Annotated in this window: 68 protein-coding genes, 1 tRNA gene and 1 pseudogene (2 of these 70 cut by a window edge); 47 read left to right on the top strand and 23 right to left on the bottom strand. The window is 65.7% G+C overall.

All coding sequences use genetic code 11. From position 1 onward, the window contains the following. Window positions 1–453, bottom strand: partial view of a 23S rRNA (uracil(1939)-C(5))-methyltransferase RlmD gene (gene rlmD / locus BN1263_RS14475; RefSeq protein WP_058982090.1) — the 5' portion only. It extends 882 nt beyond the left edge of the window; the window shows 453 of its 1,335 coding nt (coding positions 1–453); the start codon lies at window positions 451–453; its stop codon lies beyond the left edge, outside the window. Between the two features lie 127 nt (window positions 454–580). Between rlmD and BN1263_RS14470 the strand changes: the two genes are divergently transcribed. The 8 genes and pseudogenes from BN1263_RS14470 (at window position 581) to BN1263_RS14435 (ending at window position 12,025) form a co-directional block, all read left to right on the top strand. Next, window positions 581–1,309: a response regulator gene (locus BN1263_RS14470; protein ID WP_058982198.1), complete on the top strand. Its 729-nt coding sequence runs from the start codon at window positions 581–583 to the stop codon at window positions 1,307–1,309. A gap of 591 nt (window positions 1,310–1,900) precedes the next feature. Beyond that, entirely contained in the window at window positions 1,901–2,332 is a 432-nt protein-coding gene (locus BN1263_RS14465; protein ID WP_058982088.1) for a DUF2946 domain-containing protein, read from the top strand. Window positions 2,333–2,404: 72 nt separating this feature from the next. Then, a pseudogene (locus BN1263_RS14460) lies at window positions 2,405–4,468 on the top strand (TonB-dependent copper receptor). Between the two features lie 271 nt (window positions 4,469–4,739). Continuing rightward, window positions 4,740–5,846 (top strand): efflux RND transporter periplasmic adaptor subunit, encoded by a 1,107-nt coding sequence (locus BN1263_RS14455; RefSeq protein WP_058982085.1) that lies wholly within the window; start codon window positions 4,740–4,742, stop codon window positions 5,844–5,846. Beyond that, window positions 5,843–8,968, top strand: coding sequence for an efflux RND transporter permease subunit (locus BN1263_RS14450; RefSeq protein WP_058982083.1), 3,126 nt, complete (start codon window positions 5,843–5,845; stop codon window positions 8,966–8,968). The genes BN1263_RS14455 and BN1263_RS14450 overlap by 4 nt, the downstream gene beginning before the upstream one ends. Continuing rightward, window positions 8,961–9,500 carry a GNAT family N-acetyltransferase gene (locus tag BN1263_RS14445; RefSeq protein WP_058982081.1) on the top strand — a complete coding sequence of 180 codons (540 nt, stop codon included), beginning with the start codon at window positions 8,961–8,963 and terminating at the stop codon, window positions 9,498–9,500. The genes BN1263_RS14450 and BN1263_RS14445 overlap by 8 nt, the downstream gene beginning before the upstream one ends. A gap of 179 nt (window positions 9,501–9,679) precedes the next feature. Next, the gene (locus BN1263_RS14440; protein ID WP_021202003.1) at window positions 9,680–11,191 is read left to right on the top strand and encodes an alanine/glycine:cation symporter family protein; all 1,512 of its coding nucleotides are present in this window, start codon (window positions 9,680–9,682) and stop codon (window positions 11,189–11,191) included. Further along, the gene (locus tag BN1263_RS14435; protein ID WP_058982078.1) at window positions 11,192–12,025 is read left to right on the top strand and encodes a TrmH family RNA methyltransferase; all 834 of its coding nucleotides are present in this window, start codon (window positions 11,192–11,194) and stop codon (window positions 12,023–12,025) included. It abuts the gene before it with no gap. A gap of 163 nt (window positions 12,026–12,188) precedes the next feature. Here BN1263_RS14435 and BN1263_RS14430 read toward each other — a convergent pair whose 3' ends face one another. The 4 genes from BN1263_RS14430 to BN1263_RS14415 form a co-directional block, all read right to left on the bottom strand. After that, complete coding sequence (locus BN1263_RS14430; RefSeq protein ID WP_058982076.1) at window positions 12,189–13,610, bottom strand: M28 family peptidase; 1,422 nt, start codon at window positions 13,608–13,610, stop codon at window positions 12,189–12,191. Between the two features lie 225 nt (window positions 13,611–13,835). Next, window positions 13,836–14,240: a large-conductance mechanosensitive channel protein MscL gene (gene mscL / locus BN1263_RS14425; RefSeq protein WP_019660191.1), complete on the bottom strand. Its 405-nt coding sequence runs from the start codon at window positions 14,238–14,240 to the stop codon at window positions 13,836–13,838. A gap of 54 nt (window positions 14,241–14,294) precedes the next feature. Beyond that, entirely contained in the window at window positions 14,295–15,011 is a 717-nt protein-coding gene (locus BN1263_RS14420; protein ID WP_019660190.1) for a fumarylacetoacetate hydrolase family protein, read from the bottom strand. 75 nt (window positions 15,012–15,086) lie between these two features. Then, window positions 15,087–15,368 carry a hypothetical protein gene (locus BN1263_RS14415; RefSeq protein ID WP_019660189.1) on the bottom strand — a complete coding sequence of 94 codons (282 nt, stop codon included), beginning with the start codon at window positions 15,366–15,368 and terminating at the stop codon, window positions 15,087–15,089. 178 nt (window positions 15,369–15,546) lie between these two features. On the opposite strand from BN1263_RS14415, the gene BN1263_RS14410 reads away from it, so the two are divergent. Beyond that, window positions 15,547–15,882 carry a Rieske (2Fe-2S) protein gene (locus BN1263_RS14410; protein ID WP_058982073.1) on the top strand — a complete coding sequence of 112 codons (336 nt, stop codon included), beginning with the start codon at window positions 15,547–15,549 and terminating at the stop codon, window positions 15,880–15,882. A gap of 473 nt (window positions 15,883–16,355) precedes the next feature. Here the strand turns inward: BN1263_RS14410 and BN1263_RS14405 are convergent, their stop codons facing one another. From BN1263_RS14405 to thiS, 4 genes are all read right to left on the bottom strand, one after another. Beyond that, a complete protein-coding gene (locus BN1263_RS14405; protein WP_019660187.1) occupies window positions 16,356–18,203 on the bottom strand; it encodes an SLC13 family permease in 1,848 nt (615 codons plus the stop codon). Window positions 18,204–18,230: 27 nt separating this feature from the next. After that, window positions 18,231–18,965 carry a tRNA (guanosine(46)-N7)-methyltransferase TrmB gene (gene trmB, locus BN1263_RS14400; RefSeq protein WP_019660186.1) on the bottom strand — a complete coding sequence of 245 codons (735 nt, stop codon included), beginning with the start codon at window positions 18,963–18,965 and terminating at the stop codon, window positions 18,231–18,233. Beyond that, window positions 18,965–19,759: a thiazole synthase gene (locus BN1263_RS14395; protein ID WP_019660185.1), complete on the bottom strand. Its 795-nt coding sequence runs from the start codon at window positions 19,757–19,759 to the stop codon at window positions 18,965–18,967. Before BN1263_RS14395 ends, trmB begins: the two co-directional genes overlap by 1 nt. 106 nt (window positions 19,760–19,865) lie before the next feature. Next, window positions 19,866–20,066: a sulfur carrier protein ThiS gene (gene thiS, locus BN1263_RS14390; protein WP_019660184.1), complete on the bottom strand. Its 201-nt coding sequence runs from the start codon at window positions 20,064–20,066 to the stop codon at window positions 19,866–19,868. Window positions 20,067–20,273: 207 nt separating this feature from the next. Here thiS and BN1263_RS14385 point away from each other — a divergent pair, with 207 nt between their 5' ends. Then, a complete protein-coding gene (locus BN1263_RS14385; protein WP_058982071.1) occupies window positions 20,274–22,127 on the top strand; it encodes an autotransporter domain-containing esterase in 1,854 nt (617 codons plus the stop codon). 115 nt (window positions 22,128–22,242) lie between these two features. Beyond that, a tRNA-Gly gene (locus BN1263_RS14380) sits at window positions 22,243–22,316 on the top strand. A 78-nt stretch (window positions 22,317–22,394) separates the two neighbouring features. Here BN1263_RS14380 and BN1263_RS20540 read toward each other — a convergent pair. The 4 genes from BN1263_RS20540 to BN1263_RS14370 form a co-directional block, all read right to left on the bottom strand. Further along, entirely contained in the window at window positions 22,395–22,655 is a 261-nt protein-coding gene (locus BN1263_RS20540; protein WP_144435370.1) for a hypothetical protein, read from the bottom strand. A 116-nt stretch (window positions 22,656–22,771) separates the two neighbouring features. Continuing rightward, the gene (locus BN1263_RS14375) at window positions 22,772–23,812 is read right to left on the bottom strand and encodes a tyrosine-type recombinase/integrase (RefSeq protein ID WP_058982070.1); all 1,041 of its coding nucleotides are present in this window, start codon (window positions 23,810–23,812) and stop codon (window positions 22,772–22,774) included. Window position 23,813: 1 nt separating this feature from the next. After that, window positions 23,814–24,011, bottom strand: a complete 198-nt coding sequence (locus BN1263_RS20170) for a DUF4224 domain-containing protein (protein ID WP_080398833.1) — start codon at window positions 24,009–24,011, stop codon at window positions 23,814–23,816. Between the two features lies 1 nt (window position 24,012). Continuing rightward, entirely contained in the window at window positions 24,013–24,306 is a 294-nt protein-coding gene (locus BN1263_RS14370) for a hypothetical protein (protein ID WP_058982068.1), read from the bottom strand. A 51-nt stretch (window positions 24,307–24,357) separates the two neighbouring features. Between BN1263_RS14370 and BN1263_RS20725 the strand changes: the two genes are divergently transcribed. Further along, window positions 24,358–24,840: a hypothetical protein gene (locus BN1263_RS20725; RefSeq protein ID WP_186008976.1), complete on the top strand. Its 483-nt coding sequence runs from the start codon at window positions 24,358–24,360 to the stop codon at window positions 24,838–24,840. Between the two features lie 423 nt (window positions 24,841–25,263). Here the strand turns inward: BN1263_RS20725 and BN1263_RS20720 are convergent, their stop codons facing one another. From BN1263_RS20720 to BN1263_RS14325, 9 genes are all read right to left on the bottom strand, one after another. Further along, complete coding sequence (locus tag BN1263_RS20720; protein WP_186008975.1) at window positions 25,264–25,431, bottom strand: hypothetical protein; 168 nt, start codon at window positions 25,429–25,431, stop codon at window positions 25,264–25,266. A gap of 29 nt (window positions 25,432–25,460) precedes the next feature. Then, window positions 25,461–25,823: a hypothetical protein gene (locus BN1263_RS14360; RefSeq protein ID WP_058982061.1), complete on the bottom strand. Its 363-nt coding sequence runs from the start codon at window positions 25,821–25,823 to the stop codon at window positions 25,461–25,463. Next, window positions 25,816–26,517 (bottom strand): hypothetical protein, encoded by a 702-nt coding sequence (locus BN1263_RS14355; RefSeq protein ID WP_144435369.1) that lies wholly within the window; start codon window positions 26,515–26,517, stop codon window positions 25,816–25,818. Before BN1263_RS14355 ends, BN1263_RS14360 begins: the two co-directional genes overlap by 8 nt. Next, window positions 26,514–26,723, bottom strand: coding sequence for a hypothetical protein (locus BN1263_RS14350; protein ID WP_058982056.1), 210 nt, complete (start codon window positions 26,721–26,723; stop codon window positions 26,514–26,516). The genes BN1263_RS14355 and BN1263_RS14350 overlap by 4 nt, the downstream gene beginning before the upstream one ends. 87 nt (window positions 26,724–26,810) lie before the next feature. Further along, window positions 26,811–27,053 (bottom strand): hypothetical protein, encoded by a 243-nt coding sequence (locus tag BN1263_RS14345; protein ID WP_058982054.1) that lies wholly within the window; start codon window positions 27,051–27,053, stop codon window positions 26,811–26,813. 300 nt (window positions 27,054–27,353) lie between these two features. Continuing rightward, window positions 27,354–27,593 (bottom strand): hypothetical protein, encoded by a 240-nt coding sequence (locus tag BN1263_RS14340; protein WP_058982052.1) that lies wholly within the window; start codon window positions 27,591–27,593, stop codon window positions 27,354–27,356. Continuing rightward, window positions 27,590–27,805 (bottom strand): hypothetical protein, encoded by a 216-nt coding sequence (locus BN1263_RS14335; RefSeq protein ID WP_058982050.1) that lies wholly within the window; start codon window positions 27,803–27,805, stop codon window positions 27,590–27,592. The genes BN1263_RS14340 and BN1263_RS14335 overlap by 4 nt, the downstream gene beginning before the upstream one ends. After that, complete coding sequence (locus BN1263_RS14330; RefSeq protein WP_058982048.1) at window positions 27,802–28,182, bottom strand: Arc family DNA-binding protein; 381 nt, start codon at window positions 28,180–28,182, stop codon at window positions 27,802–27,804. The genes BN1263_RS14335 and BN1263_RS14330 overlap by 4 nt, the downstream gene beginning before the upstream one ends. Beyond that, a complete protein-coding gene (locus tag BN1263_RS14325; RefSeq protein WP_058982046.1) occupies window positions 28,179–28,370 on the bottom strand; it encodes a hypothetical protein in 192 nt (63 codons plus the stop codon). Before BN1263_RS14325 ends, BN1263_RS14330 begins: the two co-directional genes overlap by 4 nt. 446 nt (window positions 28,371–28,816) lie before the next feature. Here BN1263_RS14325 and BN1263_RS20535 point away from each other — a divergent pair, with 446 nt between their 5' ends. Further along, window positions 28,817–29,197: a hypothetical protein gene (locus tag BN1263_RS20535; RefSeq protein ID WP_144435368.1), complete on the top strand. Its 381-nt coding sequence runs from the start codon at window positions 28,817–28,819 to the stop codon at window positions 29,195–29,197. A 172-nt stretch (window positions 29,198–29,369) separates the two neighbouring features. Next, the gene (locus BN1263_RS14315) at window positions 29,370–29,645 is read left to right on the top strand and encodes a hypothetical protein (protein WP_058982042.1); all 276 of its coding nucleotides are present in this window, start codon (window positions 29,370–29,372) and stop codon (window positions 29,643–29,645) included. Between the two features lie 69 nt (window positions 29,646–29,714). On the opposite strand, the gene BN1263_RS14310 is transcribed toward BN1263_RS14315, so the two are convergent. Continuing rightward, complete coding sequence (locus tag BN1263_RS14310; protein WP_058982039.1) at window positions 29,715–30,413, bottom strand: S24 family peptidase; 699 nt, start codon at window positions 30,411–30,413, stop codon at window positions 29,715–29,717. 81 nt (window positions 30,414–30,494) lie between these two features. Between BN1263_RS14310 and BN1263_RS20160 the strand changes: the two genes are divergently transcribed. The 33 genes from BN1263_RS20160 to BN1263_RS14135 all read left to right on the top strand — a co-directional run. After that, a complete protein-coding gene (locus BN1263_RS20160) occupies window positions 30,495–30,971 on the top strand; it encodes a transcriptional regulator (protein WP_080398832.1) in 477 nt (158 codons plus the stop codon). 110 nt (window positions 30,972–31,081) lie between these two features. Further along, a complete protein-coding gene (locus tag BN1263_RS14300) occupies window positions 31,082–31,612 on the top strand; it encodes a phage regulatory CII family protein (protein ID WP_058982038.1) in 531 nt (176 codons plus the stop codon). Further along, window positions 31,609–31,920 (top strand): hypothetical protein, encoded by a 312-nt coding sequence (locus BN1263_RS14295; protein WP_058982036.1) that lies wholly within the window; start codon window positions 31,609–31,611, stop codon window positions 31,918–31,920. Before BN1263_RS14300 ends, BN1263_RS14295 begins: the two co-directional genes overlap by 4 nt. Window position 31,921: 1 nt before the next feature. Beyond that, window positions 31,922–32,815, top strand: a complete 894-nt coding sequence (locus BN1263_RS14290; protein ID WP_058982033.1) for a helix-turn-helix domain-containing protein — start codon at window positions 31,922–31,924, stop codon at window positions 32,813–32,815. After that, window positions 32,805–33,476, top strand: coding sequence for a hypothetical protein (locus BN1263_RS14285; protein WP_058982032.1), 672 nt, complete (start codon window positions 32,805–32,807; stop codon window positions 33,474–33,476). Before BN1263_RS14290 ends, BN1263_RS14285 begins: the two co-directional genes overlap by 11 nt. Next, complete coding sequence (locus BN1263_RS14280) at window positions 33,473–33,667, top strand: hypothetical protein (RefSeq protein ID WP_058982029.1); 195 nt, start codon at window positions 33,473–33,475, stop codon at window positions 33,665–33,667. Before BN1263_RS14285 ends, BN1263_RS14280 begins: the two co-directional genes overlap by 4 nt. After that, window positions 33,667–34,044, top strand: coding sequence for a Ref family recombination enhancement nuclease (locus BN1263_RS14275; protein ID WP_058982027.1), 378 nt, complete (start codon window positions 33,667–33,669; stop codon window positions 34,042–34,044). Before BN1263_RS14280 ends, BN1263_RS14275 begins: the two co-directional genes overlap by 1 nt. Continuing rightward, window positions 34,041–34,244: a hypothetical protein gene (locus BN1263_RS14270; protein ID WP_058982025.1), complete on the top strand. Its 204-nt coding sequence runs from the start codon at window positions 34,041–34,043 to the stop codon at window positions 34,242–34,244. The genes BN1263_RS14275 and BN1263_RS14270 overlap by 4 nt, the downstream gene beginning before the upstream one ends. 76 nt (window positions 34,245–34,320) lie before the next feature. Continuing rightward, on the top strand, window positions 34,321–35,031 hold the full coding sequence (locus tag BN1263_RS14265; protein WP_058982022.1) for a hypothetical protein: 711 nt from the start codon (window positions 34,321–34,323) through the stop codon (window positions 35,029–35,031). Window positions 35,032–35,128: 97 nt separating this feature from the next. Next, on the top strand, window positions 35,129–35,617 hold the full coding sequence (locus tag BN1263_RS14260; protein WP_058982020.1) for a glycoside hydrolase family 24 protein: 489 nt from the start codon (window positions 35,129–35,131) through the stop codon (window positions 35,615–35,617). An 8-nt stretch (window positions 35,618–35,625) separates the two neighbouring features. Beyond that, a complete protein-coding gene (locus BN1263_RS14255; RefSeq protein WP_231298616.1) occupies window positions 35,626–36,069 on the top strand; it encodes a hypothetical protein in 444 nt (147 codons plus the stop codon). After that, complete coding sequence (locus BN1263_RS14250) at window positions 36,066–36,548, top strand: hypothetical protein (RefSeq protein ID WP_058982019.1); 483 nt, start codon at window positions 36,066–36,068, stop codon at window positions 36,546–36,548. Before BN1263_RS14255 ends, BN1263_RS14250 begins: the two co-directional genes overlap by 4 nt. 234 nt (window positions 36,549–36,782) lie before the next feature. Further along, entirely contained in the window at window positions 36,783–37,064 is a 282-nt protein-coding gene (locus BN1263_RS14240) for a hypothetical protein (protein ID WP_058982015.1), read from the top strand. Beyond that, window positions 37,064–37,426: a hypothetical protein gene (locus BN1263_RS14235; protein WP_058982013.1), complete on the top strand. Its 363-nt coding sequence runs from the start codon at window positions 37,064–37,066 to the stop codon at window positions 37,424–37,426. The genes BN1263_RS14240 and BN1263_RS14235 overlap by 1 nt, the downstream gene beginning before the upstream one ends. Window positions 37,427–37,588: 162 nt before the next feature. Further along, complete coding sequence (locus tag BN1263_RS14230; RefSeq protein WP_058982197.1) at window positions 37,589–37,879, top strand: hypothetical protein; 291 nt, start codon at window positions 37,589–37,591, stop codon at window positions 37,877–37,879. Window positions 37,880–38,490: 611 nt separating this feature from the next. Further along, window positions 38,491–38,790 (top strand): hypothetical protein, encoded by a 300-nt coding sequence (locus BN1263_RS14220; protein ID WP_260832967.1) that lies wholly within the window; start codon window positions 38,491–38,493, stop codon window positions 38,788–38,790. Further along, complete coding sequence (locus BN1263_RS14215; RefSeq protein ID WP_260832966.1) at window positions 38,723–40,630, top strand: terminase large subunit; 1,908 nt, start codon at window positions 38,723–38,725, stop codon at window positions 40,628–40,630. The genes BN1263_RS14220 and BN1263_RS14215 overlap by 68 nt, the downstream gene beginning before the upstream one ends. Beyond that, the gene (locus BN1263_RS14210) at window positions 40,627–41,886 is read left to right on the top strand and encodes a phage portal protein (protein WP_058982006.1); all 1,260 of its coding nucleotides are present in this window, start codon (window positions 40,627–40,629) and stop codon (window positions 41,884–41,886) included. Before BN1263_RS14215 ends, BN1263_RS14210 begins: the two co-directional genes overlap by 4 nt. Continuing rightward, window positions 41,879–42,523 carry an HK97 family phage prohead protease gene (locus BN1263_RS14205; RefSeq protein WP_058982005.1) on the top strand — a complete coding sequence of 215 codons (645 nt, stop codon included), beginning with the start codon at window positions 41,879–41,881 and terminating at the stop codon, window positions 42,521–42,523. Before BN1263_RS14210 ends, BN1263_RS14205 begins: the two co-directional genes overlap by 8 nt. Continuing rightward, window positions 42,523–43,734, top strand: coding sequence for a phage major capsid protein (locus BN1263_RS14200; RefSeq protein ID WP_058982003.1), 1,212 nt, complete (start codon window positions 42,523–42,525; stop codon window positions 43,732–43,734). The genes BN1263_RS14205 and BN1263_RS14200 overlap by 1 nt, the downstream gene beginning before the upstream one ends. A 66-nt stretch (window positions 43,735–43,800) precedes the next feature. After that, window positions 43,801–44,280 carry a hypothetical protein gene (locus tag BN1263_RS20715; protein ID WP_186008974.1) on the top strand — a complete coding sequence of 160 codons (480 nt, stop codon included), beginning with the start codon at window positions 43,801–43,803 and terminating at the stop codon, window positions 44,278–44,280. Continuing rightward, complete coding sequence (locus tag BN1263_RS14190; protein ID WP_021203805.1) at window positions 44,280–44,582, top strand: head-tail connector protein; 303 nt, start codon at window positions 44,280–44,282, stop codon at window positions 44,580–44,582. The genes BN1263_RS20715 and BN1263_RS14190 overlap by 1 nt, the downstream gene beginning before the upstream one ends. Beyond that, window positions 44,582–44,917 (top strand): phage head completion protein, encoded by a 336-nt coding sequence (locus BN1263_RS14185; protein WP_058982001.1) that lies wholly within the window; start codon window positions 44,582–44,584, stop codon window positions 44,915–44,917. The genes BN1263_RS14190 and BN1263_RS14185 overlap by 1 nt, the downstream gene beginning before the upstream one ends. Further along, window positions 44,910–45,413, top strand: coding sequence for an HK97-gp10 family putative phage morphogenesis protein (locus BN1263_RS14180; protein ID WP_058981999.1), 504 nt, complete (start codon window positions 44,910–44,912; stop codon window positions 45,411–45,413). The genes BN1263_RS14185 and BN1263_RS14180 overlap by 8 nt, the downstream gene beginning before the upstream one ends. Further along, window positions 45,410–45,772, top strand: coding sequence for a tail completion protein gp17 (gene gp17, locus BN1263_RS14175; RefSeq protein WP_058981997.1), 363 nt, complete (start codon window positions 45,410–45,412; stop codon window positions 45,770–45,772). Before BN1263_RS14180 ends, gp17 begins: the two co-directional genes overlap by 4 nt. A 78-nt stretch (window positions 45,773–45,850) precedes the next feature. After that, entirely contained in the window at window positions 45,851–46,324 is a 474-nt protein-coding gene (locus BN1263_RS14170; RefSeq protein WP_021203809.1) for a phage tail tube protein, read from the top strand. A gap of 125 nt (window positions 46,325–46,449) precedes the next feature. Beyond that, complete coding sequence (locus tag BN1263_RS14165) at window positions 46,450–46,824, top strand: hypothetical protein (protein WP_005408966.1); 375 nt, start codon at window positions 46,450–46,452, stop codon at window positions 46,822–46,824. A 56-nt stretch (window positions 46,825–46,880) separates the two neighbouring features. Continuing rightward, window positions 46,881–47,117, top strand: coding sequence for a hypothetical protein (locus BN1263_RS14160; protein WP_232282028.1), 237 nt, complete (start codon window positions 46,881–46,883; stop codon window positions 47,115–47,117). A gap of 2 nt (window positions 47,118–47,119) precedes the next feature. After that, window positions 47,120–49,087: an SPRY domain-containing protein gene (locus BN1263_RS14155; RefSeq protein WP_260832965.1), complete on the top strand. Its 1,968-nt coding sequence runs from the start codon at window positions 47,120–47,122 to the stop codon at window positions 49,085–49,087. A gap of 2 nt (window positions 49,088–49,089) precedes the next feature. Continuing rightward, a complete protein-coding gene (locus BN1263_RS14150; RefSeq protein ID WP_058981993.1) occupies window positions 49,090–49,317 on the top strand; it encodes a hypothetical protein in 228 nt (75 codons plus the stop codon). Then, window positions 49,311–50,072: a hypothetical protein gene (locus BN1263_RS14145; protein ID WP_260832964.1), complete on the top strand. Its 762-nt coding sequence runs from the start codon at window positions 49,311–49,313 to the stop codon at window positions 50,070–50,072. The genes BN1263_RS14150 and BN1263_RS14145 overlap by 7 nt, the downstream gene beginning before the upstream one ends. Window positions 50,073–50,130: 58 nt before the next feature. Then, window positions 50,131–50,457 (top strand): hypothetical protein, encoded by a 327-nt coding sequence (locus BN1263_RS14140; protein ID WP_058981989.1) that lies wholly within the window; start codon window positions 50,131–50,133, stop codon window positions 50,455–50,457. Between the two features lie 72 nt (window positions 50,458–50,529). Continuing rightward, on the top strand, window positions 50,530–53,071 hold the 5' portion of the coding sequence (locus BN1263_RS14135) for a tape measure protein (RefSeq protein WP_058981987.1). Its footprint extends 2,048 nt past the window's final position; the window shows 2,542 of its 4,590 coding nt (coding positions 1–2,542); its start codon is at window positions 50,530–50,532; the stop codon falls past the right edge of the window.

Genomic DNA, 53,071 nt, shown 5'->3' with positions numbered 1-53,071 from the left:
CAGGGTCTTGTCCTTCTTCTCGACCCGGCGCACGGAGAAGCGGCCCTTACGACGGTAACCCCAGCTGTCGCCGACCAGCGGCGCAAGCACGGTGCCCGGCTTCACATGGCCGATCCGCTCCAGGTTGTCCATCAGCACGCGCTGCTTGGCGACGATCTGCTGGTCTTCGTCCAGGTGCTGCAGCACGCAGCCGGCGCAGGTGCCGAAATGCGGGCACTTCGGGGTCACGCGCTGCGGCGAGGCCTGCAGAACTTCCAGAGTGCGCGCTTCGTCGAAATGGCGGCTGCGGGCCGTCTGTTCGGCCATCACCACCTCACCCGGCAGGGCGCCGCCGACGAAGGTGACCTTGCCGCCCTCGCCTTCACGGCGGGCGACGCCACGACCATCATGGCTGAGGTCGAGGATTTCGGTCTGGAACGGGGTACGGTCGATGCGGGAGCGGGATCGGGCCACGTGGCAACAGGCTGCGGGCAAGAATGGGGGCGTATTGTCGCAGATCCTGACCGGCAGGGTCCGGACCCGCTTGCGCCCGCCGCCGCCGTGCTTGATGATTGCAGCAGCTGACATGGAGGCAGCCCTGATGCAGATGACCCCGCGGGCCAGCCGGCCCCGCTTCCTGCTTGTCGAGGACGACATCATCAGCCGCGGTTTTTTCAAGGCGGCGTTGGAAACGTTACCGGCGGATGTGGACACCGCAGATTCGCTGGCCAGCGCTTTGGCCAGCGCCGAACCCGGCGCGCACGACCTGTGGCTGATCGACGTCAACCTGCCGGACGGCAATGGCGCGCAGCTGCTGCGCGAACTGCGCCGTTCACATCCCGACACCCCGGCGTTGGCACATACCGCTGACGGTGACACGTCCGTCCATGCCCGCCTGCGCGAAGCTGGCTTCAGCGACACCCTGGTCAAGCCGCTGGGCCGCGACCAGTTGCTGAAGGCGGTGCGCCGCGCACTGGTGAACAGCCCGGCGGGGATCTCCGTTGCCCCGGCCCCGGCAGCGGTCGAGCTGCAGGTGCAGGACTGGGACGAGACAGCGGCACTGGCCGCGCTCAATGGCCAGCGCAACCACTTGATCGCCCTGCGTGAACTGTTCCTGGCCGAGCTGCCGGGGGTGCGTGACGCGGTCGAGCAGGCGGTGGACCAGCATGATGAGCGTCAGCTGCGCAGCCAGTTGCACCGGTTGCAGGCGAGCTGTGGGTTCGTGGGCGCGGCACGCTTGGCCCGGGCGGTGCGCCAGCTGCATCATGCGCCGGAGTCCGGGCAGGCCCAGGATGGGTTCCGCGCGGCGGTGGCGGCCCTGCTGCATTGAGGGTTGGTCGGCAGGGCTGCGCCCTGCACCCGCAGAGGCTTCAAGCCAGAGCAACACCAAAGGCCAGAGCCAGAGCGGCTCTGGCCTTCTGCTTGTTGGGCGGGCCGGTGTGGGTGGGCAGGACACGCCGTAAACCCGTCCCTGGGGGCTCGATGGCGCCATCCATGGCGCCAACGGTCCTGCCCACCCACACCGCCCCACCCCCGACAGATTTCCGGTGACGGTTGGACCATCCACGCCATGCGTGGATGAATTTCTGTCAGATATCGAAATCAATCTGGGGTTGGATCCGTTTTCCTGCGGAAAACGGATCCGACCCCACGCCGTTCCGACAGCTCGCGGAACACTTTCGAAGGCGGGGTGGGTCCGGTTGCGGGAGTGTCCGCGGCATGGATGCCGCGGCCAAGCCCCCATGGATGGGTTTACGGCGTCTCCCGCAACCGGACCCGCCCCGCCATCCCACGGATTGCCCGCTTTTGACGTTGACGTTGACGTTGATTCGGCGGGGGGGGGGCGCAGCCCTGCCGATAAACCCCTCCTGCGACGGTTCGTCGCACAGGGCAACCCTGGACCCGCCTCTACACTAGCGCGGTGACCCGCCTGTCCCGCCCGCAGCCCCTTCTGCTCCAGCTCGCCATCCTGGCGACGCTGCTGATGGTACTTGCGCCACTGGTCAGCCGCGCGCTGCAGGCGCCGCCGATGGGCCACGCCGCGATGGCGGGCATGGACCACGCCGCCATGGGCCATGGCATGCACAACATGACCATGGCCGGGCACGACCCGCATGGCGCTTCGCAGGCAGCACCCAACCGCCCAGCCGACCCCCACGCCATGCATGGCGAAGCCTGCGAATACTGCGTGCTGGCCATGCGCCTGCTGCCGTGGCTGGCGGTGCTGGTGCTGCAGTTGCCGCTGCTGTGGCGGCCGCGCCTGGTGTTCCCGGGGTCGCAACAGGTGCTGCCGGCACTGCGCTGGTCGGCGCATGCCGCACGTGGGCCACCGCGCTCCTCCATCGTCCGCTGATGTCCCTATCGAATCTGCCGCACGACGCCTGACCGGGCGCCGTGCGCGCGTGCGTACCTTGGAGCTGTTCCGATGAAAATGACTTCCCGCCCCGCGGGCGCCTGCGCGCGCCTGCCGGTTGCCCTTGGCCTGGCCGTGGCCGCGTCACTGGCCCACGCTGCGCCTGCCGAAGAAGCGCGCACCCTCGACACGATGGTGGTCACTGCCGCCGCGCCTTCGTCGCCACTGCACTGAGTGACCGATCCGCGCCTGCCGCGGCAGCCGGTCCCCGCCAGTGATGGCGCCGATTACCTGAAGACCGTGCCTGGCTTCTCCGCCATCCGCAACGGCGGCACCAACGGTGACCCGGTGCTGCGCGGCATGTTCGGTTCGCGGCTGAACATCCTCAGCAACGATGGCAACCTGATCGGTGCCTGCCCGTCGCGCATGGACAATCCGCTTTCCTATATCGCGCCGGAGAGCTTCGACCGGTTGACCATCATCAAGGGCCCGCAGAGCGTGCGCTGGGGCGCAGGTGCCTCGGCCGGCACCATCCGTTTCGAGCGCGATACGCCGCGCTTCGAGGAACCCGGCCTGCGTGCCGATGCCAGTGGACTGGTCGGCTCGCGCAACCGCAACGACCAGGTGCTGGACCTGACGCTGGGCAATCCGGCCGGTTACGTGCGTGCCAGCGGCAATCGCTCGGAAGCGGACGACTACAAGGATGGTCATGGTGACGTGGTGCCGTCGAAGTGGCGCAAGTGGAACGGCGACGTGGCCATCGGCTGGACGCCGGACGCCGATACGCTGCTGGAAATCTCCGCCGGTGCCGGCGATGCTCTCGCGCGCTATGCCGGGCGTGGCATGGACGGCGCCGCGTTCGAGCGCACCAGCTACGCGGCACGCTTCGAGAAGCGCAACCTGCCGGGCGCGTGGGAAACGTTGCAGGCCAACGTGTACTACAACGAAGCCGACCATGTGATGGACAACTACACGCTGCGCACGCCGAATCCCAACAGCATGATGCCCATGCCGATGGCTTCGAATGTGGACCGCCGAACCCAAGGCGGCCGGGCCAGTTCCGAGTGGCGCTGGCAGGAGGTGCAGCTGGTGGCCGGTGTGGACGGTGAGGACAGCCGCCACCGTGGCCGCAACGGCATGGGCCGCGATACCTACCGCCAGGCCGCGTGGCAGACCGATGCGAACTTCCACCGCCATGGCGTGTTCACCGAGTTGACCCTGGGTGCCGGCACGGACCAGCGCTGGATCAGTGGCCTGCGCATCGACCGTGCCAGCGCCCGCGATGAGCGGCAATCGATCGGCGGCATGATGGGCAACCGGCCCAATCCCAGCGCCGGGCAGACGCGCAAGGAATGGCTCGGCAGCGGGTTCCTGCGCTACGAGCAGGACCTTGCCGACGGCCTGACCTGGTACGCCGGCCTCGGCCACAGTGAACGCATGCCCGACTACTGGGAGCTGTTCTCGCCCAACCATGGCCCGTCGGGCGCAGTGAACGCGTGCACCGGCGTGCAGCCCGAGCGCACCACCCAGCTCGACATGGGCTTGCAGTTCAAGGGACCGCGTGTGCAGGCATGGGTATCGGCGTATGCCGGGCAGATCCAGGACTACATCCTGTTCACCTATCACGGCAGCGGCATGATGGGCATGAGCCAGGCCAACAACGTCGATGCGCGCATCGCCGGTGCCGAAGCCGGGCTGGAAGTGAGCCTGGCTGCGCAGTGGAAGCTGGGTGGCACGCTGGCCTATGCCTGGGGCGAGAACCGCGACCAGCAGCGTCCGCTGCCGCAGATGCCGCCGCTGGAAGCGCGCCTGAGCGCGAACTGGGAAGGCCAGCGCTGGAGTGCCGGTGCGCTGCTGCGCGCAGTGACCCACCAGCATCGTGTCGCAGATGGCCAGGGCACTGTGGTCGCGCAGGACCTGGGGCCGAGTGCCGGCTTCGCTACCTTCGCGCTCAATGCCGCTTACCGCTTCAGTTCGCAGCTGCAGCTCAGTGCGGGCGTCGACAATCTGTTCGACCGCGCCTACAGCGAGCACCTGAACCTGGCCGGCAGCGCCGACTTCGGCTTCCCGGCCGACCCGGTGCGCATCAACGAGCCCGGGCGCAGCCTGTGGATGAAGGTGAACTACCGGTACTGATCGGCCGGGTAAAAAAACGGGGCCGGATCCCCGCCAGGATCCGTCCCCGCCCGACGCCCTCTGTCGGGCAGCTTCGACTCTACGATGACAACGCCTGCGGCGCACGGCGGGATACACCTCGACACATGCCGACACCGCTGCTGCGAGCCTTGCACGGAACAGGTTCACGGCGCTATCGCGCCGCCGGTGCCACGCCAGTAAACGCTTGGCACATATCGCTTCCACGGGTGCTTGCCTACACTCGGCGGCCGTGGATCTATCAGGACCGTTCATGTTGGCTCGCATTGCTTCGACCCTGGCCCTTGGCCTCAGCCTGGCCCTTCTGGCCGGGTGCGGGGGCAAACAGGAGGCCGCCGCCCGTCGGCAGGGCGAAGCGGTGCCGGTGACCGCGCAGGTCGTGCAGTCCTCGCAGTGGAATGACACGCTGCAGGCGCTGGGCACGGCCAAGGCGCGCGAGTCCATCAGCGTGACGGCCAAGGTCAGCGAAATCGTCGAGAAGGTGCACTTTGAAAGTGGCCAGCATGTGGCCGCCGGTGCGCCGATCGTGACCCTGCGCGGGCAGGCCCAGGAGGCCGCGCTGGTGCAGGCGCAGGCCACCTTCCACGAAGCCGACCAGCTGTACAGGCGCCAGCGCGAGCTGGCCTCCCAGCGGCTGGTGTCCAGCGCCACGCTGGATACGCAGAAGTCGATCCGCGATGCGGCCGAGGCGCGCGTGATGCAGATGCAGGCCGACATCGGTGACCGCCGCGTGCGCGCGCCGTTCGCTGGCGTGCTCGGCATCCGCCAGGTCAGCCCCGGCTCGCTGGTGACCCCGACCACGGTCATCGCCACGCTCGATGACATCGAGCACATGCACGTCGATTTCCAGGTGCCGGAAGTGGAACTGGCTGCGCTGGGCGTCGGTGACAAGGTCAGCGCCACCAGCGTGGCGTGGCCGGGCCGCACCTTCGAGGGTGAGGTCAGCACCATCGATGCGCGCATCGATCCGGTCACCCGTGCGGTGACCGTGCGCGCCGACTTCGCCAACGGCGATCATGCGCTGCGCCCGGGCATGCTGCTGGACGTGCGGCTGTTCCGCCCCGAGCGCCCGGCGCTGGTGGTCCCGGAAATCGCCGTGGTGCAGGTCGGCCGCGATACTTTCGTGTACCGCATCAAGGCCGACGACAGCGTCGAGCGCGTGGACGTGGTCACCGGTGCGCGCCGCGCCGGCGTGGTCGAGATCAAGCAGGGGCTGGAAGCGGGCCAGCGCATCGTGGTTGATGGCACCGGCAAGCTGCGCCCGGGCCTGAAGGTCGCGGCCGGGGATGCGGCACCGGCCAGCGGCGCGAAACCGGCTGCCGCGCCGGCACCGGCGTCGGCCGAGGGGCACGGCGGATGAAACTGTCCGACATCTCCATCCAGCGGCCGGTGTTCGCCGTGGTGATGAGCCTGCTGCTGCTGGTGCTGGGCGTGATGTCCTTCACCCGCCTGACCCTGCGCGAGCTGCCTGCCATCGACCCGCCCATTGTTTCGGTGTCGGTGGATTACACCGGTGCCTCGGCGGCGGTCATCGAAAGCCGCATCACCCAGGTGCTGGAAGATGCGCTGGCCGGCATCGAAGGCATCGATACGATCAACGCGCGCAGCACCAACGGCCGCTCGCAGGTCAGCATCGAGTTCACCTCCAACCGCGATATCGAAGCGGCGGCCAACGACGTGCGCGATGCGGTCAGCCGCGTCGCCGACCGCATGCCGGAAGAAGCGCGGCCGCCGGAAATCGCCAAGGTCGAAAGCGATGCCGACCCGATCATCTGGTTCAACATGGTCTCTTCGACCATGGACACGCTGGAACTGAGCGATTACGCCGACCGCTATGTGGTCGACCGCTTCTCCAGCCTCGACGGCGTGGCCCAGGTCCGCATCGGCGGCCGCCAGCGCTATGCGATGCGCATCTGGCTGGACCGTGACCAGCTGGCCGCACGTGGGCTGACCACCGGCGACGTGGAAACCGCACTGCGCAACGAGAACGTGGAACTGCCGGCCGGCCGCATCGAGTCGACCGACCGTGATTTCACCCTGCGCGTGGAGCGCAACTACATCAAGCCCGAGGATTTCGCGACCATCCCGCTGGGCAAGGGCCGCGACGGCTACGTGGTGCGCATGGGCGACGTGGCGAAGATCGAACTGGCCTCGGCCGAGCGCCGCGCCTACTACCGCAGTAACGGCGAGCCGGGCATCGGCCTGGGTATCGTCAAGACCTCCACCGCCAACTCGCTGGACGTGGCGCGCACCGCGCGCGCTGAAGCCGAGCGGGTAGCACTGACCCTGCCCAAGGGCACGCAGATCTTTGTTGCGTTCGACAACACCACCTTCATCGAAGCCGCCGTTGATCGCGTCTACGCCACGCTGGTGGAGGCGATGATCCTGGTGCTGGCGGTGATCTGGCTGTTCCTCGGCAGCTTCCGTGCCGCACTGATTCCGGCGGTGACCGTGCCGGTCTGCCTGGTGGCCGCGTTCATCGCACTGTACGCGTTCGACTTCTCGATCAACCTGCTGACCCTGTTGGCACTGGTGCTGTGCATCGGCCTGGTGGTGGACGATGCGATCGTGGTGGTGGAAAACGTGCAGCGCCGCATCGACCTGGGCGAGCCCCCACTGGTGGCCTCCAAGCGCGGTACCACGCAGGTTGCCTTCGCGGTGATAGCCACCACCGCCGTGCTGGTGGCGGTGTTCCTGCCGGTCGGCTTCCTGGAAGGCAATACCGGGCGCCTGTTCCGCGAGCTGGCGGTGGCGCTGGCGGCAGCGGTGGCGCTGTCCGCATTCGTAGCGCTGACGCTGACGCCGATGATGGCGTCCAAGCTGCTCAAGCCGCACACCGGGCAGGCACCACGTGGCCTGCATGGCTTCATCAACCGCAATCTGGAGCGCCTGGCCTCGGGCTATGGTCGCGTGCTCGACCACCATGTCGACCGCACCTGGATCTACCTGCTGGTGATGGTGGCCGCACTGGCTGCCAGCTGGGGCCTGCTCAAGCTGCTGCCGTCGGAACTGGCGCCGGCCGAAGACCGCGGTTCGTTCCAGATCATGATCGACGGCCCGGAAGGCGCCGGCTACGACTACACCGTGCAGCAGGTGCAGCAGGTGGAAGCGATGCTGGCACCGCATGTCGGCCCGGACAAGCCGATCGTGCGTGCCAACCCCCGCGTGCCGGGCGGCTGGGGCGCCAGCGAGGAAATGCACACCGGCCGCGTCAGCATCTTCCTGCAGCCGTGGCGCCAGCGCAGCGAGGGGACGCCTGAAGTGGCCGACGCGCTGCAGAAAGAACTGGACACCATCCGCGGCGTGCGCGTGCGCACGCAGGTGGGCGGTGGCCTGGTGCGCAGTGGCGGGCAGCCGTTCCAGATCGTGCTGGGCGGCCCCGAATATGCCGAGATCGCGCAGTGGCGCGACCGCATCCTGCTGCGCATGGCCGACAATCCCGGCCTGGTCGGCCCCGACTCGGACTACAAGGAAACCCGGCCGCAGATGCGGGTGAACATCGACCGCCAGCGCGCGGCCGACCTCGGCGTGCCGGTCACCGCGATCGGATCGGCGCTGGAAACCATGATGGGTTCGCGCCGCGTCACCACCTTCGTCGACAACGGCGAGGAGTACGACGTGCTGGTGCAGGCCGGGCGCGATGGCCGTGCCAGCCCGGCCGACCTGGCCGCGATCCGCGTGCGTGCCACCTCCGGCGAGCTGGTGCCGCTGTCCAACCTGGTCACGCTGAGCGAAGTGGCCGAGGCCGGCACCCTGAACCGCTTCAACCGACTGCGCTCGATCACCATCAGTGCCGGCCTGGCGCCAGGCTATCCGTTGGGCGAGGCCATTGCCTGGGCACAAAACGTGGCCCGGGAAGAGCTGCCGCAGTACGCACAGGTGAACTGGAAGGGTGAGTCGCGTGAGTACCAGAGTGCCGGCGGTGCGGTGCTGCTGACCTTCGCGATGGCCCTGCTGGTGGTGTACCTGGTGCTGGCCGCGCAGTTCGAAAGCTTCATCCACCCGCTCACCATCATGCTGACCGTGCCGCTGGGTGTGCTCGGTGCGCTGGTCGGCCTGTGGGTGAGTGGCGGCACGGTGAACCTGTTCAGCCAGATCGGCATCGTGATGCTGGTTGGCCTGGCCGCGAAGAACGGCATCCTCATCGTCGAATTCGCCAACCAGCTGCGCGATGACGGGCGCACGGTGCGCGAGGCGATCATCGAATCGGCGATGGTGCGCCTGCGCCCGATCCTGATGACCTCGATCGCCACCGTGGTCGGCGCGATCCCGCTGGTGGTCGCCGGTGGCCCCGGCTCGGCCAGCCGTGGCACGATCGGTATCGTGATCATCTTCGGCGTAACCCTTTCGACCTTCCTGTCGCTGTTCGTGGTGCCGGCGTTCTACGCACGGCTGGCCCCGTACACCCGCTCGCCGGAAGCGGTGAAGCGCGAGTTGGAGAAGCAGGAAGCGGAATCGCCGTCGGTGGGTGGCCATGCCTGACCCGACCACCGTGCTGCGAGGTGAAGGCTTCCAATTGCGCCCCTGGCGCCCGGATGATCTGGAATCGCTGCTGCACCACGCCAACGACGCCGAGGTGTCACGCGGTCTGCGCGACCGCTTCCCTTACCCGTACACGCGCGGGGATGGCGAGGCGTTCCTCGCCGGCCGCGTGCTGACTCCCGGCACCCTGAACCTGGCCATCGAGATCGACGGCCAGGCCTGCGGCAGTATCAGCGCCCAACAGGGCGTGGCCGAACGTGGGCATACCGCCGAACTGGGTTACTGGCTGGGCCGGGCCTACTGGGGCCAGGGCCTGATGACCCGGGTGGTCGGTGTGTTTGCGCCTTGGGTGATGGACGAGCTGCGCCTGTTCAGGCTGCAGGCCACGGTGGTCGACTTCAATCTCGGCTCGGCCCGGGTGCTGGAGAAGAACGGCTTCCAGGAAGAGGGCGTGGAGCGCTGCGCGGTCTACAAGCGCGGCGTGCTGCACGACCTGCGCCGCTTCGCCCGGGTACGCACGCAGCTGCCCTGAACGCGCGGGCTGGCCGCTGTAGCGCCGAGCCCATGCTCGGCTGATCCCGGGGCCCAAGCCGGGCATGGGCTCGGCGCTACAAGACAGCGCTACCGCAGCGGCCTTCGATCAGGGAGAATCGACCGGTCCCCTCCAGCCGACGGGACGTCCTTACAACCCGCCGACTGGAGAGAGCGCGCGTGGAAGCAACCGTACACTTCATCAACAGCATCATCTGGAGCAAGGCACTGATCTTCGTGTGCCTGGGCGCCGGCCTGTTCTTCAGCCTGCGCACGCGCTTCATGCAGATCCGTGGCTTCTTCGAAATGTGCCGCCTCACCGTCAGGGGTGAGAAATCCGATGCCGGCGTGTCCTCGTTCCAGGCGCTGGCCATGTCGATGGCCGGCCGCATGGGCATCGGCAACATCGCCGGCGTGGCCACGGCCATCGCCTTCGGCGGCCCCGGTGCGATCTTCTGGATGTGGGTGATGGGCTTCCTCGGCGCGTCCACGTCGTACGTGGAATGCACCCTGGCGCAGATCTACAAGACCAAGGACGCCGAAGGCCGCTACCGCGGTGGCCCGGCGTACTACATCGAAAAGGCCATGGGCCTGAAGTGGTACGCGCTGGCCTTCGCCATCGCCACGATCATCGCCGCAGGTTTCCTGATGCCGGGCGTGCAGGCCAATGCCATCGCCGACAGCATCATCAACGCCTGCCGTGGCACCGCGCTGTGCGGGCCGCTCGACGGCCAGGCCTTCGGCATGGAATCGGTGCAGGCGCTGAAGCTGGGCATCGGCATCGTGGTCGCGCTGCTGCTGGGCGTGGTGATCTTCGGTGGCGTCAAACGCATCGCCAACTTCGCCGAAGTGGTGGTGCCGTTCATGGCTGCCGGTTTCATCCTGATGGCCATCATCATCATGGTCATCAACTACGACCGCGTGCCGGAAATGTTCGGCATCATCTTCCAGAGTGCCTTCGGCACGCATGCCGCATTCGGCGCGATGATGGGCCTGGCGGTGGAGTGGGGCATCAAGCGCGGCATCTACGCCAACGAAGCCGGCCAGGGTTCGGGCCCGCATGCAGCGGCCGCCTCGGAAGTCTCGCACCCGGCCAAGCAGGGCTATGTGCAGGCATTCGCCATCTACTTCGACACCATGATGGTGTGCACCGCCACCGCGTTCCTCATCCTGGCCAGCGGCACCTACAACGTGTACTCGCCGGCAGGTGCCAGCGCACCGCCGATCTTCCAGGGCCTGGCCGGCATTCCGGAAGGCGCGGGCTACGCGCAGGCGGGTGTGGAAGCGGTGCTGCCGGGCTGGGGTTCGGCATTCGTGTCCATCGCCATCTTCTTCTTCGCCTTCACCACCATCATGGCGTACTACTACATGGCCGAGACCAACCTCAGCTATGTAAACCACAACAGGAAGCGCCCGCTGACGGTGCTGGTGCTGCGCCTGGGCATCATCGGCATGGTGGTGTTCGGCGCGTTCCACAATGCCACCCTGGCCTGGGCGCTGGGCGACATCGGCGTGGGCCTGATGGCCTGGCTGAACATCATTGCCATCCTCATCATCCAGAAGCCGGCGATGCTGGCCCTGCGTGACTACGAACGACAGAAGAAGCTGGGCCTGGATCCGGTGTTCGACCCCGATGCCTTGGGCATCAAGAACGCCGATTTCTGGCGCCAGCGCAAGCAGGAGAGTGTGTAAGTGAACAACCCTTGGAACAACCGCCGCCCGTCCGCCCGTCCGCCGCGCGCAACGCCGTTGCCGCGCCCGGAGGTGCCGGCCACGGGCGGTGGTGGACGCGGTGGCAGCGACGAGCTGCGCCTGTACGGCCTGAATGCCGTGCTGGCCGCGTTCGAAGCGCGGCCACAGGCGCTGCGCAAGCTGTACCTGCTGGAGGCGCGCATTCCGCGCCTGCAGCCGCTGCTGAAGTGGTGCGTGGCCAACCGCGTGGGGTATCGCGTGGTTGAAGACGGCGATCTGAACAAGCTCGCCGGCACCACCCATCACGAAGGCGTGGTGGCCGACATGCTGCGCGCACCGGCACTGCCGCTGGCGCAGTGGCTGCAGCAGGTCGGTGACGGCCCGGCGCTGGCGCTGTGGCTTGATGGCGTGGGCAACCCGCACAACCTCGGCGCGATCCTGCGCTCGGCCGCACACTTCGGCGCCAAGGCGCTGCTGCTGCCGGCCGGCAGCACGCTGGCGCTGTCCGGTGCCGCCGCGCGCGTGGCCGAGGGCGGTGCAGAAGCGGTGCCGCTGGTGCAATTGCCGGAGACCGCTCAGGCAATGGCACAACTGCGCGCAGCCGGTTTTGGCCTGGCCGCAACCCTGGTCGAGGGCGGTGATGACGTGTTCCGCGCGTCGTTGCCGGCCCGCCTGGTCTACGTGATGGGCGCGGAAGGTGAAGGCATGGATCGCGGTTTGGCCAGTCAGTGTGACCAGCAGCTGTCGATTCCGGGCAGCGGCGCGGTTGAAAGCCTGAATGTTGCTTCCGCCACGGCCGTGCTGCTGGCGCAGTGGGCGAGCAGCCGCGGCTGAGTGACGCCCGGTGGGTGCGAACCCTGGTTCGCACCGCTCGTGCCGCTGTGCTTGCCGGGCATGGCCCGGCGCTACCGATGCGGGATCTGACTTGGTGGGTGCGAACCTTGGTTCGCACCGCTCTTCCCGCCGCAAACGCCGGGCATGGCCCGGCGCTACCGCATCATTCGTTCGGCGGCGTGGTCGCCTTGGCCTCGCTGCCGAAGCTGCCATCGGCTTCCGCCGCCAGGTAGGCGAACACAGTATATGCGGCCACGTTCTGTGCCAGTGCCTTCGGGTCGATCTTGTCCAGCGTGTCGTCGGCGGTGTGGTGCAGGTGGAAGTAGTCCGAGCCGTCCTGCGCCAGCCACGCCCACGCACCGCCCTTGGCAGCCAGCGGACCGACGTCCGGGCCCGGGCCACCCTTGTCGGCCTGGTATTCGATGCCCAGCGGCTTCATCACTTCGGCAATCTGCCTCGTCGCTTCACGCGAGCCGTCCGGATTCGGCGAACCGGTATTGAAGGCGTAGATGCGGCCTGCGCCGAAGTCGCTCTCGGCGGCCAGCTGGTGCAGGGCTACGTCCTTCGCGTGCGCTTCGGCATAGGCCTTGCCGCCATACAGGCCCTGTTCCTCGTTGGCGAAGGCGATCACGCGGATGGTGCGCTTCGGTGCCTGCTTCAGCTGGCCGATCAGGTGGCCTGCGGCCATGGTGATGCCCACGCCCGCGCCGTCATCCACCGCGCCGGTGCCCAGGTCCCACGAATCCAGATGTCCGCCGATCACCACTACTTCCTTCGGCAGGCTGCGGCCGGTGATCTCGCCGATCACGTTGTACGAGGTCGCCGTACCATCCCAGCCGCAGTCCAGCGCCACCTTCACCGTGGTGCTGCCACGGGCCAGCAGGCGGGCCAGCTGGTCGGCATCGGGCACCGACAGTGCCGCAGACGGCACCGGGGTCAGGCCGTCATCAAAACGGGTGATGCCGGTGTGCGGCACGCGGTGCGAGTCGGTGCCGGCCGAACGCATCAGGAAACCGACCGCGCCCTTGCGGATCGCCTCGGACGGACCCTTGCTGCGGATCGCGCCGCCGCGGCCGTAGTCGCGGCCATCGCGGAACGGCAGCATCTGGTAATCGACGAAGGCGATCTTGCCCTTGAGCGAACCGGCCGGCGCCGCCTGCAGTGCGGCCAGGTCGGCGAAGCGCACCACCTCGGCTTCAACGGTGCCGCCCGGGCTGCCGCCCAGTGCGGTGATCTGCAGCGGCTGCGGATTTTTGCCGGTCACGGCAGCGTGTTCACTGCGGCGCTCCCACTTCGGGAAGGTCACCGGTTCCTTCCACACCTTGTCGAAGCCCAGTGCCTTGAACTTGGCTTCGGCCCAGGCCACGGCGCGGGCGTCAGCCTCGCTGCCGGCAATGCGCGGGCCGATCTCGGTGGTGAGCGATTCGACCACCTTCCAGCCGGTGTCATCGGCCAAGGCTTGGTCGCGCAGCTGTGCGGCGGTGGCCAGCGACGCCGGGGGCAGGGTAGTGGTGTGCGGCGCCGCGAAGGCCGGGGCGGCCAGCAGGGCGAGGGAGGATGCGATGGCAAGAACGCGGCGACGCATGGACAACTCCGGGAAGGGACCTAAGCCTTGGAGCTTAACAGTCGTTCAGCCCGGCGCATGGGCGGGAGGTCATGGCAGGCGCGGATGCTGTTTTCCGCCAGATGCAGCAAAGCGAAAGCCCCGCCGGGGCGGGGCTTTCGCCTGCTTCTGCGGTAGCGCCGGGCCATGCCCGGCGAGCGCAGCGGCAAGATGGCGTCCCGCCGGGCATGGCCCGGCGCTACTACCTTATTTCTTCAGGCTGTCGCGGATCTCGCGCAGCAGCACCACTTCCTCGGCCGGTGCGGCCGGGGCAGCTTCCTTCTTGCGAGACAGGCGGTTGATCGCCTTGACCACGATGAAGATCGCGAAGGCCACGATCACGAACTGGATCAGGGTGTTGATGAAATCACCGTAGCCGATCACCACTGCCGGAATCTCCTTGCCGTCCGGGCCGATCCGGGCCGGCGACAGCGTCCACGCCAGCTGCGAGAAGTCCACCTTGCCGATCAGCAGGCCAAGCGGCGGCATGATGATCTTCTCGACCAGCGCCGTTACGATCTTGCCGAAGGCCGCGCCGATCACCACGCCGACGGCGAGGTCGATGACGTTGCCGCGCATGGCGAATTCCTTGAACTCGGTGAGCATTCCCATTGTTGTTTTTCTCCGGTGGGGAAGTGGACAGCGCGCAGGGTAGCGCAGGTGACGTCAGCCGGCGATCACGCCGTGGCGCTCGGCCACGTTTTCCAGGCGGGCACTGAAGCGGTCGCCGGGCTTCAGCGCAGCCACCCCGGACGGGGTGCCCATGAACACCAGGTCACCGGCACGCAGCTGCCACAGCTTGGACAGCTCATGCAGGATCTCCGGCACGTTCCAGATCATCTGGTCGAGCAGTGCCTGCTGGCGCACCTCGCCGTTGACCTCCAGCGACAGGTTCAGCGCAGCCAGGTCGCCGACTTCTTCGGCGTGGACGATTTCGCTGATCGGCGCGGAGGCATCGAACCCCTTCGCGGCATCCCAAGGATGGCCCTTGTCCTTGGCTGCGGCCTGCAGGTCGCGGCGGGTCAGGTCCAGGCCGACGGCGTAGCCGTAGACCAGCGCATCGGCGTCGGCGACGGCCAGCTCGCCGGCCGGCGCATCGCGGCCGATCGCCACCACCAGTTCCACTTCGTGGTGCAGGTTGGCGGTTGCTGGCGGATAGGGGATGGCATCGTCGTGGCCGACCACGATGGCGTCGGCCGGCTTGCTGAAGAACATCGGGCGGCCGCGGTCATCGGCCGCCGGCACCGCCGCGCCCATTTCGCGGGCGTGGTCGGCGAAGTTGCGGCCGACGCAGTAGATACGGTGCACGGGGAAACTGCCGCCACCGGCTACCGGTACACGCGGCAGGGCTACGGCAGGGATCACATCGGAGACATCGGACATGCGGGCATCCAGGAAGGGCGTGCCCGCAGTCTAGAACGCATGGCGCCCGCCGTCAGCGGGCGCGGAAGGCCTGGATCAGCGCGAGGCCGGCAACACCGGCTTGCGCACCACGCGGTACTCACCCTCGACCACCGTCGGGTCGACCGGACGCGCGGCGCCCGGCTTGCGCGAGGCCAGCAGCTTCCATGCCAGGCCAACCAGGATCATCGCGGCACCGACGAACACACCGATGAACACCATCGCGGCCAGGATCGCCAAGCCGAGCAGGCCCACGGCAACGCGCACCAGCGGATGACGCGGCTTGCGCGGCGCGAACAGGGTGCGGAACTGGTTGAAGGCGGATGCGCGGTTGAACATGGCGGCTCGATAGGCTGGGATCAGCGAAATCAGAGTATCGGGACGCGCCACTGTCATTGAGTGAAAAACTCGTTAAATATAGCCTGTGCTTATTACGGATCAATGACTTGTGTTCATGTCACAGCCAGTCACCTGAGCAGGCATGCGACAATTCCGGTTTACCGTCCGAGCTTTCGCCATGACTATCGCTGCTGCCCTGATCGCCCTTGATGCCATTGCCGATGGCGCGTTTGCCGAGGTCGAAGCGGTGGTCAATGGCGATGCCGAATCGCTGGTGCTGTACCGCGACGGCGCGCAGGTGCGCGCATTCCTGAACATCTGCCCGCACGCCGGCCGTCGCCTGGACTGGGCCCCGGGCCAGTTCCTGAAGAGCCGCGAGGGCCACCTGGTGTGCGCCGCGCATGGCGCCTCGTTCATGCTGGACAGCGGCGACTGCATTGCCGGCCCGTGCAAGGGCGACCGCCTGCGTGCGGTGCCGGTCGATATCCGCGATGGGCAGGTCTATCTGGCCTGAGGCCGGAAGCAGTCGAGCACGGCTCGACTCTACAAAAGCCGTGTCGACCAAGGTCGACACCCACCAGCAGCACAGAATGCCGTTTCGACAGTTCGCGGAAAACTGTCGAAGGCGGGGTGGGTCCGGTTGCGGGGGCGTGAGCCGCATGGGCCCGAGGCATGCCTCGGGCGGGTTGGGCAGGACGCCCAACCCTGGTCTTGCCGTGTGCGCAGGACTGCGCACACGAGCAAGCGGCGACCGAGCTTACATGGGTGAGGGCGCTTTGCTTGCGAAGCACTGCTTCGCAAGCGCCCGAACGCACAGCCGCCAGCGGCTGGGCCGGGCCCCGGAGGGGGACTTGCAGCGTCCCCCGTAACCGGACCCACCCCGCCATCCCACGGAATGCCAGCCTTTGACGTTGACGTTGACGTTGACGTTGACGTTGACGTTGATTCTGCGGGTGCAGGGCGCAGCCCTGCCGATAAATTCAACCCTCAGAACATCAGGTTGATCATCAACACCACCACGCAGGTGTAGATCAGCGACAACGGTCCGCCGACCCGCCACATCTCGCGCGGGGTGTAATTGGCCGGGCCGGTGATCATCGAAATCACCGGGTTGGAGGCCGTCATCAGGTTGTTGGACGCCGACAGCGCCACGATCAGCGCGAACGCGGTCGGGTTGCCGCCCGCCGCCAGTGCCAGGTTCACCGCGATCGGTACCATCACGATGGTCGCGCCCACATGGCTGATCACCAGCGAGAACGCCGTGGTCAGCAGTGCCAGCGCCACCTCCAGCACCCACACCGGGATGCCGGTCGGCAGCTTGTCGATGGTATGGCCAGCCACCCATGCCGCCGCACCACTGGAGTCCATCGCCCAGCCGAGCGGGATCAGCCCGGCCATCATGAACACCGTTTTCCAGTTGATCGAGGCATAGGCCTCGTCCATGCGCAGCACGCCGGTCAGCAGCATGCCGGCCACGCCGGTCATCAGCGTCAGCGCGACCGGCAGCTTGCTGGTCAGCGCGATCAGGATGGTCAGCGCGAAGATCGCCATCGCAATCTTGAACTTGTGCGGGCGCTGCTCGCCGGTCGGATAGTCGGTCACCACCACGAAGTCGCGGCTCTTGGCCGCCTGTGCCAGGTCGGTCCAGATGCTGTGGAAGACCAGCATGTCGCCTGCACGCAACTGCACGTCGCGCACGTCCTCGCGGATCACCTGCTTGTCGCGGTTGATCGCCAGCAGGCTGATGCCACGCTCCTTGCGCAGGCGCAGGTCGGCCGCGCTCTTGCCGATCACGTTCGAGGTCGGCGGTACCACCGCCTCGGAAATACCGGCGCGGCTCGGGTTGAACAGGTCACCCAGGTGCTTCAGGCGCGAAGACATGCGCAGGAACTGGTTCTGCGCGAAATCGTTGATCTGCTGGCGCGGGCCCATCGCACCGAGCACGCTGCCTACCCAGATGCGCATCTCCGCCGGCGGCGCCAGGCGGGTGTCATTACCGGTTTTCAGGGCCAGCAGCAGCGGGGCGTCGTGCAGGTTCTCGGCCTCGCCCAGGGTCATGCCCACCAGCGGACTTTCCGCGCTGACCACCAGCTCGAACACATCGCCTTCGATGCCATAGGTCTTGGCGAAGTAGCTCTCGGTGCGTGCTGGGGTGACCCCGTCGTTGACCAGGGTTTCTTCCTCGATCAGCTTGCGGTCGCCGTAGTAGCGGAAGTACAGCAGCGAGGCGATCAGCAGTGCCACGCCAATCGGCAGCGGCGCGAACATGCGCAGCGGCTCGATGGTGGCCAGGCCGGAAGGCAGGTTGTTGTTGGCCGAGGCCAGCAGATCGTTCAGCAGGATCAGCGGCGAATTGCCGACCATGGTCAGCGCACCGCCCATCACGATCGCCGCCGAGATCGGCAGCAGCAGGCGCTGCATCGTCAGCCCGGTGCGCGCTGCCAGTCGCGAGGCGACCGGCAGATACAAGGCCATCACCGACGGGTTCTGCATGAAGGACGAGTTCAGGCCGGCGATGGCGGTGGTCATCATCAGCAGCCGCTGTTCGACGCCGTGGCCGCGCCGCAGCAGCCATGCGGCCAGCCGGTTCAGCGCCCCGGTGCGGTCCAGGCCCGCACCGAGGATGGTGGTGGCGATGATGCTCATCACCGCGTTACCGGAGAAACCGCCGAAGATCTCCTCCGGCGCGATCAGGCCGGTGACACCGAGTACCACCAGCACCACCAGCGCGACCACGTCGGCGCGGATGCGCTCGAACAGGAACATCGCCATCGTGAAGCCGACCAGCCCGAGCACGAGCTTCATGTCGTTGGTCAGCGTCAGCGCGGTATCCATGTGGGGCGCGGCGTCCTCAGGCGATCGTCAGGTGCGGTCGTACAGCAGGTCCCAGACGCCGTGGCCGAGTTTCTGGCCGCGGGTCTCGAAGTGGGTCTGCGGGCGCCAGTCCGGACGCGGCACGCTGCCACGCGGGCCGGCGCGGTTGACCAGGCCGGCAGTCGCGTCAAGCACGTCCCACATCTGCTCGGCGTAGTCTTCCCAGTCGGTGGCGCAGTGCAGGCGGCCACCCGGGCGCAGCTTGCGCACCAGCAGCTCGGCAAATGCCGGCTGCAGCAGGCGGCGCTTGTTGTGGCGCTTCTTGTGCCACGGGTCCGGGAAGTAGATGCGCACTTCATCGAGCGCGCCATCGGCGATCTCGTTCTGCAGCACTTCCACCGCGTCATGGTGGTACAGGCGCACGTGGTCGGCATTGTCCTCAGCCAGCGCGTTCAGCAACCGGCCCACGCCGGGGGCGTGCACTTCGATGCCGATGTAGTCGCGCGACGGATCGTGCTGGGCGGCGAAGCGCAGCGCGGCACCGTTGCCGAAGCCGATTTCCAGCACCTTGTGTGCCGGGCGGCCGAAGGTGGCATCCAGGTCACGCGGCTGGCCGGTGTAGTCGAGGCCGAAGCGCGGCCAGCGTTCGTCGAACGCGCGCTGCTGGGCGGGGGTGAAACGTCCCTGGCGCAACACGAAGCTGCGCACCTCGCGGCGGCCCTCGCTTACGGTGAAGGGCTTGGGTGGGGCCTTGGAGCCGGCGCTGTCAAAAGGATTGGTCATCAGCCGATCAGCCCGTCCACCGGAGAGGATGCGCTGGCGTAGCGCTTGCGCGGGATGCGCCCGGCCAGGAAAGCCTCGCGGCCGGCCTCGACTGCCTTGCGCATGGCAGTGGCCATCAGCACCGGGTTGCGCGCACCGGCAATGGCGGTGTTCATCAACACGCCGTCGCAGCCCAGTTCCATCGCGATCGCCGCATCCGACGCGGTGCCCACGCCGGCATCAACAATGATCGGCACCTTGGCGTCTTCGATGATCTGCAGCAGGTTGTACTTGTTCTGGATGCCCAGGCCCGAACCGATCGGCGCGGCCAGCGGCATCACTGCGGCGCAGCCGATCTCTTCCAGGCGCTTGGCCAGGATCGGGTCGTCGGAGGTGTAGACCATCACCTCGAAGCCGTCCTTGACCAGCTGCTCGGCGGCCTTGAGGGTCTGCACCACGTCCGGGTACAGGGTCTTCTGGTCGCCCAGCACTTCCAGCTTGGTCAGGTTGTGGCCGTCCAGCAGCTCACGGGCCAGGCGGCAGGTACGCACCGCGTCTTCGGCGGTGTAGCAGCCAGCGGTGTTGGGCAGGATGGTGAAGCGCTCCGGTGGCAGCACGTCCAGCAGGTTCGGCTCGCCCGGGTTCTGCCCGATGTTGGTGCGGCGGATGGCCACGGTGACGATCTGGGCGCCAGCAGCCTCGGTGGCCAGGCGGGTTTCTTCCAGGTCCTTGAACTTGCCGGTGCCGGTGAGCAGCCGCGAGCCATAGGTCTTGCCGGCGATCACCAGCGAATCGGGGGAGACGTGAACGTTCATGGCGCGATTATCGCCTATCCGCCTGAAGATGGGATCACGCAATGGCGTGCCGGCCGTGGATCGGCATGGGTAGTGCCGGCCGCTGGCCGGCAAACCCGGACAGGCCTCAGCCCCCACCCAGCGCGTGCACGATCTCGACAATGTCGCCTTCAGCCAGGACATGCTCGCGATGGCGGCTGCGGCTGACGATCTCGCCGTTGACCTCCACTGCCACCCGGCGCTGCAGCAGCTGCTCGGCCTCGAGCAGGTCGTGAAGGGTCGCCGAGGCGGGCAGGGTGCGGGGTTCGCCGTTGAGCTGGATGTTCATTCCTGCATTGTCGCTTATAGCCCTTCGTGATCGGAACGTTTGCAATTTGATCGGGGCGCCAGCTCCAGCACAGCAGGCTTCGGCGTGCTCAGGCGACAATCCATGCGGCGGCGCAGCGTGAGCAAACGGCGGCCCGGTGAAACCATTGACCGTGCGCCGGCGTACGTGTGCCGGATTCCAACCTATTTACCCCACAGGAGTTCCTAGATGCAGCTCAGCAAACACCCGATCCGCTCCCTGATGGCGGCTGCGATCGCACTCGCCGCGCTGCCGGCCATGGCAGGCGAAAGTCCGTATTCCAAGGCCGTGTTCTTCGGCGACAGCCTCACCGACGCCGGCTATTTCCGGCCGCTGCTCGATCCGGGCGTGCAGCCGGTCACCGGCCAGTTCACCACCAACCCGGGTTGGGTGTGGGCACAGCAGGTCGCCAACTACTACGGCCTCAACGGGGGTGCCAACGGCAACGGCCAGAGTGGCGACAACTACGCCGTGGGCGGTGCCCGGGTATCGGTGGACGAGGCCGGTGGCCTGGGCGTGATTCCGTCGCTGAAGTCGCAAGCAACCCGCTACCTTGCCGCGAACGGTGGCAAGGCTGACGGCAACGCCCTGTACACCGTATGGGGAGGCGCCAATGATCTGTTTGCGGCCACCCGTGCGGCGGCAGGTGGCGCGTCGCAGGCCCAGGTGCAGGGCATCATCGGCGCAGCGGTCACCGACCAGATCGCGCTGGTAGGTGCGCTGAAGCAGGCTGGTGCCCAGTACGTGCTGGTACCGAACCTGCCGGATGTGGGCATCACCCCGCAGTTCCGCGGCCCCAATGCCGCCGCCGCCACCGCACTGTCGGCCGGCTACAACAAGGCGCTGTACGGTGGCCTGAAGCAGGCAGGCATCGAGTTCATTCCGCTCGATACCTTCAGCATCCTGCGCGAAGTGACTGCCAATCCGGGCATGTACGGCTTCACCAACGTCACCAGCACCGCCTGCAGGATCGATCCGAACAACTCCACCGCCAGCATCATCGGCTGCAACCCGACCAGTTACGTCAGCCCGGATGCAGCCAACACCTACCTGTTCGCCGACGGCGTGCATCCGACCACCGCCGGCCATCAGCTGCTGGGCCAGTATGCTGTCTCGGTGCTGGAAGGCCCGCGTCTGCAGCAGGTGCTGAGCCACTCGGCCCAGACCATCGGCCGTTCGCGTGCCGACCAGGTCAGCATGCACCTGGGTGGTCGCCCGGCCGATGGCCTGTCCTGGTGGGGCGGCGTGCGCGGTGACCTGCAGCGTTATGACCATGCCGACCTGTACGACGGCCTGGCGCCCGCCGGCCTGTTCGGTATCGACTGGGCACGCGACGGCATGGTGTTCGGCGGCTTCGCCGGCTTCGGCCGCCTCAACGCAGACTTCGGCAACAGCCGTGGCGACTTCACCCAGAAGGACACCACTGCCGGTCTGTTCGCCGGCTGGTATGGTGACCGCATCTGGATCAATGGCCAGGTCAGCTACACTTGGCTGTCCTATGACGTGAACCGCAAGGTCCAGCTGGGTCCAGCCACCCGCGAGCACGGTGGTTCGCCGGACGGCAGCAACCTGACCGCCGCGCTGAACGCCGGCTACGAGTTCGGCACCGAAGGCGGTTTCCGCCACGGCCCGATTGCTTCGGTGATCTGGCAGAAGGTGAAGATCGATGGCTACACCGAAAGCGCCGCGACCGGCACCCTGGCCACCGCACTGGGCTACGACCGCCAGAACGTCGATTCGACCGTCGGCCGCATCGGCTGGCAGGCCCGCTTCGATGGCGGCACCGTCAAGCCGTACGCGCAGGTGACCTACGACCACGAGTTCGAAGACACCAAGCAGGCCAGCGCATGGCTGCAGACCCTGCCGGAACTGGGCAGCTATCGCGTGCCGGGCCTGAACTTCGACAAGAACTACGCCACCGTGGTGCTGGGTGCCCGTACCGAGCTGTTCGGCCTGCAGAGCAACTTCGGCCTGAGCGCTTCGGCCGGGCAGAAGCGTGCCCAGGACGCGACGCTGTTCGCCAATTTCAGCGGCAGCTTCTAAGCAGAAACCAGGCGGGGCCGGATCCCTTTCGGGAACGAAAGGGCGCCGGCCCCGCTCTGATGCGGGGGCACCATTGCGCAACACCGCCCCCAGCGCATAGACTTTCCACCGCAACGCGGGCGTAGCTCAATGGTAGAGCTGTAGCTTCCCAAGCTACTGACGAGGGTTCGATTCCCTTCGCCCGCTCCATGTCTCCCAACGGGTTTCTGATTTTCCAGCGCTCCGCAATATGGAAGGCGCTCCGCAAAATCCGTTGACGCCCGTCTTCTATGGCATCAGGTCCAATCCAAGCTGGCCGCGTTGCGCGTCTTCAGCACTGGCCGCATAGAACGTCCACAGTCCGACGCTGCTGACCTCTGAGCTGCCTGGTTTGTCGTCGAACTTCGACAGACCGCCATGGGCTTCCCATCTGCCTTTGCACGAAGCCGCATCCAGCGCCGCCATTACCTCCTTACGCTGGCCTGGATTGACTGACAGGGCCAGGCGATCAAACTGCACTCGCTCGTACGGTGATTCGGTAGTCATCATGGTTTTATCTCCTCGTGTTGTGTGCGGAGATTACCCACCATCGTCTTTGATATCTGCAGTAACGCCCGCGTAACAGTCATCTTCTGGTCGGTTTTGAGGCGGCGTGCGTTATGGTTCTACCTCGTTGGCGTTGCTTTCGAGCCTCGTTTCTTTCGCACGTAAATCTCGGTCGTAGTGACCGAGGAGTGCCCCAGCTGGGCCTGCGCCTCGCGAATGTCCTTTGCCGAATCGGCCTTGTCCGTACCCGCCTTGGCGCGGAGATCTCGGAACTGGAATTCCCCCTTTGCAATACCGGCCGCCTCTCTGGCCTTGTCGAATCTGTAGCGCAACGCTGCCCGGCCTAGGGCCAGGCCGTCGTCGTCCACGATCAGCCGCGTGCTGAAGACCTTCTCTCGCCCGTTCGGGCACTTCTCCCCCTTACGCTTTGCAATGCGCTCGAGCAGCGCAGCCAGCTCTCCCGTGATCTCCATGGTTACCCGGTTGCTGGTCTTCGACTGCTGGATGATGAGGCCGCGCGCTGTGACCTGGCGCACGTCCATCGACCACACATCGCCTACGCGCTGTCCGGTCAGATAAGCAAGGTCCATGGCGTCTCGCAGGGCTGCATCGGCATGTGCGTAGACAGCCCGGAACGCGTCATCGTCCACGTACACATCGCGGCCGGCTTCCTTGTTGCGCCGAATACCCTCACAGGGGTTGGGGAGGTCGGTAATGCCCTTGCCGCGCGCCCAGTTCCAGATATGCGAGAACAGTGACACCTCGCGGTTTGCGATCACCTTCGCCTTTCGCCAATCAAGGTACTGGCGGATGTTGATCGGACGGATGGCTTCAAACGGCGCTGGCGGCGAGTCGAAGTAGCTCAGCAGCGCGGTGATGCACCGGTTGTTGAGGCGCTGGGTGGTGACAGCCTTGGTAGGAACCACCTCGGCTCGGTAGCGGTCGGCGACGTGCCGGAAGGTCACGACGGCAGCGGCAGGGATCGTGCTCGCGTGCTCGATCTCGGCCCATCGCTTGATGGCCACGCCGTAGTCGCTTCCGAGGGGAGTTTCTCGCCTGGGCTTGCCACCATGGTCGTAGTAGTAGTGGGTCACGCCCGATTTCTGCTTGCGTGGCCTGAAACGGGGGATTGCCCCCGGCTTGCTCGGTTTCCGTCCCATTTCAAGCGACCTTGCTGGAAGTCCATGTCGGCGGCGCCTTTGGTGCCTGCGCCGTTCCTTCAACGCTAGAGCGAAGCACCACCGGCCAGTCGTGTGCGTCCAGGTAGTGCTTGATTCCGTTCTTGCGGAGAAACGCAGCTTGGCGCGCGCGCTGTGGCGTGCGGCATAGGCCGGTGATCTCGTCCCGCGACAAGTACATGTCAGACGGCACTGACCACCTTCCCTCCGCCTGCCATCACCAGGCGCATCTGTACGACGTTGTCGGCAACAGCTGCCGGCGACGGTGCCCGCGCGCTGCGGGCGGGGCGGTTTAGTCGGCGCCAAGCCTCGATGGCCTTGTCGGGATCGGCATGCTTGCTGGTCGACCTGCAGGCGCACTCGACCAGGTGGCCACCACCGGCGGACGCGCAGCGCTTGTCGTGGATGTGGCGCGCGCGGTGGCCGGCGGCGCAGTTCGGCAACCCTTCCGGGTGGCTGATATGTTCTTGGGTCATGTGTCAGCTCCGATGGAAATGCGGGGAATGGCTGGCGCTACACTGGGGTGCATGAGTCAATATGCGAATTCGACGCATGCGGAGTTGTGGCTCCGCGCCAAGGCTGAGGCGGGCGCTCTTCGACAGAGCGCTGACGTTCAGGACTTGGTATTGGCCAAGAGGCCGACGACGCATTGGCAGCGGCAGCAGATCCGAGCCGCCATGGCTCCGGGCGCTGACCGGTCGCTGGCCGATCTGTTGGACGCACTGGCCAGGCAGGTTCACCACGGTGAGCACCTGGAGGGCGATGCGGCGCAACAGCTTCTGGAGCCGGGCGCGACGCTGCTGACTGTGTTCGGCTCTCGGCTCGCGGTGGGGCAGAGGAATGCTCGCCACCATGTAGTTCTGGAAGCGGCAAACCTGGTGCTTCGGACGCGAGCGAAGGAATGGCTCAATGCGGGAAATCCCGGGGAGACCCGGCATGATCGAGCTATTGCCAGCAATCGCGGCCTGGCGGCCGTGCTGGGCGAGCTTGAGGCGGAGCGGAAGCGCTAGAGCGGCCCTGTTCTTCTGGACCATGTTGTCCTCCTTCAGTCCGTGGCCAGCGCAGCGCGCAGCTGCTCGGTGGCGGTGATTCGGCGCTCTGGTCCGAAGGGCTCCCATTCGCCCTCGCTCCCGTCTACCATCGCCAAAACACCGGGAGGTATCAGGGATGAAGGAGGTGGGGAAGACGAGTTCAGGTGGGCCCATTTATGAGGTGCCGCCAAATCTCTCGCTTGTCGTTCAGCGCGAGCGTATTCGCCGAGAGGCAGAAGCAGCCAAAGAAGAAGCCCGCCGGCACCAAGAAGCGGCAGACATAGCGCGTTCGTCTGCTCGCGCGGCATGGGCTGCTGTTTGGATATCTGTAGCTGCGCTTGTAGTGTCATTCGTTGCAATCTTCTGGAAGCAGGGCGGTTAGGCTTCTCTGGTCTGACCGGGTTAGTCATGACGCGGCTCGTTCGCATAGCCCGAGGTCAGAATTGCAGCCGCCGCCGACCGCAGCCCATTGCGTGCGGCGCGGCATGCGCGGCTGATCGCGATGCCGGCCAGGAAGAAGGCCAAGGCGAACACGTGGACCGTTGCAGCGGTGAGCAGCTGGTCAGCCATGGGCGCCGCCGAGTCGGTGCCAATCGTTTTCATCGCCAGCCCCTCAGATACTCTCCGAACGTCACGCCACCGTCGTAGCGCAGGAACTGCTGGTAGCGCTGCTGCGACCTGGTCAGTTTCGGTGGCGGCGGGGTTCGCTCCTGCACTGCGGCTCGGCCGGCCTGCGTGACGTTGAACAGGTCGCTGCCGCCGGTGAGTGCATTTCCGGCGCGCCGGACCATGAATCCACGCTCGACCAGCGCCATGCAGTGCTGGTGGTCGGTGCCGCCTGGGCCGGTGACGAAGTGACTGCGGTAGCTGCGCTCCAAGCCGCCTTCGCCGACGCCCAGGGCGTGGCGAAGGATCTGCAGCTCGGCTTCCGGCAGAGCGCCGGTGGTCGTTTGGTCAGCCATTTCCCACCGCCTGGCTGTCGATCAGGGCCAGCAGGCGGCGTGCCTGTGCATAGATCACACGGGACTGCGGCTGCTTCTCGGCACTGAACGCAAACTCCTCGCCAAACTCGGCGAGCGCCCGGAACTGCACCAGGTCCACGGCCTGCGCGGGCGGGGCGGTGTAGACACCGACCAAGCGATGCGGCACGCCGCCGTCGTGAAGCGCCCCGTTGATAAAATCGTTCACTTCCTGCCGCGCAGCTTGGCCTTCGTTGCCGTCATCGGCCGACATGCCGAATTCCACGATGCCGTCTTTGTCCACGGCGAGCCAGTAGGCCACCGGCTCCCCCACCGGCTGGCGGGCGGCGAGGGCGGCACCCAGCTTCACGTTTGCCAACTGAGCCTGCGATGCAAAGGGGCCGATCTTGACCTGGTAGGTCGCGTAGATTTCCGCCAGTACGCGTCGTGCAAACTCAGCAGCTTCGCGCAGCGCCTCCTGACCACCCGGGGAGGGCTGGGCGGAGAGGTCATCGCGCACGTAGCGCAAGACGGTTCCAACGCCATCGGCACCGACGCGCGCGCGCGTGTCGTTGGCCTCCCTAAACGCCCCTGTGCTGTAGACGTTTACCCACACTTCGCTGGGGCCAAACCCATCCCCCAGCCTCACCCTCCCACCGGGCTGCACGTCCGCCAGGGTCTTCTTGTAGTTGCTCATGCCTGCATGTCCTTGCTGTTGGTGGAGCGCGCGCTATGCGCGGCGAGGTGTTCCCAGCGTTCGGCCTCGCCCACGTAGAACGCGTGGCGTTCCTGCCGGACGGTGGGGGTGAACTGCACGTCGTGCAGTGCACGCTCTGCGGCGGCGCGGTTCGCCGCTGCCATGCGGGCTGGGTCGTGATCGAAGATGTCGAGCTGGTTACGCACGCTGGACTCCTGGGATGGGTTGCCGGCTGTTGGAACCCGGCCGGCGCGGGTTCCCTGCGCTACAGGGGGAGAGCGCAGGGCAGGGGATCAGTGGGTGTCGTCAGCTATCAGCGGCGCGCGCTGCCGTTCATCGCTGCGGCGCTGCATCTCGGCCTTGAACGCTGGCCAGCTGGTGTGGAGGTCTTCCCAGCAGCGCCATGCGAAGAACACGGCGCCGATGGCGCAGGCCAGGGCGACGGCGTCGAGCTGGTTGCGCAGGGCCCAAGCGAGCAGGGCGAGGAGCAGGCCTACGGCGACGGCGCAGAAGAAGGGCAGGGCCAGGTGGCGCATTACTCGGTCTCCTGTTCGGCAGTGGGCTCGGCCGGCGCCGGCGCCGGCGCCGGGCTGACGGGCGGGGTGATGGGCGGGATGCCGACGGCCATGGCGGCGAAGAAGTCGTGGTCGGTCATGCGGCTCCCTCTTTGGCGCGAAGCGCCGGCTTGCGCTGCACTTCGCTCAGGGTGCGGTGGCAGAACTCGCACTGGCCCTTGCCCCAGCTTCCGCCGTTCCACCGGTGGCGCTCTCCGACAGGCTTGCCCGTCTTGGGACTTCTGCCACCGAACACACGGCAGCTATCGACGACTGGGCGGCTCATGCGGCACCGCCTTTGACGCTCGCCAACTCGGCACGCAGCTCGGCGATGCGGCGACGGTCATTCGCGGCGTCCCCTTGGTAGCCAGCGGCGACGCGCGCAGATGCGGCACGGTTCGGATTGCGGGGATTGTTGGCCCTGCGCTCGAAGTACCGAGCCCGGCGGCTGGCGCCGCGCTCCATCACGAGGCACCAAGCGAGGTCGTTCCGCAGGCGTTGCACATCGACAGGGGCGCTCATGCAGCACCTGCTTGCGCGCGCGCTGCGCGGCGGGCGGCGGCGACAGCACCTGCAGCGCTCTGGCCGTGCCGCAGGACGGCATTGGCCGTGATGCTGGCCGCGATGACGACCTGGTAGGGGAGGAGGCCCCAGCGGCGCCCGGCGCGGGCGACGATGCCAGCGGCTGCTGCCGCGCGCTGAGCGTCGGAGTGGTGGGCGAGGGCGGCGCTCATCGGTTGGCCTCCGGAGTTGGGCAGCTACTGCCAGCGTCCGGCGAGTGATCCGCGACTGACATGTGGTCTGCGACGAAGGCCGCGAGGATGAATTCGATCTGTGCGGTGACGCTGCGGTTGTTGTCGCCGGCCAACTGCTTGAGCGCGGCGAGCAGCGAATCATCCAGACGGATCTTGAAGTGGGCCTTGCCGTCGCCGGCATCGGTTGCAGGCATGGCAAGTCCTTCGAAGGTGCTGATCAGGCGCGAAATCATTTCGGCGTTGACGGAGCGCCGGTTTTCTTCGGCCGCCTTGCGCAGCGCGGCCATCAACTCGTTAGGTGCCCTGAGCTGGGTCGCGGTGAACTCCTTGCGGTGATTGACCAGGACGCGGCTCATGCGGCGGCATCCTGGCTTTCGCCGCTCAGCTGATGCGCAGCGTGCTGGATCTCCACCGAGAGGCGGTCGGCCTCTGCCACTTCAATGTAGAGGCTGGCGGCGCCCACCTTGATGGCGACCACGCCGAGGGAGGGGATCGCGACGACGGTGGGCGGCGCCTTGCTGACGCCGAGGGACAGGGTTGCCATTGCTTGATCTCCTGCGCCCGGCCCCGGGATGGGGTGGTGTTGGGCGACTGGAGAGTACGTTAGTCATCGACTAAACGTTAGTCAACAGCTAACAGCTAATATTTTTCTGAATGGCTGGTCCTCACCGACGTGGCCGGCGACGGCCACCCCTGCAAGTGATACGGCTGCGCTAGGCGAGCAGACTAGAACACCTAGTTCCGACGAAGCGCGATCGAGATAGCCGGCGTAGGGTTGGCGCGTTTGGCCTCTACGCAGAGCTGCTACTGCAAGACCAGGTCACAAGCATGGAAGACAAGCAACGTGGAAGTCGTTGATTTTGCGGATGAAATACGCGGGGCGACATTTGACCAGCCTCTAGTTCCGCAAAGTAGTAGCCCTACTAATGACGAAGCACTCATTGGCCGATATGATTCGCACAGCCCAGGAGGGGCACTACAGGGGAAGAAATGGCTGAGTTCATTTTGAAGCACGTGAAGCATCCTGGCTTCTCGTCAAAGGTCGCGACTGGCGTGGCGGCAGGTGGTCCAACGGGCGACGGCAACGTCCACCTCACTTTCTATCGCGACGGCGTTGACCTCATCGAAGAATATTTCGAGCGCGAGGAAAAGCCCGTTCCAGGTGGTAAGGCAGTTGTGCTTTCCAAGGGCAAAAAGCAACCAAAGAGTGAATTCGTTCGTGAGGATTTGGTTCGACTTGTCATTCCGATCGACCAATTGGACGAAATCAGCGAGCTGATCAGCAAACTGGCACTTAAGGTTGCTGGGCTGAAACAGGAAGACGACGAGGCTGAATCGCCGGAGGAGCCAGAGGTCAGCGATGGCCACTGATTGCGATGTAACGACCTCCAGTGGAGGACTTCACGCAACATTTGTCCCCGAAGTCGTAGCATCCATTCAGGGGACCAGCCGTATCGTTGAGTTGGATCTAAGATCCTACAACACAAAGATTCGGGTGGTTTCGGACGTTCTTGACAGCTCCGAGAACGGAGGTGATGACCCTATGTCAGATAAAATTAACGAGATTGATGGACGTCTTCGCAACGTCGAGATCGACGTATCTGCGATGAAGGTCCGCCTTGAGAGCATGCCTTCCACCATTGCAATGTGGAAGTCGATGGGTGGCGCAGCTCTCGTGACAATTGCTGGTATGTGGGCAGTGTTGACCTTTGCAGGTCCAGGCATCATGAAGTCCGCGGTCAAGGACGTGGTGTCAGAAGAGATGGCGAAGATGCCGCCAGCGGCTGATGTACCTGGGCAACCAGTCCGCAAAAAGTAAGAAAGCCCCGCTTCGGCGGGGCTTTTTTGTTGTCCCAAATTGGGACAGTAGTGGAAATTCTCTTGCTACTTAGAACTTCCGCAGGCCGGCGTGGATCAGTGCCTTACCCAGGATGTTCAGATCGCCAGGATCCGGCCTGTAGGCCGGGAAGTCGGTGTTGACGCTTACGACGTAGAGACCGTCGCCGCGCTTCTGCAGCATCTTGATCTGCGTCTCGCCACCGATGTTGATCAGGTAGTAGTCGTCGCCGTCGAAGTAGTCGCAGCTGGTGTCGATCCAGACAATGTCGCCGTCTTCGAGCTTGGGCCGCATGGACGGCCCGCGGCCGGTGATGATCTGGATCCTGCCTGGCTTGGGTAGGTAACCGAGCTTCCTGCGGACTTCCCATTCTGCGACCTCGATGGTCTTCACCACCTCTGGGTAGTCCTGGTTGACCATCCCTGCACCCATCCCTGCACCCCCTTCAAACAAGTCGAAGCGAACATAGCCGGGCTGCGTCTCAATCTCCGGGATTGGTGAGACGGAAACTTCGCCGTCGTCGCTCCATTGGGGGCGGTCCATCCAGCCATGGTCCTTGCCGAGGGCCAGGCTTATCTTCTTGGCTACGTCGTCACCGATGTATTTGCCGCCGAGCAGCTGAGACACATACGACGGGGACAGGAAGCCTCCAAGCTGGGCCCCCTGATCCCGACGCTTAGTGATCCCCTTCGACTCGAGCGCCTCGACTAGGTGGCGAAAGTTGCGGCTGCGGATTTCGCGAATGTCCATCGAGCAAGGTTAGTTGGTAACTAATCTGAATCGTGCAGCTGTCAGCTTGCGCTTAGCTGTTAGCTGTGAGCTAATAGGGGCATGGACATGTCAGCCCTCGATAGAGCAGTTGAGTCGGCAGGTAGCCAGCAGGCTCTTGCCCAGCTTCTTGGCATCAAGCCGCCGTCGGTTTCCGGCTGGTACGACCGCCGCCGAGTGCCTGCGGAGAGATGCATAGCCATCGAGCAGGCCACTGGCGTGTCTCGCCACCAGCTGCGTCCGGACGTTTTCGGGCCGGAACCCCGTATCCAGGGCGAAGCTCTCGCGCAGTTGCGTGCAGAAGTCGACGGTCGAATGAGCAAGCGCGCGCTGCGCCGAAGGCTCGGCATTGCGAGTGACCGTCATCTCGCAACCTTGCTTCAGCTCCCCGCCGCAGAGGTGGAGTCGTGGCCCGAAGAGGGCGTTTTGCCCGCACTGCCCCAGATCCAGCGCCTGCTCGGCATGGAAGTTGCGCCGGTTGCGGCGCCCACAAACACCGATCCCGACGCCGATCGCATTGGTCCTGTCGACACCGCCTGAAAGGCCATCCCTGGCCTTCGTCCCTGAATTGTTGATCTCCATGGCGCCCATCGTGCGCCACCCCGGCCCAGCCCGAAACCTTGAAACGCAGTCCACCCCAAGGTGATTCCATGACCTGCCGCACATCTGCACTCAACTGGCTCGACGTTCTCTACAACTCCGTGCGCAAGACGCCCGGCGGTGTCGTGGACGCGGCCGCTTTCCTGGCCGACCGCCGTGGCAAGTCCATGCACCCGGAGACGCTGCGCGCGAAGCTGCGCGGGCTGGAGGGTGAGTCTGTGACGATGGAAATTGCCGAACTGCTGACCGAGTGGATGCAGGAGAAGGCGGGCGGCAGCGAGTACGCCCTGGACTGGATGCAGGCGCTGGCCGGGCAGTTCGGCATGGCGGTGGCCACCGTCCCACCGCCGCCGGAGGGCGGCTGGTCGGACGAGATTGGCGCCATCCAGACGAAGCTGCTGGAGATCACCACGCGGGTGGGCCGGCTGTCGGGTACGGCAGTGGAAGCCATCGCCGACCGCCACATCGACAGCGACGAAGCGAAGCTGATGGTGGAAGAGGCCAACTCGCTGATCACGATGGCGCACCGGCTGATCCGTAACGTGTCGCGCGCTGCAGCGAAGGGGAGGGCGCGTCGATGAACCATCCAGCCCGCTCCACTGATCCGCAGTCCAGCCACATCGCCGCCGTCGACCTCGCTGCCAGCGGCGCGCTGCGCGTCCAGCACGCCAAGGCTGAGGCTGCGGTAATCCACCATCCAGGCCACAGCAGTCTGCACCTGTCGACGCTGACTGGCCTTGACCGCCACATGCTGGGCCGTCGACTGCCCGAGTTGGCCCGAGAGGGGCGCATTTGGCGCGGCCCAAGCGCGCCGTGCGCAACCACCGGCAAGCCCGCATGCACCTGGTGGCCGGTGGCGCCGGGCGAAAACATGACGCTGGGGCTCTGACATGTCGACCATCATCATGTCGCAGTGCTGGCCGCTGCAGGGCCTGAGCGTCACGCAGAAGGCTGTGCTGATATCGCTGGCCGACCAAGCGAACGACGACGGGGTGTGCTGGCCGGCGGTGGGCACCATCGCTGCGCGGTGCTGCATGTCGGCGCGCGCTGTGCGCACGGCAATGGATCATCTGGAGGCCGTTGGCCTGCTCACCCGTGACCGCCGTTTCAACAGCAGCACGGTTTACAAGGTAACCCCGGCCAACTTCGACAAGGCCGCTGCGCCGTCGAAGGCTGGCCGGAAGACTGGAAAGACAGGTACTGCACCGGGCGCAGGGGCTGCGCCCCATGCAGGGGGTGCGCCCGCTGCAGGAGGGGATGCGCCCCATGCAGGGGGGGATGCACCGGGCGCAGGTCTAGGGGTGCGCCCCGTGCCGCCTAACCGTCATATAACCCTCAATGAACCGTCAGGAGAACCGTCATCTCCGGCGGGCCTGCCGGCCACGCCGCTGGCGGCGGTTTCCGAAACCGACCTGCAGGCCGCGTGCCGCGCCACCTGGGCGGCATACGCCACCGCTTACCGCACCCGCCACGGTGTGGCGCCGGTCCGCAACGCAAAGGTGAACAGCAACGTCCGCCAAATCGTGCAGAGGCTCGGCCACACCGAGGCGCCGCTGGTTGCCGCGTGGTTCCTGACTGTCAACGAGCGCTATGTGGTGCAAAACATGCACGACCTGGGCGCCCTGCTGACGAAGTGCGAGGCATACCGCACGCAGTGGGCCACCGGCCGCCAGATGACGCAGGCCAGCGCCCAGCAGCAGGACCAGACGCAGGCCAACGCCACGGCCGCTGACGACGCCAAGGCGCTGCTGCGCCGCATGAAGGAAAACGCCAATGCTCAGTGATGCCGATCAAGACAGGCTCGTCGAAATGCTGGTGGCCACGGCTGAGGTGATGGGCGAGCAGATCCGCCCGGCCGCTGCGGCCTACATGGTCGCCGACCTGGCGACCTATCCGCTGCCGGTGCTGGCCAACGCGCTGACCGCCTGCCGCCGAGAGGTGAAAGGCAAGCTCAGTCTGGCCGCGATCATGGAGCGCATCGACGACGGACACCCGGCCCCGAACGAAGCATGGGCCGTGGCCATCCGCGCCGCCGACGAGGCGGTGACGCTGGTGTGGAGCGAGCAGACCCGTGATGCGTGGACGGCGGCGTTGCCGCTGGTGGAGGCTGGCGACAAGATCGCAGGCCGGGCTGCCTTCCTGGAGGTCTACACCCGATTGGTGAAGGAGGCGCGCGCTGTAGGTGGCTGTGCCGTCTACCAGCCGTCGCTGGGCCACGACGCCGGTGCCCGCGACGCCGCGTTGCAGCAGGCGGTCAACGCTGGTCGCTTGGCGCATGAGCAGGTTGCCGAGTACTTGGCGTTGCCGCCGGCCACGCCCGCGTTCAACCCGCTGGCACTGCTGGCCGGCCGAGTGGAGGCGAGCCCGGAAGCGAACGCGCGCACCCGGAAGCGGCTGGCCGAGATCGCTGAGCTGTTCGGCTCCGCTCAGGACGCTGCGGCATGAGCCAGGACCACGTCGAACTGGAAGTGCGCCCGGTGTCCGAGCCCGTGGCGGTGGCCGGCTGGTATCTGGCCTATGGGTACGGGATCAAGCCGCTGGTGCTGTACGCCACCCGTGGCACGCGCGTGTGGCGCGATGGCATGCGCCAGATCCCGATTACCCGCTATGCCGGCCCGATCCCGGAGCTGCGCTGATGTGGTGGTCGCTTTCGCTTGGCCCACCTCCTACCCAGGAGGAAAGGGCCCGGATGGAGCTGGCAAAGACGGGCCCTTGCATGGCCTGCCTGGCGTTGCAGATGCAGGAGCTGCTGGAGCCGGAGCTGGTGGTCTACGGCTGCGACTACAACCACGCCAAGAGCGGGAACCTGCGGCGCGGTCACATGTTTGGCTACGCGCTCTGCAAGTGGCACCACATGCGGCATCCGATGGAGGGGAACACCTTCGCGACGATGCGCCAGATCTACGGCCCGAGCCTGATGGATGGCTCGAGGACCTTCCACGAGACGTACGGCTCCGACGACGAGCTGATTGCAAACCAGACCTACATCAACGAACTGAGGGCGGCAGCATGAAGAAGACGAAGGCCATGGCGCCGAAGATCAACCCACAGCGTGCGCCCCGCGAGCGGCGGATGGACCACAACACGGTGTCCCGGCCCAAGCGAGTCAAGGCACGTGTGCTCGCCGATGGCCCGGTCGAGACGGTGGAGCAGTTCGAGGCACGCGGCGGGCAGGTGCAGCGCCTGGCGGCCAGCTGGGACCGTGCGGCGTGACAGGTGCCGCAATAGAAGACAACCAAGCGCGATCGCGCGCTGCACGAGCAAACCACCAAGGGGAAGGCGCATGGGAATGAACAAGGCACGCGAACTGCTGGCAAGCCGCATGGGGCCGAAAACGCAGCGGTTTGACGCATGCGGCGGCGGTGGACGCCCCGAGCTGACGACGCAGGACATTGCCGCCGCCATGGCGTACGTGCAGGACGGGCTTGGCCGGGAGCTGATGGAGGCGCTGTGGTGGCCAGAGAGCGCATCTCGCCGCCGCGAGCAGCTGCGCAAGGCGGTAATCGGGCTGGTAGCCCCGGAGTTCATCCGGCAGATGCACGGCCTGGCCACCGCACGGACTGAGTTCGGCATCGCCAAGGCGTGCATGGGGTGGGGTGGCAGCCAGGTAACGGACGCGCAGCGTCGTGAACTGCTGAGGACCGAGAACGCGCTGGATGAGGCGCGCGCTGCAGCCTGGCCGAACAACACCATGGAGCAACTTGGGGTACTGGCTGGGGCAGTGATCGAAGAGATGGCTGGGGCGTGTGAGTGTTCCCGCTGTGGAGGAAAGAAGGTGCTTCGGGACCCATCGGTTGCGGGAGTCGTGAACTGCGACAGCTGTGGGGGGAGTGGGTTCGATCCGCTCAGCGGCCGAAAGCGCGCAGCCGCCATCGGTGCCGACTGGTCTGCCTACAGCCGGTTCTGGCGACCGGTTTATGAGTGGATGCTATTCAACTTCCGTGCGGCCGAAGCGCGCGCTGCAAGGCAGTTCAGCAAGGCACTCACGCAGACCGCATAGCGATGACTTCCTGGGTCATCGAAAAAGGCGGCAATCTTGCCACCATCCAATCGCAAGCCCCGGCCCAGCCGGGGCTTTTTCTTTGCCCGGAGATGCTATGGCGCAGATCACTCCCCAACAGGCTGGCGGCGTGAACGTCGTGGCCTTCCTCGACATGCTGGCCTGGTCCGAAGGTACGGACAACGGCCGGCAGCCGACCAACGACCGCGGCTATGACGTGCTGGTCGGTGGTTGCTTGTTCCGTGGCTACGCCGACCATCCGCGCGTGCTGGTGGATCTGCCCAAGCTCAAGATCCAGTCCACCGCTGCCGGCCGCTATCAGCTGCTGCGCCGCTACTACGACGCCTACAAGAAGACGCTCGGCCTGAAGGACTTCTCGCCTCTGAGCCAGGACCTGATTGCGCTGCAGCAGATCCGGGAGCGTCGCGCGCTGCCACTAATTCAGGCGGGCAAGATCCCGGAGGCAATCAAGGCGGTCAGCAACATCTGGGCGAGCCTGCCGGGCGCTGGCTACGGCCAGCACGAACAGAAACTTGTCGACCTGCTGGCCGTGTACCGCAAAGCCGGCGGGACGGTGGCGCCGTGACTGAGCCCGTGAGCACTCTGAAAACCATTGTCGGGACGTTCACCGCGGCCGTTGTGGCACCGGCGACGGCTGATGCGCTGCGAGAGGCCGAACGGGTGATCCTCGGCGTACCGCAGTCCGTGCTGATGGTTGCCATGGCGGGAGCGCTGATCGGTGTCCTGCTGCTGCCGGAAAAGGACGCGGAGCGCGTGGCCGCTGACGCCAGCCGCCGGCGCGGCCACCGCCTGCTGCAGACTGCCGCGCGCTGGGCTGCCCTGGCTGTGGCGGTCGTGGCGTACGCCATCGTGGCCGCATGGGTCATCGCCGTTGCCGCGTCCATCTGGCCGGCGCTGGCGGGCGCCCCGCAGCTGCCCCTGGCCGGCCTGTCCGGCGTCCTGATCCGCCGGCTGTTGCCCGGCTACGTGCGCATGGTGGAGCGGGCCACCGGTGCCATCGGAGGCGATAAGCCATGAGCGTACTGATTCGATTTCTGCGCGCGCTGTGGACCCTGATCGTAGGCGCCGCTGCCGACGCGCTGCAGTGGCTGAGCAAGCCCGGTAGCAAGGTCAAGCTGGTGTGCGCGGTGCTGGCCTTCGGCTGCATGGTCTCCGGACTGACTGCCTGGGAGAAGGAGCAGAAGATCCGGGATCTGAGCGCCCAGGTGATCAAGGTCCGGGCCGACTGGCAGGGCGACGCCGCGCGACTGCAGGCCGACGTGGACAGCCGCGATCAGCGTCTGGCCGAGGTCGCCGCCGCCCTGAGGGCGGAAGCCGAGAAGCTGCAAGCCCTCCGGGACGAGAGTGCTGAAGCACTGCGGGCCTTGGCGGGCAAGGTTGAAGCGTCCGAGAAGGAGGCTTCTACCTGGCGCGGCCGCTACGAACAGCGACCTGACACCTGCAAGGCAGCCCTAGAGCTGCTCGATTCCGCCTGCCCGGCACTGAAGGGGTACTGATATGGACGTAAGGACGAAAACGGTTGTCCGGGTCGAGATCGAGCTGAACACCGGCACATTCGGATCGGGAGCCACCATGCAGGAGATCACCACCCAGGCGGCAGCAGAGGGTGTGCGCATCGCCACCGAAATGCTGGCGGGGGCCAGGGCTTCCGGTGGTGGCCGAGTAGTCGGCCATCCCAGGGTTCAGACAGTAACGACCCTGCCGGACGACTTAATCTTGGGGGTGTTCAAGTGCGCAGACTGACGATTCTCGCGGTGGTGGCGGCGCTGTCAGCTTGTCAGCCAGTGCCCACCAAGCCCAATCCGCCGCCGGCAGCCGTCATCACGGTTTCGGTGGCCACCTACGTGCCGATCGACCCCCAACTTCGCAAGCGCTGCAAGTGGGTGAAGGAGGCGGCGCCGTCCGCCGTATTCGAGGTGAGCAACGGCCGGAAGCGTTGCTTGCAGCAGTACGAGGCGCAGCTCGACGGCATCGACCAGGTGCAGGGCAAACCTGTCCCGGATTCGCCCTGATGGTCCGGCAGACGGCGCGGGAACTCCGCGTGCTGGCGTTGGGCCGGCTGAAGACGGGCGAGATGAACAAGACTGAGGCCGCGTATGCCGAGCGGCTGCGCGCGCTGCAGTCTGCTGGTGAGATCCAGTGGCACCGGTTCGAGGGGCTGAAGCTGCGCTTGGCCGACAACACGTTCTACACGCCGGACTTTGCGGTGCTGGAGGCCGACGGTGTCATGGCCTGCCACGAAGTGAAGGGGCACTGGCAGGACGATGCACGGGCCAAGATCAAGATCGCCGCGGCCATGTACCCATTCCGCTTCATCGCGGTGAAGGCCAAGCCCAAGCGGGATGGCGGCGGCTGGGCAGTAGAGGAGTTCTGATGACTGCGACAGTGCGCGCGTCGATACGCATGCGGTGGTGGCTGCGTTGCTACCTCGCCGCAGTGATGTGGTTCGCCCGGGCAACCGGGATGGAGCCGGACTGGGACCGGGTGGACCGGTGGATACGCCGTGGCCTGGTGCTGCAAACAACGAGGGTTGCTGATGAACTTTGCACTGATTGAATCGCTGATGGCTGCGATGGACACCGAGCGGGCTACGCGCGCTGCTGCTGTTGCCGCCTTGGACGCGCGCATCGATGGCAGCACCGACGCGCGCATTGACCGCTTGGTTGGGGCTATCGAGCAGCAGGGCAAGCAGATCGCCGAGCTGGCCATGTATGTGGGCCTGCTGGTGCAGGCGGTGGCGCAGCTGCTGGGCGAGGAGGCCGGTGCGCCGGTGCAGGACGAAGGTGCCGAGCCGGAGCGAGTCGACCTGGACGGGAAGCCCTACTGATGGCGGCGGGCCCGACCCAGCGCCGCGGCAGGACCCGACAGACAGGCGGCAGCGCCTTCGCACACCTGTATGGCACCGCGCGCTGGCAACGCACCCGCAAGGCGCAGTTGGAGCGTGAGCCGCTGTGCAGCAGGTGCAAGGCTAGAGGCCACGTCACGGTCGCCACGGTGTGCAATCACACCAACGGCCACCCTGCGGGCGAAACGGAGGAGATGTTCTGGACCGGCCCCTTCGACAGCCAATGTGCCAACTGCCATAGCAGCGACCAGGCCCGACTCGAGCGAGGCGCCGCGCAGGTCCGTGGGTGTGACACCGACGGTTGGCCGATCGGTCACTGACGGGTCCACGGCTCATCGTTCCACGCCAACGGGGTAGGGGGGGCGAATTTATGGCGTTGGCCGGCTCCTAGACCGAGCGCCCCCCCAAACACGCGTATCCACAATTCACGGGACGACCCTCGACCGGGCGCTCCCAGTCAAGAAATCCCGCACTTTCCCGAGGAATTCATGCCAAGGCCCCGATTGCCCGTCGCAAAGGCTGCGACAAGCGGCGCCGCCATCAAGAATCCCGGCCGGCACGCTGGCCGGAAGAAGCCGGCGGGCACACGAAGCTTGGGCGAGCCGTACAAGGCCATGACAGCGGCGGAGAAGCGGGCGTGGAAGGAATTCGCGACGGAAATGCCCTGGCTCAACGCGAGCCACCGAGTACTGCTCCGCCTTGCCTGCCTCTGGACGGCCCGGATGGATGACCCGAAAGCCGAGTTCGGCGTGTCAGCAACCCAGGCGCTCAGCTCGATTCTTTCGAAGCTGGGCGCCACACCTGTGGATGAATCGAAGGTCTCGCATGGCGGTGACGAAGACGACCAGGGCGAAGAATTCTTCGCTGGCCCCAGCTCCGGCCGACCGCACTAAGGCGTATGCGCTGGATGTGGTGGCTGGCCGGATCGTTGCCGGCCCCCATGTCCGAAACGCCTGCCGGCGCCACCTGCAGGATCTGATCGAAGGCCCCGAACGGGGCCTTTACTTTGACCACGAGGCTGCCGAGTACGCGTTCCGCTACTTCGAGAACGTCCTGATGCTCTCCGAGGGGCAGTTCGAGGGGCGGAAGTTCGAGCTGCACCCCTCGCAGGCGTTCATCATCGGCTCGCTCTTCGGCTGGAAGGGCGCCGACAGGCTTCGCAGGTTCCGCCGCGCGTACATCGAGCAGGGAAAGGGCAACGGAAAGAGCCCGCTGGCCGGTGGGCTGGGCCTGCTGGGGATGACGGCCGCAGGCGAGGCGGGCGCACAGATCTACTCGGCGGCGGCGAAGAAGGACCAGGCCGGCATCCTGTTCGCCGACGCGGTGAAGATGGTCAAGAAATCGCCGCTCCTGGCCAAGCGCATCGAGTTCGCTGGCGGTGAGGGTCGGGAGTTCAGCATGGCGCACCACGCCAGCGCGAGCTTCTTCCGGCCGGTGTCGCGCGATACCGGCCGTACCGGCTCCGGTCCTCGACCGTTCTTCGTGCTGGTCGATGAGGTGCACGAGCTTCCCGACCGGCGAATCATCGAAATGCTGGAGCGCGGCTTCAAGTTCCGCCGCGAGCCGCTGCTCTTCATGATCACCAACTCGGGCAGCGACCGGACCTCGGTGTGTTGGGAGGAGCATGAGCATGCCGTCAAGGTCGCCGCCGGCCATACCGAGGCGGTGAACGATCCGACCTTCGTCGGCGACGTGATCGATGACCGCACCTTCAGCTACGTGTGCAGCCTGGACGACGGGGACGACCCGCTTGAGGACCCGAGCTGCTGGGCAAAGGCCAATCCCCTGCTGGGGGTAACTATCACCGAGCAGTACCTGGCGGACGTGGTGGCGCAAGCCAAAGCGATCCCTGGGTCACTGAACGGCATTCTTCGTCTGCACTTCTGCGTGTGGACCGATGCGGAGACCGCCTGGATGACGCGCCCAACGCTGGAACCGGCGCTGGCCGACTTCGACCCGCGCATGCATGAGGGGCGCAAGGTCTATCTGGGCCTCGACCTGTCGCAGGTTCGCGATATCACCGCGATGGCTGCGGTCGTGGAGACCGGCACTGTACCGGTGGAGGTCGAGGTCGAGGGCGAGAAGCTGATCATCGAGAAGCCGACGTTCGACGCCTGGATCGAGGCTTGGACGCCCGGCGACACGCTGGATCAGCGGCAATTGCAGGACAAGCTGCCCTATCGCACGTGGGTCAACGGTGGACACCTGCACGCGCCTCAAGGGCAGGCAATTAACTTCCGGCACGTGGCCCAGGTCATGGCCGAGTACGACAACCGTTATGACGTGCAGTTGGTCGCGTACGACCGCTACGCGTTCCGCCGGTTCGAGGAAGAGGTCAACGACATTGGATTGTCTGTGACCTTCGCCGAGCACCCGCAAGGTGGCTGCAAGAAGGGCAAGCCACTGGAAGCGGCTGTGGAAGCCGCCGAGCAGTCGGGACAGCCAATACCTGAAGGCATGTGGATGCCCGGATCGCTGCGCCTGCTGGAAGAGGCGCTGCTGGAAGGGCGCCTGCGCCTGCGCCGCAACCCGGTTCTGGTCTCCGCAATCATGTCCGCCGTCATCGAATCGGACCGCTGGGGCAACAGCTGGCTGTCGAAGGTCAGGTCGGCAAACAAGATCGACGCCGCGGTGGCCCTTTGCATGGCCATCGGCGCGGCACACGCCATGCCACCGGATGCCGGCGGCATAGACGACTACCTGGAAAACGGCTTCTTTGGACTGATCGGATGACTACCTTTCGCTGGTACAACCCGCTGAGCTGGCGGTTCTTCGGATACGACGACCCTGCCACCGGCAACTACGTGGAGGTCGACCTATCCACCGGTGGCCGAGGCACCAAGGCGGGCGTCCGGGTGACGCCCAAGAAAGCGCTGACGGTCAGCATCGTCTGGTCGTGCGTGAAGGTACTGTCCGAGTCCGCCGCGGGGCTGCCTTGGAAGCTGTATGAGGACGCAGGCGGCCTCCGCCAGCTGGTCAGGGGGAGCAGCCCACAGAGGCGCCGTCTGCTTCGCCTGCTGAGTAAGCCGAATCCGTTCATCAAGTGGCTGGACCTGATCAAGGCGGTCGTGGTGAACATGGCGCTGCGCGGCAATGCCTTCGCCATCATCCAACGTGACGACGATGGTGGATGGATCGGCCTGATTCCCGTGCCGGTGGATAGCGTCCGCATCGACACCGACGACGGCCTGATCTACTGGGCGACGATCAACGGCAGCGAAACGCCGGTCTCGCCACAGAACATGCTGCACTTCAAGCTTTTCAGTCCAGACGGCATCGCTGGCTTGTCGCCAGTCGAGTACCAAGCGGAAACCATCGGCTTGGCGCGCGCTGCGCAGGACTGGTCAGCGCGCTTCATGCGCAAGGGGGGCTTCACTGGCGGATACATCATCTATCCCGGCTTCCTGACAAAGGAGCAGCAGGCGCAAATCAAGGCGAAGCTGCCGGATATCCGCCAGGGCGATGTGGACGACCTCGGCAAGATGGCAATCCTGCAGGGCGGGCCGACGATCACACCGGCCGGACTGACCCAGAAAGACAGCCAGTTCATCGAATCGCAGCAGTTCCAGGAAGAGGCGCTCGCTGGCATCTGGGGTGTTCCGCTGTACCTGACGAACCGCGCTCGCTCCACGTCGGTGCTGGGCTCCAATCTGGAGCAGCAAACCAGCGGCTTCGTCACCTTCGGCCTGAAGCCTTACCTCGATGCCATCGAGAGCGAGATCAACGACAAGTTGTTCGCTGATGGCGACATGTTCGTGGAGGCTGTCGTGGAGGGCCTCCTGCGGGCCGACAGCGGCGCCCGTTCTACCTACTACAAGACGGCGCTTGGCGGCTCCGGCGGCTCTGGCTGGATGACGATCAATGAGGTTCGGGTGAAGGAGAACCTGCCTGTGCTGGAAGGCGAGCAATACAACCAGGTCACACGGTGGGCCAGCAACAAGCCCGATTCCAGTAACGACGACCCAACGGGAGATCCCGCCAATGCTTAGCAAGTATTCCTGCCCGTTCGAGGTCAAGGCGGCAGACGATGCTGGCAACTTCGCGGGCTATGCCTCGGTGTTCAACAACGTGGATCTCGGCGAGGACCTGATCCTCCCGGGTGCCTTCGTCAAGGTGAAGACGACTCGGACTGGCCGACTACGCCTGGCGCTGTACCACAACCTGACACGGCTGATCGGCGATGCCGAGTTCAAACAGGACGGCAACGGCCTGCACTTGAAGGGCAAGGTCAACCTCAACGTCAGCTACGCCAAGGACGCCTACGAGCTGATGAAGGCCGGCACCTTGGACGAAATGTCAGTCGGCTTCAACACGTTGGAGGACGCGATCGAGAACCGCGAGGGGCGGCGCGTGCGCGTCATCAAGAAGGCCGAACTGTGGGAGGCGTCGGTCGTCCCGTTCGGTATGAACCCCGAAGCACAGGTGATGAGCGTCAAGTCCGACGTTCGCGCCTTCGAATCGGCCCTGCGCGAACGCATGGGGCTGTCCCAGAAAGAGGCGGCGGCCGTCGCCTCGCTCGGCTTTCCCGCGATCCACCGTGACGGTGGCATTCGGGACACGGAGACCGTGAAGCAGCTGAAGCAACTCGGCACATCCATCGAATCCATTTTCAAAGGTATGCATTAATGAGCGAGAATATCAGCGATATCCGTGAGGGCCTGGAGAAGCAGCTGAAGGACGGCTTCGCCGGCCTGCAGAAGAAGTACGACAGCGCCTCGGCCGAAATTGAAAAGGGCAACCAGGTCACCACTGACCTGAAGAAGCAGATCCAGTCCGCCACCGACGAGATCCAGAAGGTCGTCGACAAGGTGCTGAAGCTGGAAGAAAAGGGCATCGGCCTGGGCAACCAGCCCGGCACGAAGAAAGGCTTCATCGACTTCATCAAGGGCAACGACGAGTACAAGGCGCTGCAGGGCCGTGAGAAGTCGGCTGCCGAGATCGAGGTCAAGAAGGACGATCTGGCGTCCATGCAGGAGACCAAGGCGGTCACCAGCGCAGGCATCGTCGTGCCGAACTTCGACCCGACGATCCAGCCGGGCATCCGCCAGGAGCTGCGCATCCGCGACCTGATCCCGTCGATCTCCGTCACCGGCCAGAGCTACACCTACTTCCGCGAGAAGCTGCACACCCGTGGCGCCGGGCCGGTCGGCGAAGGCACGGCCAAGCCGCAGAGCAACGTCACCTTCGAGCAGAAGACCGACCTGGTAAAGAAGCTGGCCGTCTGGATTCCGGTCACCGACGAAGCACTGGACGACGTGCCGCAGATGTACGGCTATCTGCAGCAGCTGCTGCGCTACGACCTGAAGCTGGAAGAAGAAGCCCAGATCCTGAAGGGCGACGGCCTGGGCAACAACCTGCCCGGCCTGATGACTGACGCCACGGTGTTCGATGACGACCTGTCGAAGGCGAGCGACACCTCGATCGACACTGTCCGTCGCGCGATCTACCAGGTGCGCAAGCAGTCGAAGCTGTCGGCCGACGCCACGGTGATGACCGAGCTGGACTGGATGAACATCGAGCTGGAGAAGGACAGCCAGAACCGCTACCTGTTCGCCAACCTGCAGGGCTTCGTGACCCCGATCCTGTGGGGCCGGCCGGTGGTCGCCTCGGACAGCATGGACGAAGGCGACGGCACCACCACCGGTGGCGAGTTCCTGGTCGCCAACTTCCAGCGCGGCGCCACGATCTACGACCGCATGAGCTTCCTGTTCAAGGTCGGCCTGATCAACGACGACTTCGTGAAGAACCAGCGCGTATTGCTGGTCGAAGAGCGCCTGGGCCTGGCCAAGCGCCGCGTCGAGGCATTCGTGAAGGGCCGCTTCAAGCCGCAGGCGTGATAGCGAGCTGATCCCGAACGAGGCCGGCCACGCGCCGGCCTCTCTCTTTCGATACGGAGCAGGAACATGAAGATCAAAGCTCAATGGGGCTTCCGCGGCGACGCCCCGAAGCTCAACGCCGAGTCCGCCGATGTGAAGGCTGGCGACGTGTTCGACGGCGTGGATCCGGAATACGGACACGCGCTGGTCGGCAAGGGCCTGGTGGTACAGTTCCACGAAGGTGCCGCACCCCAGGAGACGAAGCCGGCCAAGCCCAGCGAACTGAAGGCGGGCGAGGGCGACGGTGTGGACGGAACTACCAGCACCGACGCAGTCCCAAGCACAGCCGCACCGGTGGTCGATGGTGCTGCTTCCGGTGAAGCTGTCACGGCCGGCGCTGTTGCCGACGCCGTCGCAGGGAGCCCGGCAGCCGATCAGGTCGGCGCTGATGAAAGGGCGCTCCTGATCCAGCAGCTGGAGGCCGCTGGCGTCGAGTTCGATCGCCGCTGGGGCGCTGCTCGCCTGGCAGCGGTGTTGGCCGAAGCCCAGAACAAGGATCCCGAGTAATGGCAATCACCCTCGACCTCGCGCTTGTGCGCGAGCAGTGCCGCGTTGTCGATGAGATCAGCGATGCGCTCCTGCAGACGTACGTAGACGCGGCCCTCGTGCACGTGGAGATGCACTGCGATCGCCGCCTGGTTGAGGGTGAGCCGTCCGGCGAAGAAGAGATGGCGCTTACGGCGGATGTGCACCAAGCGGTTCTGTTGATGGTCGGCAGCTGGGCGGAGAACCGCAGTGCCCTGGGTGAGCTGACCTCGGAGATTGCCCTCGGGGTGTCACGACTTCTTTGGTACAGGAAGCGATTCTGATGGCTACTTCAGCAGGCCAGCGCCGTCACCTGATCCGCTTCGAGCGCGCAGTCGATGTCCGCGATCCGCTAGGTGGGCCGCCCAAGAAGGAATGGCAGCTCGTCGCCGAGGCGTGGGCAAAGAAGACGAACCAACTCAGCGCGACGGCCGAGGCGGTCGCCGCAGGGGCGGAGCGATACCGCGAGCAGGTCCGGTGGGACATGCTGCCACGCCATGTCGAGCCCACTTGGCGCATTGTCGAGCGGGGCAAGCCTTATGCGATCAAGAGCATTGCACCGAGCAACGACGGTAGTGAGATGGCGATCATCGCCGTAGCGGGGTTGGGCAATGGCTGAGCAAGTGTCAATTCACGGTGTGGATGGCCTGTTGCGCTCGCTGCGGGAGGCCCCCAAGGCCATCCAGGGCAGGGCAGTCCAGGCCGGCATGCGCAAGGGCGGCAATGTCATCCGGGACGACGCCAGACGCCGGGCGCCGAAAGCAACAGGCTTCATGGCGTCTCAGATCGTCACCCGCCGGGCCAACTCCAAGAGCCGGCAGCGCGCAGGTGTAGGCCGAGGCGGCGAGTACTTCACCGTAGGCGTTAAGACGGGGCGTCGCCGCAAGTACGCCAACACCAAGCGCAACCGGCGCCGTGGCCGCGTTGGGAAGGTCTACGAGGAGTCTGGGTGGGCCTATTACTGGCGGTTCGTGGAGTTCGGCACCAAGAACATGCGGGCGTCTCCCTTCCTCACACCCGCCGGTGAGACGAAAGGACCGGAAGCGGCACAGGTGATCATCAATGAGACCTGGGCGGCGCTCGACAAGCAGCTGAAAAAGGATGGCTGGCGATGATGGTTCCTTTGATCCAATCCCTGCTGGAAAAGGATGCGGCAGTCCGGCAGGTGCTCGGCGATCCTGTCCGCCTATTCCTGGGTAGTGCGCCCCAGAACACGCCGCTCCCCTACGCGACGTGGGAGGTGGTTAACGGATCGCCAACGGCGATGCTGTCCGAACCGCCGCCGGCTGACGGCTGGCGGGTCCGCATGACCGTATGGGGCGAGGTCCTTAGCCAAACCAACGCCGTTGGCGTCGCTATCCGCGACGTGGTGGAGCGCGTGGGCAGCATCGAGTCGTACAACCCGACGCCCGACAACGACGGCACGGATTCGGTAGGCATTTCATTCGACGTGCGGCTCCTGCAACTGCGCTGATCCACACAACGGCAACCCACTGGCCCCGCAAGGGGCCTTTTTCATGCCCGGCGACGGGCGCAACACAAGGAAATCCCTATGGGACAGGTAATCAAGTCGAAGCACTCCCAGCTGTTCGTCGCCATCGGCGCGGCCGAGGTCATCAAGGTGACCCGCCTGCGTTCGGTCGGCTTCCCCGATGGCCAGGCATCGGAGATCGATATTTCCGACTACGACGACGACTGGGACCAGTTCGTCGCCGGCCGCAAGCAGACCGGCAGCACCAGCATCGAGATCATCTACGACAGCGTCGACCACGAGAAGCTGGAAGAGCTGCATGAGACCGGTGCCGTCGTGAACTGGCTGGTGACCGCGCCGCTGTCGGAAACCGAAGGCGTGGCCAAGCCGACCGCCGTTGCCGGCAAGATCACCCCGCCGGACACCGTGCTGTCCAAGCAGTTCGACGGCTTCGTGCAGAACTTCGCGGTGACCAGCCAGGACAACGACGTCTGGAAGGCGACGATCACCATCCGCGGCTCCGGCGCCGTCACCACGCACCGCCCGACGCCGTAAGGCCGCGTCAACGGCGCCCACCCAGGCCCGCTCCGGCGGGCCATCTCTCTGACAGGGCGCGCGGATCCTCCGCGTGTTAGCCGTGCGCGGCCCGCGCGCCCTGTCGCCATTCAAGGAAACGGCCAATGAGCAAGACCAACGACACCCCCCAAACCCAGCCGCAGCAGCCCCTGAGCGTCCTGCAGTCGTTCACCAACCTGGGCATGTTCGCGTCCAAGGACGTGCATGCCGACACCATTACCCTGCCCAATGGAGCCAAAGCGCAGTTCCACGTGCGCGAGCTGCCGGATGCGGAGTTCCGCAAGCTGTGGGGTGAAGGCGACCGCGCCAAGCTGATCGCAGCGACCATCTGCGACGAGGACGGCAAGCCGGTAATGAACGTGGAGCAGGCCGCCCAGCTCAAACCGCTGGTTGCCGCTGAGCTGCAGCGCGTCGCCATGAAGCATTCCGGCTTCGGCGAGGATGCTGCGCAAGCCCAGGCTGACGCGGGAAACGGCTAAGGCAGCGCGGCGAGGACTGGTTCTGGAAGGTCCTCGCCGGCCACCTGCATCGCACGGTGGCGGAGCTGCAGGCGAGCATGTCGCGCCGGGAGTTCCTGGAATGGTGGGAGTTCCACAAGCGGAACCCCATCGACCCTGTGAGCCTGTATATCAAGCCCGCTGCCTTCGCCGCGTATATAACCGCCTCGCACAGCCAGGGCGGAACAAAGCGCTCCTTTCAGCACTACCTCGACGCTCTCGTGCCACGGTCCGATGAGGACGAGGCGCAGGACTGGTTCGATGGACTGGGATGACCATGACCGACACTTTCGGGCGGTTCGCCGCCACGCCCATTGGTCCGTTGCTCGCTGCGCGAGATGGCGGGCTTACCCTGGCCACCACCGGCGCCACCACGTTGGCCAGCCACGCGCGCTCTGACTTCGGCCTTGATGCCGGGACGGTGGGCGTGGAGTTTGCGGTGTGGGGCGATGACGCCCTTGCGGCCCTCGTAGGCTTCGCCACGGGCCCGGCTGCGCTGAACAAGGCGCTGGGTGCAGACCTTGCCAGTATCGGCTGGGACCTCGCCGCCGGGCGCCTGCTGCAGGCTGGAGGAGCGATCGCCACTGGCCTGCCGGCGGTGACTCACGGTGACATTGTCGGGCTGCAGGTCGTGTTCTCGAACCCTCGCCAGCTGCGGCTCTACCTCAACGGCGCGCAGATCCTGGTGCGCGAGCTGCAGCTGTCGGGGCCGCTGTTCTTCGCCGCGTCACTGGCCGCCACCAAGGCGGGCGGGCTGTGCCTCGCGGTCAACGCAGGGCAGTGGGGGCCGCGTAGCGAAGCGGCTGCAGCCGGTTGGCGGCTCCCCAGCTCTACCGCCAGCCCCACACGCTTGGCCGACGTGGACTGGCTGTCTGCGCCCGGCGATAGTCCGGCGAACGTTCGCTACGAGGGGTTGGTGGCCGAGGGCGTCAACCTGATCCAGGAGCTGGCGTTCTGGCCGTGGGGCGGTGACCCGGTGTCCCAGGCCGCGGCCGCCGAGTGCGTCGTGGTCGATGCGGAAGGTTTGCTGGACGGGATGGCGGGCACTGGTGCCTCTGGCAGCTCGGTGCAGATCCTGCTGGCGCCCGAAAACGGGATGCGGGCCGACGCGGTCCCGGCCTTCCGTTGCGCGATCGAGCAGATCGAGATCAACGACGACGGCACCAAGACCCTGCACCTGCGCGACGCACACGACTACCTGGACGAGACGATCAACCGCGGAGTTTTCCTGCCGAACGTCCCGTCGCTGGCCTGGAAGCCGCAGCCGGTAGTAATCGGGGCAGTGGCCAGCGTCCCGGCAATGGGCGCCAACTCGGATGCGACTTCAATGTTCGTGGCCGACAGCCGGGTCTACATCGATGCGGTGATGGATCGCGGTGACCTGATGGAGGACGGCACCTACAGCGAGGCTCCGGATGGGCAGCAGCTGCTGATGAAGTCGCCGCCGGTAACGCCGGTGGTGGCGGACGCCTCCAGCATCGGAGCGGGCATGCTGCCGGCGCGGTTGGAGCAGGCGGTGGGGGACGTGATGGCCCGGTTGGGCCGAGCGGCGTGGTCGGCCAGCGACTGTGCGGATATCGACCACGCCACGGGGTATATGGGCATCGGCTACTACGCAGGAACAGCCATGACCGGCCGCGCTGCGCTGAATGCGCTACTACCCAGCTACGGCGCCGGCTGCTATCAGGATCCATCTGGGGTGCTGCGCTTCGTCCGCGTGACCGCGCCCGAGGATCATGCCGGCGCGTTCGCCTTCGATCTGTCGGAGGATGATCTGGCCGCTGACCTGGTCATGGTGCCCGATGATGCTCCGAACCTGACTCGACGCATGGCCTACCGCCCCAACGGCCAAGCGCTGGGCGCGTCAGACCTGGTCACCGACGTTGTCGACGTGCCGCAGTCCAGGCGCGACGAACTGACCGGCCTTTACCGGGGGCAGGTGTATGGCGCTGGTCCGCTGCACGCCCACTACCAGCGGGCAGAGGCGGCTGACCCGGTGATCTCGTTGTTCTGGCATGCGGCCGACGCGCAACAGGAGATTGATCGCGTCCTGGGCCTGTACCGGGTGCAGCGCCACTTCTACCAGCTGGCGGTGCGTGGTGATCAGGACTTGGCGCCCCTGCCGGGACAGATCGGCCGGATCACCTACGGACGTTACGGCCTCGACGACGGCAAGCCGGTGCTGGTGCGCCGTGTAGAGCGCAACCCTGCCACGGGGGACGTGGTGCTGACGGTGTGGGGCTAGCCATGCAAGACGTTCGCCAATTCGATGTAGTGGTCGCGAAATTCCAGCCACGCCGCCAAGACGACCTGGTGCCTGGGGCCTCGGACCTCATCGGTCAGGAGGCCAAGTGGAAGGCGTGCTGGTTGATCGAGGAAGGAGAGTATGCCGGCGAGTGGGCGATGACGATGCTTCCTGAGAACGGGAAGCTCAGCCCGTTTGCATGGGTGCCGTCGGGAGATCTTGAATGTTGATTGGATATGGCATGCCGGCAGTCGCGACGGTGACCCTCACCGGTGGCACGTGGTTGAGTGCGGACCAGGGCTCGGCGCTCTTCGACGGAAAGCCTGGCAGGGCGTCGCGCATCCGCCGCACCAGCTCGCTGGCGATCACGATTACCCTGGCCGAGGCTGTTGTGCCGGGGATCATCGCGATTCTCGGCCTCAATATTCCGCCCGGCGTCCAGGTGAGCGCGGCCGGAGCCACTGGGACCACCGTGCGTCTGCCTGACGGCAGCGTCTGCGCCTGGCTGTTCCCCCAGGCTGCGGCGTTGGTCTCGACGGTGTCCGTGGAGATTGGCACCACCGCGACGAACGTGGATGTGGGTGAAATTGCGATCTTCCAAGCGGTCGACGTGGGGATTAGCGACGGGTGGGCTGTGGCTATGATCGACACGAGCGCCCACACGCGAACGAAGGGAGGCCAGGTCAACACTGTGCCGGGGCCGTTGTATCGGAGGCTGACCTGCACGCTGTCCGGCCGGTCCACGCCGGTTGTGCGTGGCAACGGACTCGGCGGCATGGACTGGGAAACGATCGGCGCCGCATTGGCGGGCCGTCGTCGTTCGTGTGTTGTGCCCCAGTACCGGGATATGAGCACAAAGGCGTTCGATTCGGCTCTGGCGGCACGGTCCGCCCTCTACGGTTTCCCGACACAGCTGCCATCGGCGGAGAACGTCAGCCGGCAGTACTTCACCGGGTATATGGAGTTTGAGGAAATCCCGGCATGATTTTGTTGTGCAGGTTGCTCGCTGGCACAATCCCTATCTCAATGAGCAGGGAGCGGCAATGATTGAACACACGAGCAAAGTCGATGTTCCGGACGGGGATCCCCGGCCAGAAAAGCTGCCGGCCAAGGCTGGATCTGCGCTGGAGGACGTGGGCCGATTGATGGTGTTGCTATCGCTGGTTGCGGGAGTGGTTGGCGTGTTCGCGTTTGGGCGTGTTCCCCGCATCGCATCGTGGGGTGGGGTTTCCCACGACTGGAATTTTCTCAACGTGTTCGCGGTGGTGCTGAGCACAGGATGGGCTCTTGCCATGTCATGGGCCGTTTACCGATTGGGCACTGCCCTCTGCTGGCTTGAGCGTATCGGGAAGAAAGTCGAAGTTGAGTAGTGATCGGGCGCAAAGCCCGAAAACCTGTAGCCCAAGGCCCGCCCAGTGCGGGCCTTTTTTATGGACGAAACCATGAGTCTGTACACCCTCACTGTCGATCTTCTTTTGAAGTCCGGATCGTTCGAACGGGACAGCGGCAAAGCTGCACGAGTCGTTCAGCGCGACATGTCGAGCATTCAGGCGGCCATGTCTGAGTCTGCGCGACGCGGTGCCGACGACGTGGCGGCAGGGTTCCGTCGCGTGACGCTTGAGGCGGTCGGCATGGGCTCGGCCTTGGCCGCCGTCAAAGCGACAATCAGCCGGGCTGACGAATGGACCGGCATGAGCAACCGTATCCGCCTGGTCACTGCCTCGCAGGCCGAATTTGTTGCTGCCCAGCAGGATGTGGTCAGGATCGCCAAGGCGACCTATCAGCCGTTGGACGCCACGGCGAGCCTCTATCAGAACCTGGCAATGGTTCAGGATCGGCTAGGCGTAACAGGCGCGCAGACAGCCCGGATCGTGGAGACGGTCAACAAGACGATTGCCATGTCCGGTAGCAGCGCCGCTGCGTCGGAAGGCGCGCTGACTCAGTTCGGCCAGGCGTTGGCGGCAGGTACGCTACGCGCCGAAGAGTTCAACTCGATGGTCGATGGCGCATCCAAGCTGGTGCAGACCATCGAAGACGGCATGGGCATTGCCCGTGGCAGTCTCCGCAAGTTCGTGGTGGATGGCGGTGTCGCGGCCGATCAGATCGTCAGCGCTCTGCTGAAAATGTCGGACGGCGTTGATGACTCGTTCGGAAAGATGCAAGTCCGCGTCTCGCAGTCGATTACCAACCTCAACACCAACCTGACCGAGATGATCGGCAGGGCAGATGAGGCAACGGGGGCTTCCCAAGCGCTTTCTGCTGGCATCACGGCGCTTGCCAACAATTTGGAGATGGTGGCGGTTGCTGGCGCTGCGGTAGCTTCGGGCCCACTGCTCAAGGCCCTATTGGCGCGGGTCGCTGCAGCTAACGCAGGGATGGCAGCAGATCGGGCCGCAGCCGCGCAGAACGTCGCTGCGGCGCAGCAGCTCGAGCTACGGACCCGCGCGGCCATGCTTGATGCTCAGGCGGAGGTTCGTCGCGCCGCTGCGATCGGCGGAAGTGTGTCGGTCAGTTCCAAAGCCGCTGCCGCAACCTTGGAGCATCGGCAGGCCGTACTCCTGCTTGCCCAGGCACAAGGACAGGCTGCCGCTGCGAATGCAGGGTGGGTCGCCCGTGCAGGTGCATCTACCCTCGCGATGCTTGGAGGCCCGGCAGGTATCGTCACGATGCTGGCCACCGCTGCCGCCGGGTGGTTGATCTTCCGCGACAACACCGCGATCGCATCGGCTGCGCTGATCGATTTCGGTGGTGCGGCTGACACTGCCATCGAGAAGTTCAAGACCCTCAACGCCCAGATGCAGGCCGGCGAGATCCTTCGACTGCAGAAGGAGATCGACGAGAACTACCGGACCATCACCAGCTCGATTACGGAGATGGTCGCTGCGGCGACGAACTTTGCCACCGCGAGCCAGGCTTCAGAGTTCATCCAGGAAACGCAGCGGCTGGATGCCGCCTTTAAGGCCGGCAAGATTGGCGCCGATGAGTTCTCCAATGGTCTGGAGGCAGCATGGCGAGCAATGATCGCTGGCTCGCCAGCTGCTGCCACCGTGGCCAAGAGCCTCACGGAAGAGACCGCCGCCGCTGCGACTGCTGGCAGGGAGGTCGATCGTAAGCGTGCGATCCTCGACGCCTTCACAGGCAGCAGTACTCAGGCGAAGAGCGCAACTGACGCCCTGTCGGGTTCGTTCAACGTTCTGGGAGACTCGGCAGGCGCGGCTGGCAAGCGCATCGCGTCGGCAATGCAGTCGCTGCCGGGCCAGCTCGCCCGCGTGGGCAAAAGTGCTGCCGAAATTGCAAAGCTGGACGTGAATGACTGGTTCAAGGAGGCCCAAGCCAGCGGCGTCGACTTCTCCAAGCGCGATGACCCCAAGGTCAAGCAGTACATCGAGCAGGGCGCACAGTACATCCGGCTCCAGACGGAGCTGGCCGCAGCGCAGAAGAACTTCACGGAGTCGCGCAAGGCGTCGGCAGCCGCTGAGCGCGCAGGCGCCAAGGATCGAAAGGCAGACGCGGAAGCGATCAAGCGCTACAACGAGCAGGCTGCAATGGCTGCGGCAACGATGGCCGGGCCGCTGGCCGAGGCCACTGAGCGGCAGAAACAGCTCGAGGACAAACTGAAGGAAGCGCTGAAGGAAGGGCGCATTGAGCGGGCCGCGTACAACACGCTGGTCCTAGAGTCGCAGAAGGCGTTGGAGCAGTCCAGCGCGGAGATCAAGAAGGCGCTGGCCAGCCCCGAGGCGCTCCTTGCGACCATGGATGCCGAGGTCGCCATGCTCGGCAAGGTCGGCCGTGCGCGCGAGCTGTCCCGGCGCGAAATGATGAACGAGCGGGACATGCGGCAGGAGCTGCAGAAGGCGGTAGAGGCCGCTGGCGGCAAGGAGGCCCTGGCGCTGTCCAAGGGGGCAGCGAGCTACGAGCAGTACGAGAAGGCCATGCTGGACGCCGCCCGAGCATCGGCCGACCTGTCGCTGCGCGTGGAGGAGG

The organism is Stenotrophomonas thermophila (assembly GCF_001499715.1).
Taxonomy (GTDB): domain Bacteria; phylum Pseudomonadota; class Gammaproteobacteria; order Xanthomonadales; family Xanthomonadaceae; genus Stenotrophomonas; species Stenotrophomonas hibiscicola.
This window is presented reverse-complemented; position numbering and strand designations above follow the sequence as displayed.

Bases quoted from the DNA above. Each gene is read 5' to 3' on its own strand.
- BN1263_RS14470 (WP_058982198.1), top strand. From the start codon at position 581: ATGCAGATGACCCCGCGGGCCAGCCGGCCCCGCTTCCTGCTTGTCGAG.
- BN1263_RS14455 (WP_058982085.1), top strand. From the start codon at position 4,740: ATGTTGGCTCGCATTGCTTCGACCCTGGCCCTTGGCCTCAGCCTGGCC.
- BN1263_RS14450 (WP_058982083.1), top strand. From the start codon at position 5,843: ATGAAACTGTCCGACATCTCCATCCAGCGGCCGGTGTTCGCCGTGGTG.
- BN1263_RS14445 (WP_058982081.1), top strand. From the start codon at position 8,961: ATGCCTGACCCGACCACCGTGCTGCGAGGTGAAGGCTTCCAATTGCGC.
- BN1263_RS14430 (WP_058982076.1), bottom strand. From the start codon at position 13,610: ATGCGTCGCCGCGTTCTTGCCATCGCATCCTCCCTCGCCCTGCTGGCC.
- mscL (WP_019660191.1), bottom strand. From the start codon at position 14,240: ATGGGAATGCTCACCGAGTTCAAGGAATTCGCCATGCGCGGCAACGTC.
- BN1263_RS14420 (WP_019660190.1), bottom strand. From the start codon at position 15,011: ATGTCCGATGTCTCCGATGTGATCCCTGCCGTAGCCCTGCCGCGTGTA.
- BN1263_RS14415 (WP_019660189.1), bottom strand. From the start codon at position 15,368: ATGTTCAACCGCGCATCCGCCTTCAACCAGTTCCGCACCCTGTTCGCG.
- BN1263_RS14410 (WP_058982073.1), top strand. From the start codon at position 15,547: ATGACTATCGCTGCTGCCCTGATCGCCCTTGATGCCATTGCCGATGGC.
- BN1263_RS14405 (WP_019660187.1), bottom strand. From the start codon at position 18,203: ATGGATACCGCGCTGACGCTGACCAACGACATGAAGCTCGTGCTCGGG.
- trmB (WP_019660186.1), bottom strand. From the start codon at position 18,965: ATGACCAATCCTTTTGACAGCGCCGGCTCCAAGGCCCCACCCAAGCCC.
- BN1263_RS14395 (WP_019660185.1), bottom strand. From the start codon at position 19,759: ATGAACGTTCACGTCTCCCCCGATTCGCTGGTGATCGCCGGCAAGACC.
- thiS (WP_019660184.1), bottom strand. From the start codon at position 20,066: ATGAACATCCAGCTCAACGGCGAACCCCGCACCCTGCCCGCCTCGGCG.
- BN1263_RS14385 (WP_058982071.1), top strand. From the start codon at position 20,274: ATGCAGCTCAGCAAACACCCGATCCGCTCCCTGATGGCGGCTGCGATC.
- BN1263_RS20540 (WP_144435370.1), bottom strand. From the start codon at position 22,655: ATGATGACTACCGAATCACCGTACGAGCGAGTGCAGTTTGATCGCCTG.
- BN1263_RS14375 (WP_058982070.1), bottom strand. From the start codon at position 23,812: ATGGGACGGAAACCGAGCAAGCCGGGGGCAATCCCCCGTTTCAGGCCA.
- BN1263_RS20170 (WP_080398833.1), bottom strand. From the start codon at position 24,011: ATGTACTTGTCGCGGGACGAGATCACCGGCCTATGCCGCACGCCACAG.
- BN1263_RS14370 (WP_058982068.1), bottom strand. From the start codon at position 24,306: ATGACCCAAGAACATATCAGCCACCCGGAAGGGTTGCCGAACTGCGCC.
- BN1263_RS20725 (WP_186008976.1), top strand. From the start codon at position 24,358: ATGAGTCAATATGCGAATTCGACGCATGCGGAGTTGTGGCTCCGCGCC.
- BN1263_RS20720 (WP_186008975.1), bottom strand. From the start codon at position 25,431: ATGGCTGACCAGCTGCTCACCGCTGCAACGGTCCACGTGTTCGCCTTG.
- BN1263_RS14360 (WP_058982061.1), bottom strand. From the start codon at position 25,823: ATGGCTGACCAAACGACCACCGGCGCTCTGCCGGAAGCCGAGCTGCAG.
- BN1263_RS14355 (WP_144435369.1), bottom strand. From the start codon at position 26,517: ATGAGCAACTACAAGAAGACCCTGGCGGACGTGCAGCCCGGTGGGAGG.
- BN1263_RS14345 (WP_058982054.1), bottom strand. From the start codon at position 27,053: ATGCGCCACCTGGCCCTGCCCTTCTTCTGCGCCGTCGCCGTAGGCCTG.
- BN1263_RS14340 (WP_058982052.1), bottom strand. From the start codon at position 27,593: ATGAGCGCCCCTGTCGATGTGCAACGCCTGCGGAACGACCTCGCTTGG.
- BN1263_RS14335 (WP_058982050.1), bottom strand. From the start codon at position 27,805: ATGAGCGCCGCCCTCGCCCACCACTCCGACGCTCAGCGCGCGGCAGCA.
- BN1263_RS14330 (WP_058982048.1), bottom strand. From the start codon at position 28,182: ATGAGCCGCGTCCTGGTCAATCACCGCAAGGAGTTCACCGCGACCCAG.
- BN1263_RS14325 (WP_058982046.1), bottom strand. From the start codon at position 28,370: ATGGCAACCCTGTCCCTCGGCGTCAGCAAGGCGCCGCCCACCGTCGTC.
- BN1263_RS20535 (WP_144435368.1), top strand. From the start codon at position 28,817: ATGGCTGAGTTCATTTTGAAGCACGTGAAGCATCCTGGCTTCTCGTCA.
- BN1263_RS14315 (WP_058982042.1), top strand. From the start codon at position 29,370: ATGTCAGATAAAATTAACGAGATTGATGGACGTCTTCGCAACGTCGAG.
- BN1263_RS14310 (WP_058982039.1), bottom strand. From the start codon at position 30,413: ATGGACATTCGCGAAATCCGCAGCCGCAACTTTCGCCACCTAGTCGAG.
- BN1263_RS20160 (WP_080398832.1), top strand. From the start codon at position 30,495: ATGGACATGTCAGCCCTCGATAGAGCAGTTGAGTCGGCAGGTAGCCAG.
- BN1263_RS14300 (WP_058982038.1), top strand. From the start codon at position 31,082: ATGACCTGCCGCACATCTGCACTCAACTGGCTCGACGTTCTCTACAAC.
- BN1263_RS14295 (WP_058982036.1), top strand. From the start codon at position 31,609: ATGAACCATCCAGCCCGCTCCACTGATCCGCAGTCCAGCCACATCGCC.
- BN1263_RS14290 (WP_058982033.1), top strand. From the start codon at position 31,922: ATGTCGACCATCATCATGTCGCAGTGCTGGCCGCTGCAGGGCCTGAGC.
- BN1263_RS14285 (WP_058982032.1), top strand. From the start codon at position 32,805: ATGCTCAGTGATGCCGATCAAGACAGGCTCGTCGAAATGCTGGTGGCC.
- BN1263_RS14280 (WP_058982029.1), top strand. From the start codon at position 33,473: ATGAGCCAGGACCACGTCGAACTGGAAGTGCGCCCGGTGTCCGAGCCC.
- BN1263_RS14275 (WP_058982027.1), top strand. From the start codon at position 33,667: ATGTGGTGGTCGCTTTCGCTTGGCCCACCTCCTACCCAGGAGGAAAGG.
- BN1263_RS14270 (WP_058982025.1), top strand. From the start codon at position 34,041: ATGAAGAAGACGAAGGCCATGGCGCCGAAGATCAACCCACAGCGTGCG.
- BN1263_RS14265 (WP_058982022.1), top strand. From the start codon at position 34,321: ATGAACAAGGCACGCGAACTGCTGGCAAGCCGCATGGGGCCGAAAACG.
- BN1263_RS14260 (WP_058982020.1), top strand. From the start codon at position 35,129: ATGGCGCAGATCACTCCCCAACAGGCTGGCGGCGTGAACGTCGTGGCC.
- BN1263_RS14250 (WP_058982019.1), top strand. From the start codon at position 36,066: ATGAGCGTACTGATTCGATTTCTGCGCGCGCTGTGGACCCTGATCGTA.
- BN1263_RS14235 (WP_058982013.1), top strand. From the start codon at position 37,064: ATGGTCCGGCAGACGGCGCGGGAACTCCGCGTGCTGGCGTTGGGCCGG.
- BN1263_RS14230 (WP_058982197.1), top strand. From the start codon at position 37,589: ATGAACTTTGCACTGATTGAATCGCTGATGGCTGCGATGGACACCGAG.
- BN1263_RS14215 (WP_260832966.1), top strand. From the start codon at position 38,723: ATGGCGGTGACGAAGACGACCAGGGCGAAGAATTCTTCGCTGGCCCCA.
- BN1263_RS14210 (WP_058982006.1), top strand. From the start codon at position 40,627: ATGACTACCTTTCGCTGGTACAACCCGCTGAGCTGGCGGTTCTTCGGA.
- BN1263_RS14205 (WP_058982005.1), top strand. From the start codon at position 41,879: ATGCTTAGCAAGTATTCCTGCCCGTTCGAGGTCAAGGCGGCAGACGAT.
- BN1263_RS14200 (WP_058982003.1), top strand. From the start codon at position 42,523: ATGAGCGAGAATATCAGCGATATCCGTGAGGGCCTGGAGAAGCAGCTG.
- BN1263_RS20715 (WP_186008974.1), top strand. From the start codon at position 43,801: ATGAAGATCAAAGCTCAATGGGGCTTCCGCGGCGACGCCCCGAAGCTC.
- BN1263_RS14190 (WP_021203805.1), top strand. From the start codon at position 44,280: ATGGCAATCACCCTCGACCTCGCGCTTGTGCGCGAGCAGTGCCGCGTT.
- BN1263_RS14185 (WP_058982001.1), top strand. From the start codon at position 44,582: ATGGCTACTTCAGCAGGCCAGCGCCGTCACCTGATCCGCTTCGAGCGC.
- BN1263_RS14180 (WP_058981999.1), top strand. From the start codon at position 44,910: ATGGCTGAGCAAGTGTCAATTCACGGTGTGGATGGCCTGTTGCGCTCG.
- gp17 (WP_058981997.1), top strand. From the start codon at position 45,410: ATGATGGTTCCTTTGATCCAATCCCTGCTGGAAAAGGATGCGGCAGTC.
- BN1263_RS14170 (WP_021203809.1), top strand. From the start codon at position 45,851: ATGGGACAGGTAATCAAGTCGAAGCACTCCCAGCTGTTCGTCGCCATC.
- BN1263_RS14165 (WP_005408966.1), top strand. From the start codon at position 46,450: ATGAGCAAGACCAACGACACCCCCCAAACCCAGCCGCAGCAGCCCCTG.
- BN1263_RS14155 (WP_260832965.1), top strand. From the start codon at position 47,120: ATGACCGACACTTTCGGGCGGTTCGCCGCCACGCCCATTGGTCCGTTG.
- BN1263_RS14150 (WP_058981993.1), top strand. From the start codon at position 49,090: ATGCAAGACGTTCGCCAATTCGATGTAGTGGTCGCGAAATTCCAGCCA.
- BN1263_RS14145 (WP_260832964.1), top strand. From the start codon at position 49,311: ATGTTGATTGGATATGGCATGCCGGCAGTCGCGACGGTGACCCTCACC.
- BN1263_RS14140 (WP_058981989.1), top strand. From the start codon at position 50,131: ATGATTGAACACACGAGCAAAGTCGATGTTCCGGACGGGGATCCCCGG.